Source organism: Planctomycetota bacterium (assembly GCA_016872555.1).
Lineage (GTDB): Bacteria > Planctomycetota > Planctomycetia > Pirellulales > UBA1268 > F1-20-MAGs016.
Map to the genome: position 1 here is coordinate 1 of VGZO01000008.1, position 57671 is coordinate 57671.

Genomic DNA, 57671 nt, shown 5'->3' on the forward strand with positions numbered 1-57671 from the left:
CGACCGGACGAAGCCTGATGCCGCCACCGCGGCCCGACGGGTTGTGGCGCTTCCAGCCAGGGCCGACTGCGGGCTGCGGTGGTGGCAGGTTTCGGGCGGGGCGGTGATTGGTTTTTGGTCCATCCGGGATCTTTGTGGGTGGACGACAGGAGACGACATGCCGGCATTCCCATCACAGGGCCGGCGAAGCCCCCTCTGCCGTCGCCCTCACATCGGCCCGTCACCCCCTGGCTGCGGTCAGGTTCGCAGCGCTGACGCCGCCGACTCTTCCAACGATTTCCAGGATCTGCCCGCGAGCCCGGTCAAGGCGGCCCGTTCTGTTACTCACCGCGCACGATGCACCACGGCGGTCCGCATGATCCGGCCGCGGGCACCTGGGATGACGATGTGGCCAGGAGTGGACCATCCGATGGCGATCGGATCGTGCCGCCGATGGCGATCGGTGATTCCCGGTTTCAGGGAATCATCACGCCGCGGGTGAAGACCACCGCGGCGCCGGCGGATGTGATCGCCTTGCGGGCCTGGCTGTCGGCACGATAACCGAAGAACATGGCGCGGATGTCGGCCCCGGGAGTCGCCTCCCGCGCCGCCTCGACGACTTTGAGAAACCGGCGGACTTCGCTCGCACTCACGGCGGCCTTGACTTCGCACAGCACGATCACCGGTCGGCCGGCCAGCGTGCCGCGGATCACGACGTCGAACTCTTTCGATTCGCCCCCGACGACGAGCTCCTCCGGGCCGGCCGACTCGATCACCATCCCCTGGTGATACTCGAGCAATTCGGGCACCAGGTCGCAGGCGAAGTCCTCGAGGCTTCCGCCGAGGGCTGCGGCAAGGCCACCGACCTGCTTGGCGAGGTCGTTCACCGCCCAGTTCGTCCGCTTTTGGGCCTCGGTGAGATCTTTGTGCGCCTCCGCCAGCTCCCCGATATGGGCCTCGGTGCGCTGCTGTGCCGCGGCCAGCTCGTGCTGCGCCGTGGCGAGCTCCTTGACGACAGCGGCGAGCTCGTTGAATTCGGCGTGGTGGATCAGCTCGTCGTGCGACTCGACAAATACGGTCGCCATGAGCGTGGCCTGCGGCTCGGGAAACTGTTCGAGCAGCTTGGTGCGGATCGACGAGATCGTGGCCATGGGTCGCGCCCTCTGGAAAGCCCCGGAAGAGCGTACAGGCGTTCCCACGCGCTACCCAGTCAAACGCCGCGTTGGCCCCGCAAGCCCGCAGCCGAGCCGCTGCACCACCGGCACGGTGCTCTGTGGGCTGTTCGGAACGAGCGCGGGGGACTATGGCCATCTCGACATCACCGGCAGCGCCGACTTCAAGGGAGGTCTCGCACTCGACACCACGGGGCTCGCCGGTGGCCTGGCCAATGGGCAATTCTTCGAGCTGTTTACATTCGGGTCGAGAACCGGGGGGTTCGGGGCGCTGGCGGTCGATGGCACGAGCCTGGCGAGCCTCGGCGAGGGCTTGTGGAGCTACCGCAGTTTCGTGCTCTCCGAGCAGTCGACAGCGACGACGATGGGCCTGGGGATCAACCGTAACTCAGAGAAGCCTGTTCCCGAGATCGACCCGGCGGGGCTGGCCGGCGTGCTGTCGCTGGTCGTCGGGGCGCTGGGCCTTGCCGAGCGGCGCCTGCGGCGTGGTCGCCGCGGCGACCGTGCGGCGGGCTGACGGCCGGCCTCCTACTCCCGGGAGTGGCCGGTGCCGATCGCAACTTGCGGTCGGCGCCGGTCGCCCGGGGCGCGGGACCACTCAGGCCGCCCGGTAGATGCACAGCCCGACGCGGTCGATGTGGTCGCGGAGCGGACGGTGGGTGATGCGGGCGACCGCCTGCACGTCGAACCGATACGGAAGCGGCAGTTCTTCGAGATCGCCGGCAATCGCCTCGGCCTCGAGCGCCGTCACGTCGCCCACGACCGCGAGATCGACGTCGGACCGCTCGGAGTGCGTGCCTTTGGCCCGCGATCCGAACAGGATTCCCGCCGTCACGCGCGGATGGCGGCGAAGGACCGCGCGGATCATGGCCAATTCGTGCTCCGAAAACGCCACGGCGTTCATGGCGTCTTGCGTGACTCGAAGAGGTCGTGCACCTGGGTGAACGCGGCGAGGTAGCGATCGTGAATCGCGTCGACAGCCTCCTCGAAGTTGGCCGGATCGTAGGTATGGGACAGGAGATTGCGGTGGTCGATCATGTCGATCCACGTTTGTCCGTCATCGATGACGCGCGCGGTGAACGCATCCTTGATGACCTGGCGCGGTGTCACCGCAGTGAGCACGACACCGCTGTCCTCGAGGTAGTCCTTGATCGTCTTCCACGCCAGTTCGAGCGTGTATTCAAACCGTTGGACCGCACCTTCCTTCTCGAGCTGATTCAATGCGGACGGCCCACGCGACAACGCGTCTTTCAGCAACGCCAGAGCGCGGTCGAAATTCTCGAAGCGCTGCTGCCAACGGATGTCCGGGCCACGGTTCATTGCTGACTCCCACGGCAATCATATCTCCGTCGACCTCCCGCCGAACTGATTCGGCGGATCGGCCTGCGGTGCCCTCCTCGCCTGATGGAATCGGGTCACTTCGGTGACGTGCGGATCAGCCAATCGCAACGTGCCTCTCCACGGATGCCGGACTTCTTGGCGCGGCGCTACGCCGTCTCCAGTCCCGGGCGGCCATCGTGGATCGCGAACGCCGCCGCCGTCGAGACCGTGCCGCCGGGGCGCGTGACGACATCCACCACCCGGTAGGCCGCCAGGCAGCGGTCGGGGGTAAGGTCGCAGACGACGTAGCCGCGCTGGGCGTTGTGGAACTTCACGAACGGGTTCTCGCTCCGCAGCGCCGCCAGGCCGGCCGGGGTCGCCGTGCCGTTGCCCCCCGAGCTGATCGACGTCGTCACCAGCTCCGTGCCGACGACGCGGCCGGCGGCGTCGCCCTCGGCGGCGACGAGGTCGTTGGCCCAGTGGCTGTGGATATCGCCGGTGAGCACGAGCAGATTGGCCGCCGGCCGCGCGGCCATCGCCGTGAGGATCCGCCGCCGCTGGCGCTCGTAGCCGGGCCACTGGTCCATCGAAAAGGCCTCGGCCGGTCCACTCGCCCGGTCGACGCGCGCCATCATCACCTGCTGCGCGAGGATGTTCCACGTCGCGGCCGACGTGGCGAAGCCGTCGAGGAGCCAGCGCTCCTGCGCGGGGCCGGTGAGCGTGGCGGCGTCGTCGAGGACGCCGTCGCAGGGGGGGCGGGTGCCGTTGCCGCACGGCTGGCGCGTGCGCTCCTGCCGCGTGTCGAGGACGAAGAACTCGGCGAGCGAACCGAACGACACGCGCCGAAACAGCGGCATGCCGCTGCTGCCGGGAAGCTGCGCGCGGCGCAGCGGGAGGTGCTCGTAGTAGGCCTGGTATCCGGCGGCGCGGCGGGCGGCGAATGCCGCGGCCGACACCGTGGCGTCGCTTGAATGGCCAGCCCAGTAGTCGTTGGCGACTTCGTGGTCGTCCCAGGTGACGATCCACGGGCAGTGGCGGTGGGCGGCCTGGAGATCGGCGTCGGTCTTGTAGACGGCATGGCGCTGGCGGTAGTCGGCGAGCGTGACGGCGTCGCCGCCGTGCTGGCTCCGCACCGGCACGCCGCGCGTGGCCTGCTCGTAGATGTAGTCGCCGAGATGGAGGATCACGGCCGGGTCGTCGCGCACCATCTGGCCATAGGCGGTGTAGAAGCCCTGCTCGTAGTGCTGGCAGGAGGCGAACGCGAAGCGCAGGGACCCCGCCGCCGTGCCCACGGCGGGAAACGTCCGCGCCCGGCCGACGGGGCTCGTGGCGCCGGCGCAGTGGAAGCGGTAGAAGAACGGCCGGTCGGGTGCGAGGCCAGTGACCTCGGCATGGACCGAGTGGGCCCAGTCGGGGGTGGCGGTCGCCGTGCCGCGGTGGACGATCCGGGCAAACGCCTCGTCCTCGGCGACCTCGTAGCGCACCGCGACCGCTTCGGCGGGCATCGCGCCGTCGGGCCGCTTCGGATCGGGTGCGAGGCGCGTCCAGATCACGAACCCGTCGGCCGTCGGATCGCCGCTGGCGACGCCGAGCGCGAACGGGTCGGCAGGGAGCGTGACGTCGGCGCGGAGCGGTCCCTCGGCGCGGCCGGCCCAGACGGCCGCGGCGGCGAGCGACGCGGTCGAGCGGAAAAGCCGGCGTCGCGACGTGGAGAACGGAGCGGCGGGGAAGGGAGCGTGGCGGGGGAGCGTCATCGGAACATGCGTGCGGGGGAATTCGATGCGGGCGCGGCCGAGCGGCTCCGCGCCGCGGGCCCGAGTGGTGGTACCGTATGACGACTCCATCGACAAGCAGGACGGCAGCCAACGCCAACGATCCGGGGAGGCGACCGATGAACGGCGTCGTGAACGCGCGGGGCCCTGGGCCGCGCCATCGTGGCCGAATCGCCCAGCGCCTCGTCGCCGCGGCGTGGGTCGCGATGGCGCTTGCCGGTGACCTTGGCGCCCAGCCGCCTGTCGCGCCGCCGCCTCCGTCCCCCGTGCGCGTGCTCCCCCACGCCCATGCCCACAACGACTACGCCCACGCCCGGCCGCTGTCCGACGCGCTCGACCATGGCTTCACGAGCGTCGAGGCCGATGTCTTTCCGGTGGATGGCGAGCTGCTGGTCGGCCATGGCCGCGGCGAGCTCCGCGCCGGGCGCACGCTGCGGGCGCTGTATCTCGATCCGCTCCGCGAGCGCCTCGAGAAGACCGGCGCGGTCCATCCCGGCGCTGGGCCGTTCACGCTGTTGGTCGATTTCAAAGGCGATGGCGAGGCGGCCTACCGGCTCCTTGCCGAGCAGCTCGCGCCCGTGCGCCGGTTTCTCACCGGCCCCGGGCCGGCGCTGGCCGTGATCGTGTCGGGCGCGCGCCCGATCGAGGAGATCGCCGCCGATCCCGACCGGCTGGTGGGGATCGACGGCCGCCCGGCCGATCTCGACCGCGACGACCGGCCGGCGGCACTGGTGCCTTTGGTGAGCGAGCGCTGGGGGCAGTTGTTCACCTGGATCGGCACGGGGGAGATGCCGGCCGACCAGCGCGCGGCGCTCGAGGCGCTCGTCGCCAAGGCCCATGCCCGCGGCCAGCGGCTGCGCTTCTGGGGCACCCCCGAGCGGCCGGCGATGTGGCGCGCGCTGCGTGCGGCGGGGGTGGACCTCGTCGGCACCGACGACTTGGCGGCGCTGGCGGCTTTCTTCGCGCCGCCGGCGGAGCTGGTCGGGATCAACGTCGTGCCCCATCTGGTCGCCGACGCCATGCGCTACCGCAAGCCGCGCCCCGACCTGAGCGCACGGGTGCAACTGTTCGTGCGCGGGACGGCGACGGCGCCGACGTTTTCCGGGAAAACGCCCGAGGCGCTCGTCGCCGACGGGGCCTGGGCCTGGCAGGGGATCACGGCCGGCCTCGCCGCCGCGGTGCCCCCGGAAGACGCTCCTGCCGATGGCGACGTGCTCTCTGTGTGGGAGCTCAACGGCCGGTCGGCCGAGTGGGGCGTGGGGAAGTCGTTCACGCTCGCCGCCGAGGGGCTCGCCGAGACGACCGTCGCGATCGCCGCGCCGACGGCGTGGCTGTCGGCCGTGACGTTTCTCGATCCGGCCGGCGGCATCGCGCCGTCGCGCGTCGTCGTCCATGTGGCAAACGCCGGTACCGAGGCGCTGCCGGTGACGGGGCTGCGCCTCTGGGTACCGGCCGACGGCACGCGCTGGAACCGGCTCTCGCCCCGGGCACCAGTGGCGCTTGCCGGCGACGTGCCGGCCGGTGAGAAGGAGGTGTTCGTCGCCGACGTGTCGGCGCTGCCGCTGGCGCCCGCCGCGGTCGAGGTGCTCACGGCGCGCGGCAGCCTGTGGGGGGCGCTGCGGGTCCGTGCCGAGCGCTTCGACATCGGCGGCGGCTGGGTCGGCGACGGGCTTGGCGACGCCGACTACCGCCGGCTCCTCGGCAGCCTCCACGTGACCACCGGACAGATCGGCATGGTCGGCGGGTTTACCGACGACGAAGCGGTCTACGCCACGCTGCCCTTGCGCCTCTGCAACAAGCCGCAGCCGGTGTCGCAGTTCGACAACGAGCGCTGGCTGCCGCGCGTCCATGCCGTCGAGTTTCTCGGCGAGCCGCAGTATGGCGGCGGCCGGCCGGTGCCGCCGCAGGAGGTGTTCGACGCGCTATTGCCCTACCGGGCGACGCGCCTGCCGACGAGCCTGACCCACTCCGAGGAGCGGATCTGGGGGCTGTATGCCGGGCTGTGTGACTATCCGCACTTCGACGCCTACCGGGTCGTCGCCCCGGCCGCCGATGCGTGGCGCGAATACGACCGCTGGGGTGGCCAGCGGATCTCGTGGGGCGCGCCATTGGAGACGATCGGCGACCTGACGCGCTCGCTCCGCGCCCTCAACCGGCCGATGGCCTGCGCCGCCTGGGCGCAGGGGCCGCACGACGGCTGGGGGAGCGCGTTCTCGGCGCGCCGCCGCCGGACCCCCACTCCGTTCGAGCTCCGCGCTCAGGCACTGCACGCCCTGGCGGCGCGGATCACGTCGCTGTATTGGTTCAACTTGAGCGCGCGGTCGCTGGCGGCGTTTCCCGACACCCACGAGGCGCTGCGGCGCGTCGGCCGCGAGATCCGGGCCCTCGAGCCGTTGCTGGTGGAGGGGGATGCGACGTCGTTCACCCGGCTCGCCGGGCCCGACGGCGGCCCGGGGTGGGAATTGTCGGTCGTCGCCGCGCCGGTGGCCGCGGCGCTGTTTGCCCTCGACACGGCGTACACGATCGACGGCGAGCGCCACGAGTTCGTCCCCGGTCCGCCGCGCGAGGCGGTGTTCGCCTTTTCGCTGCCGCGCCGGCTCCGCGATCCGGCCGACTGCTTCCGGGTCGATGCCGACGGCGTCCACGACGTGACGTGGCGCGCGACCGCCGACGGCGTCACGATCACCGACAGCGCCAGCGCCGACCGGATCTACGTCGTCACCCGCGACGGGGCGGAGCGCGGCCGGGTCGAGGCCCGGCGCCGCGCGGCGCTCGATGCCGAAGCGCGCTTCGCCGCAGCGCAGGCCACGCCGTGACGAAGCGGGCGACCGCGATCGTGGTGGTCGCGCTCGTCGCCTGCGGCTGCGGGCGCACGCGGATGCCCGAGGCCGGGCCACCGTCGCTCGACGAGCAGATCGCGGCGGTCCGCGCCGGCCGGGCGACCACGATCACGCTCCGCGCGCCGGTCGAGCCGGGAGTCGCCTGGGCGAAGCTCGGCGGCCTTACGGGGCTGCGCGAACTGGTCGTCGAGCGCGGCCGTGCCGACGACACCGCCGCGGCGATCGTGGCGACGATTCCCGATCTCGAGCGCCTCGTCCTCCGCGAGTCGCCGGTCGGCGACGAGGGACTCGCGCGCCTCGCGGCGCTACCGCGGCTCCGCGATCTCAACCTGCCGCAGTCGGCGGCGACCGCCCGGGGGGTGGCGCTGCTCGCCGCCGGTCCGGCGGGCAAGAGCCTGCGCGCCGTGCGGCTCGGGGGCACGCGGCTCGCCGGGGCCGACGTCGCCCGGGCGGTGGCGCGGTTGGTCGGCCTGCGCTCGCTCCACCTGATCGACGTCCCGATCGGCGACGAGGGGCTCGCGGCGCTTGCCGAGATGCCCGGATTGTGGAACCTGTACCTCGACGCCGCCGGGGTGTCGGAGGGGGCGTGGGGAAGGTATTTTGAGCAGCGGCCGGACGTGCACGTCCACGTCGACCAGGTCCACCACGACCGCGATCCCCGGCCTGCCCACTGACCCGCGGCGTCCGCCGCCGACCCCGGAGGAGCGTCGATGCTGCGCCCGATCCTGCCGCGGCAGCGGATCCATTTCTGCCTGGCCTGCTTCCTCGCCCTGGCGCTGGCGGGTCTCGGGTTGGTGGCACGCTCCGCCCTGGGGCAGCCGGTCGCGCCCGGTACGGCGATGGTCAAGGCCGCCGAGGCGTTTCTCGGGGCACTCGCGCCCGAGCAGGCGGCGCGCGTGCGGCGGCCGTTCGACGATCCGAAGCGCACCGACTGGCACTTCATCCCGAAGTTCGAGCGCAAGGGGCTGCCCCTCCGCGAGATGACGCCGGCGCAGGAAAAACTGGCGCTCGACCTGCTCGCGGCCGCCGTGTCGCAGCCGGGGTTCGCCAAGGCCAGCGGGATCATGGCCCTCGACGAGATCCTCCGCCTCCACGAAGGGGCCAAGGCGCGCAACATCCGCGACGGCAAGCGATACTTCTTCACGATCTTCGGCGCACCCTCGGCCACCGATCCCTGGGCGCTGTCGGTCGAGGGGCACCACCTGTCGCTCAATTTCGTCGTCCGCGACGGGCGCCTGGTCGACAGCACGCCGCAGTTTTTCGGCGCCAACCCCGCCGAGGTGCGCGGCGACCTGCCGGGGCTGCCGGGGAAGGGGACGCGGCTGTTGCGCGACGAGGAGCAGATCGCCTTCGAGCTGCTCGGCGCGCTCGACGCCGGCCAGCGTGCCAAGGCGGTCATCGCTCCCGAGTGCCCGGCCGATATCCGCGCCGCCGGCACGCCGCAGCCCCCGGCCGAGCCGCCGGCGGGGATTTCGTGGCGTGACCTTACGGCCCCGCAGCGCGACATCCTCCGCCGTCTCGTCGACGCCTACTGCGCCTCGATGGTCGCCGAGGTCGCCGACGAACGCCGGGCCCTGCTCGCCGCGGCCCCCGGCGGCTGGGACGCGCTGTCTTTTGCCTGGGCCGGGGCGACCCAGCCGGGAACCGGCCATTACTACCGCGTCGAGGGGCCGACGATGGTGATCGAGTTCGTCAACGTCCAGCCCGACGCCGAGGGGAACCCCGCCAACCACATCCACTGCGTGTGGCGCGACCGGACGGGAGATTTCGATCTTCCCGCATCGGCGGCCCGGTAGTGCTGCCGAGGCCTCATCCCGAGGGAGCGTGACGTCATGATCGCCTCGCCCTGGCGGTGGATCGCGGCGGTCCTCCTCGCCCCGGTCGTCGCGATTCCCCTTCCCGCCCAGGGGCTGCCGGCTGAGGTGCTCGGGGCCCGCCCCGCCGGGCGCGTCGTCGACACGACCGGCCGGCTCTCGGCCGACGAGGCGCGTGAGATCACGGCGCTGCTCGACGGGATCGCCATCCAGACCCGCGGCGACATGATGGTCGTCGTCATCCCCTCGACGCGCGGCGAACCCCACCGGCAGTTCGCCACCGCGCTGTTCAACCGCTGGCAGCTGGGCGCGAAGACGCGCGACGACGGGCTGCTGCTCTTCGCCGCCCTCGACGACCGCCGCGCCGAGATCGTCCTCGGCGACGGCCTCGACGACGCCGCACGCCAGGCGAAGAGCCAGCGCGTGATGAACGACGTGATGATCCCCGAGTTCAAGGCCGGCCGGCCGGGAGGGGCGATCCGCAAAGGCGCGCTGGCCTGCGCCACCGAGATCCTCGGCGGCGGCGCCGAGGCACGGAGCGAACCGGAGCCGGCGCCGTCGGCGGTGATCGCCGGGGCCGGCCCTGCGCCGCTCGATCCCGGGGCGATCCCCGCCGAGCTTCCTCCCGGCGCCGACGGTCTCGCCGAGCCGGTCGTGCCGCGCCCCTGGGTCGCGCCGCCGCCACCGGCGCCGGAAGGATTGCCGTGGGGAGGCCTGGCGGCGCTCGGCAGCGGGCTGACCGCGACGGGCGCGGGGGGCTACGGCCTCTGGCACCTCGCCACGCGGCGCCGCCGGCGCGCCTGCCCGCGCTGCCACGTGGAGATGATCAAGCTCGATGAGCTGCACGACGACGCGCGGCTCGACGGGGCGCAGCGCGCCGAGGAGACAGTCGGCAGTGTCGACTACGACGTCTGGACCTGCCCATCGTGCGAGCATGTCGAAAAGCTCCGCTACGGCGCGTTCTTCACCCGGTACTCGCGCTGCCCGTCCTGCAAGGCGGTGACGACGCTGACCACCACCGCTGGCCTCCGTAGCCCGACGAGGGTGAGCGAGGGGATCGAGGAAGTCACCGAGTCGTGCGGCCACTGCGGGCGTCATGTGCAGTTCCGCCGGTCGATCCCGCGCCTTTCCGAGCCGACGTCGTCGCAGGTCAACTGGTCGGGCTCGTCGTCGAGCCGATCGTCGTCGTTCGGAGGAGGTTTTTCCGGTGGCGGCCGGTCGAGTGGCGGCGGTGCCAGCGGGAGCTGGTGACTCGGGGGAAAGGGGTAGCGACCACGATGCACGTGTGCCGGGCGGTCGTCGTTCTCGTCGTCGCGGTCATCGGCGGCGGGCACGCCGCCGCGGCCGAGGTGCCCATTGCCGGGCAGGTCCTCACCGTGCCCGACGGGTGTACCGTCGAGGCGCTCGCCGCCGCGCCGCTGGTCGAGCGGCCGGTGACCTGCGACTTCGACGAGCGCGGGCGGCTGTATGTCACCGAGAGCAGCGGCTCCAACGACAAGGTCGATCGGCAGCAGGCGCACCCCACCCACCGCGTCCTCCGGCTGGAGGATGCCGACGGCGACGGCGTCTTCGACCGGCGCACGGTGTACGCCGAGAGGATCATGCTCCCCGAGGGCTCGGCGTGGTGGCGCGGGAGCCTGTACGTGGCCGCCCCGCCGGTGATTTGGAAGTTCACCGATGCCGACGACGACGGCGTGGCGGAACGGCGCGAGGTGTGGTTCGACGGCCGCACGCTCACCGGCTGTGCCAACGACCTCCACGGGCCCTACGTCGGCCGCGACGGCCGCTTCTACTGGTGCAAGGGGGCGTTCGCCGAGCAGACCTACGACCTCCGCGGCCGCCCCGGCTGGACGACGCGCGCCAGCCACATCTTCCGCGCCCGTCCCGACGGCACCGACTTCGAGCCGGTCCTCACCGGCGGGATGGACAATCCGGTCGACGTCGCCTTCACCCCCGGCGGCGAGCGGGTCCTCTCCTGCACGTTCCTCGTCCATCCCGGCGGCGGCGAGCGCGATGGACTGATCCACGCCCTCTACGGCGGCGTGTATGGCAAAGACCATGGCGTCCTCGACGGCCATCCGCGGACCGGCGACCTCCTGCCGGCGCTGGCGCACCTCGGCCCGGCCGCCCCTGCGGGGCTCCATTTCCATTCGGGATTCGGGCTCGGGGCGGGCGCCGCGGGGGATCTGTATTCGTGTGCGTTCAATCTGCGCACCGTGTTCCGCCACCGGCTCGTGCCGACCGGGGCGACGTTCATGACCGAGGACGAGCCGTTTCTCCAGTCCGACTCGGTCGACTTCCATCCCACCGACGTCACCGAGGACGCCGACGGATCGCTCGTCGTCGTCGACACCGGCGGCTGGTACAAGCTCTGCTGCCCGACGTCGCAATTGGAGAAGCCGGCGGCGCTGGGGGCGATCTACCGGGTGCGCCGCGCTGCCGCCGCGCCGGTCGCCGACCCGCGCGGCCTGGCGCTCGACTGGACGGCGCTCGACCCCGACCGGCTCGCCGGGCTGCTCGCCGACCCGCGCCCCGCCGTCGTCGCCCGGGCCACCGACCGGCTGGCGGCCGTCGGAGCGCCGGCGGTGCCGGCACTCGTCCCCCTCCGGGCGGCGGCGCCGCAGGCCACGACCCGGACGGCCGCGGTGTGGGCACTGTGCCGGATCGACGGCGCCCCCGCGCGGCGCGGCGTGCGCGAGGCGCTGGCCGATGCCGATCCGGTGGTCCGGCAAGCAGCGTGCCACACGGCCGGCCTCCATCGGGACGCGCTGGCTGTCGACGCACTCGCGCGGATCGTGGCCGGCGACGAACCGGCCGTCGCCCGCGCGGCGGCCGAAGCCCTCGGCCGGATCGGCGATCGGGCGAGTGCCCGGGCACTGGTCGCCGCCACGGCGCGGCCCGCCGACCGGGCGCTCGACCATTCGATCCTCCATGGCCTCATCGAGGCCCGCCAGTCCGGGATCCTGCGCGAGGCACTCGCGGCCGACCCGCCGCCGGCGCGCCGCGCGGCGTTGATCGCGCTCGACCAGTCGGCCGGCCTGTCGGGAGTGGAGCCGCTCGCCACCGCCGACATCCTGCCGGCATGCGATGCCGACGCGGCGGCCGTGCGCGATGCCGCCTGGTGGGTGGCGTCGCACCGGCCCGACTGTTCGGCCGCCCTGGCCGGCAAGGTGGCGGGGCAACTGGCGCGGATGGTGCGGGGAACAGCCCAGGAGCGCTCCGCGATCACCGCCCTCCTCGCCCCGTTGGCGAGCGATCCGAGCGTGGCCGGTGCCATCGCCGCGCCACTCGACGGCGACGACCCGGCACTCCGCGAGGCGGCGCTCGAGGTGATGCGGACGGCCCGCCCCAAGACGGCGCCGGCCGCGTGGGTCGAGGCGCTGTCGCGCGTCGCGCTCGAGCCGACCGAGCGCGGCACCGCGGCCGCGGCGACGGCCGGCGAGGCGCTGGCGATCCTCGCCGGCTTGCCGTTGACCAAGGAGATGCGGGGGGCATTTCGCGCCACGGCCTTCCGGATCGAGGAGGCGGGCGTGGTCGATCCAGCGGCGATCCTCCGCGCCCTGGCGATCCCCGGCGACGCCACCGGCGAGCTTCCCGACGTGATCGTCGGCCGGTTGCTGCTGGTCGCGACGCTCGGCGAGTCGCCCGTCGATCGCAGCGCCGCCGCCTCGATCCTCGCCGCGGCCGCGCTTCCCGAACCGGCGCGGAAGCGCGTCGGCGAGGCGTTTGCACGGCTGGGCGCCCAGGAAGCGACGCTCCTGCTCCCGAGTCTCGTCAGGGACGGGGGCGAGCCGCTGGCAGTGGCGCTGGCCGGCCTTGCCGCCGGCGATGCCGCCACCGGCATCCGCACCGACCTGCTCGCCGCGGCGGTGGCGAAACTCCCCGCGGAGTCGGCGGCGATCGGCGAAGCGCTCGTCGCCCGCAGCGGAGCGGCGGCTGCCGGGGAGCGCGCGGCGTTCGAGGCCTTGTGGGCGGCCCTGCCACCGGGCGACGCGACGCGTGGCCATGCCGTATTCGCCGGACGGACAGGCGCCTGCACTTCCTGCCATGCGATGGCCTACGTCGGCGGTCGCGTCGGCCCCGACCTGTCACACATCGGCGCGATCCGCACGCCGCGCGATCTCCTCGAGGCGATCGTCCGTCCCAGCGCCAGCTTCGTGCGCAGTTACGAGCCGAGCGTCGTCGTCACCGCCGACGGCCGGTCGTTTCAGGGAGTGGTCCGCGACGAGCCCGGCGGCATGCTCGCCGTGCAGACGTCGGCGACGGCGGTCGAGCGGATCCCGCGCGAGCTCGTCGAGGCGATCGAGCCGGGGCGCGTGTCGCTGATGCCGCACGGCTACGACAAACTCCTCTCGCCCCAGGAGCTGGCCGATCTGGTCTCGTTCCTGCACCGGGCGAAATGACGACGTCGGCCGATTCTTGCTCCCGAGAAAGCAGCGAACCATAATCAGACGCGATGAACCAGGTCATGGTTCACATCAAGATGCGGCGGGCAATCCGATGAAAGCAATCACGATTCATGGTCTGGAAGAGCCCGTGTGGGCTCTGCTGCAGGAGCGTGCCAAGGAGCAGGGCGCGAGCATCAACGCGACCGTGAAGGGAATCCTCGAACAGGCCCTCGGGGTCAAGCGCGTCAGGCAGCAACCGCATCGCCGGGACTTCGAGGAATTCTGCGGCATGTGGAGCCCGGAGGAGGCCGACGCGTTCGGGCGCGCCACCATCGACGACAGGCGCGTCGATCCCGACGACTGGCGATGAAGCGGGTGCTCCTCGACACCAATGGTTTTTCCGCGCTCGCCCGGGGCGATGCCGCCGTGCTCGCCGCCCTTTCGGAGGCCGACGTCGTCTATCTGTCGGCAGTGGTTCTCGGCGAGCTGCAGGCGGGGTTCAAAGGTGGGTCGGCGGAGAAGGCCAACCGTGAGGCACTGCAGCGGTTTCTCGAGCGCCCCACGGTGAGGACACTGGCCGTGACGCCCGACACTGCCGAGGTGTATGCCTCCGTGAAGCACGCGCTGAAGCAAGCCGGGACACCGATCCCGATCAACGATGTCTGGATCTGTGCCCATGCCCTCGAGATCGGTGCCGTGGTGATCACCGACGACGCCCACTTCGACCGCGTGCCGGGAGTGCGGGTGTGGGTTCGGGACGGTGGCTGAGCCGCCGGCGCTCCTGTCACCTTCGGCACCGTCGAGACCTTCCGGAGAGCCAGACCATGAGTCACGTCCCGACCCTCTCGCGATGCTTCGAAAGCGCACGGCACTGGTCGCCGTGGATCGCGGCGCTGGTCGTCGCCGTCGCGCTCACGGCCGGCGCCGCGGCGCAGCCTCCCGGTGCGCTGCGCGTGGCGACGTTCGATGTCGACGCGACGCCGGCCGTCGGCACGCGGATGGCCTACGAGGTCGCGATCCGCGACGCCGACCTGCCGCTCCGCTGCCGCGGGGTGGTGATCAGCGGGGCGGGCGACCCGATCGTGCTGTGCGCGGTCGACTGGATCGGGATCGGCAACGGCGCCCATGACGCGTTTCGCGAGGGGCTCGCCGCCGCGGCGGGCACGCCGGCCGACCGCGTCGCCGTCCACGCCCTCCACCAGCACGACGCCCCTCAGGCCGATTTCACGGCCGAGAAGCTGCTCACCGACCTCGGGGCGACCGGCCACGAGCGCTTCGACGGCACGCTCGCCCGCGCGGTGATCGCCCGCGCCGCGGCGGCGATCCGCGCCGCCGTGCCGCAGGCGAAGCCGCTGACGCATGTCGGCTTCGGCCGGGCCGAGGTCGCCGGGATCGCCAGCAACCGGCGCCTCATCGGCGCCGACGGCAAGCTCCGCGCGTGGCGCGCCAGTGCCACCAAAGACGCCGCCCTCCGCGCCGAGCCCGACGGCACGATCGATCCGTTCGTCCAGGCGCTGGTGCTGTTCGACGGCGCGACGCCGCTGGCGGTCGTCACCACCTACGCCACGCATCCGATGAGCTACTACCGGACGGCCGTCCCCGGGCCCGATTTCCCCGGGATCGCCCGGTTGCTGCGCACGCAGGACGTGCCCACCGCGCTGCACGTCCACTTTACCGGCGCCGCCGGCAACATCGCCGCCGGCAAGTACAACGACGGCACCCATGCCAACCGCGTGATCCTCGCCACGCGCCTCGCCACCGGGATGCGCCAGGCGTTCGAGGCGGCGGTCGCCGACCGCCGGCCGGTGACGGCCGCCGACGTCGGTTTCACCGCCGTGCCCGTCAGGCTCGCGCCGCGCGGCGACCTCGACCGCGCGGCGCTCGAGGCCAAGGTCCGCGACGGCAGCGACCGGGGGACGTTCGCCGCCGCCGACACGCTGGCGTTCCTCGATCGCGCCCGGCAGGGGCACGCGATTCCCGTCAGTTGCCTGCGGGTCGGCCGGGCGCGGATGCTCCATCTGCCCGGGGAGCTGTTCGTGGAATACCAGCTCGCCGCGCAGGCCATGCGCCCCGACCTGCAGGTCATGCTCGCCGCCTACGGCGATTATGGCCCCGGCTACATCGGCACCGCGGCGGCGTATGGCGAGGGGGGCTACGAAGTCCTTCCCACCAGCTCGTTCGTCGGGCCCGATGCAGAGGCACCGCTGCTGGCGGCGATCCGCACGCTTTTGGAGGTGAAGGAATGACGGCACGGGCGCAGGCCGACAGGCCGTGGATCGGGTCGCTCGTCACGCTGGCGGGGACGCTGGCAGTCGTGCTGGCCGTGGCCGCGGAGGATCCGGCCGGTGACGGCGACTACGGCGCCGATCTGCCGCGGATCCCGCAGGTGCCCCTCGCCGCGGCGCGCGACACGCTCCGGGTCGCGGCCGGGTTCGACGTCGAGCTGATGGCGGCCGAGCCGCTCGTGGCCAGCCCCGTGGCGATCGCCTGGGACGAGGATGGCCGGCTGTTCGTCGCCGAGATGCGCGGCTACAGCGAGGATCAGGACCAGCGCCTCGGGCGGATCCGGCTGCTCGTCGACGACGACGGCGACGGCAAGCCCGATCGGGCCACCGTGTATGCCGATGGCCTCGCCTGGCCGACGGCGCTGGTCTGCCACGACGGCGGCCTGTTCGTCGGCGATGCCCCCGACATCCTCCGGCTCGAGGATGCCGATGGCGATGGCGTCGCCGAGAAGCGCCGCGTGGTGTTCACCGGGTTCGGGACCGGCAACGTCCAGGGGCTGTTCAACTCGTTCCATTTCGGTCCCGACAACCGGATCCACGGCGCGGGGAGCTCGTCGGGGGGCGACGTCGTCCGCCTCGATGCCGACGGCGCACCCTGGGGCGCACCGGTCGCGATCCGCGGGCGCGATTTTTCGTTCGACCCGCGGTCGCTCGACCTCCGCCCCGAAACCGGCGGCGCCCAGCACGGGATGTCGTTCGACGACGGCGGCGGCAAGTACCTCTGCCACAACAGCGACCACTGCATCCGGGCGATGATCGCCGACCGGTTCCTGTCGCGCAATCCCGCCTTCGCCGCCGGCAGCGCCCGCGAAAGCGTGGCCGTCGAAGGGCCACAGGCGGCGGTTTACCGGCAAAGCCCGGTCGAGCCATGGCGCGTGTTGCGGACGCGCTTGCGCGCCAGCGGCATCGTGCCGGGGATCGTCGAGGGGGGAGGCCGGCCGGCGGGCTACTTCACCAGCGCCACCGGGATCACGGCCGTGCGCGGCGACGCCGTCGGCGACCTCGCCGGGATGGTGGTCGTCGGCGACGTGGGGAGCAACCTCGTCCACCGCAAGCGCGTCATGCCCCGAGGCGCCGGCGTGCGGACCGCGCGCGTCGACGCCGACGCCGAGCTCGTCGCCGCGACCGACATCTGGTTCCGCCCCGTCCAATTCGCCAACGCCCCCGACGGCGGCCTGTGGATCATCGACATGCAGCGCGAGGTGATCGAGCACCCGGCGAGCCTCGCTCCACCGATCAAGAAGCACCTCGATCTCACCAGCGGGCGCGACTCCGGCCGGCTGTGGCGCCTCGCCGCGGCAGGCGCCCCGCGCCGCCCCGCCCCGCGCCTCTCTCAGGCCACGATCACGGAGCTCGTCGCGCTGCTCGGTCATCCCAACGGCTGGCACCGCGACACCGCCAGGCGCCTGCTCGTGACGCGCGGCGACATGGCGGCCGTCGAGCCGCTGCGCCGCCTGCTGGCCGATCGGGGTGCCGACGAGCGTGCCCGCCAGGGTGCGGCCGTCACGCTCGCGGGCCTGGGTGCTCTCTCCGGTGACGATGTCGGCCGCTGCCTCGACGATGCCTCGCCCCTGGTGCGGGGCGAAGGGGTGCGGCTCGTCGAGCGCCTCGATGCCGCCGGGCGGGCGGCACTCGCACCACGGCTGGTCGCACTGGCGGCGCGCGAGGAAGCGATCGCCGTGCGGCTGGAGCTGGCGCTCGCCGCCGGTGGGCTCGGCGACGACGAGCGACTGGCGATCCTCACCGAACTATTGGCGCGAGACGGTCATGATCCCTGGTGCCGGATGGCGGCGTTCACGTCGGCCGGCGGACTGGCCGGGCGGATCGTGACCACGTGGCTCGCTGCCGCCGCCCCGCCGTCGGCCGCGGCCCGCGCGGCGCTCCCGGGCCTCGTGGCCCAGATCGGCAAGCGCCGCGATGCGGCGGCGCTGGCCGATGCCGTCGGGCTTCTCGAACAACGCACGCGGACCGCTGGCGCCTCGCAGACGGTCGGCAGAGACACTGTCAGCAAAGACACGGTCGACCTGGACGGGGTCGACCTGGACGGGGTCGACATGGACGGGGTCGACATGGAGACGGCGGGGTTGGTCGTCGATCTTGCCGCCGCGGTCGTCGCCGCCGGCGGCCGGCTGGCCGACGTCGAACCGGTCGCGACCACGGCGGCGCTCGTCGGCCGGGTCGTCGCCACGGGGCGGCAGCGCGTGGCCGACTCGCGCGCGAGCCCCGCACACCGCGCCGCCGGCGTGCCGCTGGTGGCGCTGGCCGGAAGCGCGGAGCTCGCGCCGCTCCTCGAGCACGGGCAGCCGGAGGAGATCGTCGCCGCCGCCGTGGCGGCACTCGACCGCTCGCGCGATCCCGCGGCCACGGAGATCCTGGCCGCGGCGCTGCCGGCGCTCCCGGCCCGATCGCGCCCCGCGGCGCTGGCGGCGCTCGCCACGTCGCCGGCCGGGGCCCGTCGCCTCCTCGACGCGATCGCCGCCGGCGCCGTGTCGGCCGAGTCGCTCGAGCGCGCCCAGGCGGCGGCGCTGTGGAACCATGGCGAGGCGTCCGTCCGCACCCGCGCCGCCGAGGTCCTCGGCCCGCCGCCGGCCGCCGACCGCGGGGCGCTCGTCGCCGCCTACCGCGCGAGCCTGCCGGCCGGCGGCGACCCCGCCGCAGGGCGCGCGATCTTCACCAAGCACTGCGTCGCCTGCCACCGGGTCGAGGGGCAGGGGAGGGAGCTGGGGCCGAACCTCGCCGCGATGCAGGCGCGCGGCCCCGACGCGATCCTTCTGGGGATCCTCGATCCCAACCGCGAGGTGCTCCCGGCATACCTCGCCCACGCGGCCGTGACGGCCGACGGCCGCGGCGTGACCGGCGTGATCGCCGCCGAGTCGGACGGCGCGCTCACGCTCCGCACCGCCGACGGAACCGACGTCGTCCTCCCGCGCGACGAGATCGAGTCGCTGGTCAACACGCGGCGGTCGCTGATGCCGGAGGGGTTCGAGCGGTCGATCGACGCCCGGGGGATGGCCGACGTGCTGGCCTATCTCATGCAGGCAAAGTGACGGCCGCTCACTCGCTCGCCGCTTCGACAGGCGTGGCGCGGGGCCGGTCCGGCACCATCCACAGCCCCAAGTCATCGTTGCCGGTCTGGATATCGTCGGTATAGGAGTCGCGCCCCGTCGGGCCGCCGTCGTCCTCGCCGTCGGGTCCGACCCACCACACGAGCATGCCCCCCTCGACCGGCTTGGCGTGGAGCGGCTGCTTGTCGGTGAACGGGTCGCGTGGCACGGCCGAGAGCCAGGTGGGCACGAGCTCGTCGAGCGACTCGGGGAGCCCGGCACCGGCGAGCCGGCGCTTGGTCGCGGCGATGAGCACCCGTGCCGCCCGGGCGCCGGCCTCGGCCCGCACCTGGGCACCGCGGATGGGTGGCAAACTGGGTGCGAGCATCGAGCTGAGTACCCCGCGCCTGTCGACCGATTGCTCATCGCCGGTGACCCGGTCCCAGGCAGCACCAACCTGGTCGTTCTGGGCACAGGCCTGCTGGAAGCCGTCGAGCAGTTCGCGGTACGCCGCCAGTTCGGTGGGCAGGAACAGCGTCCGGTAGAGCAGCCCGACGCGGTCCGCGATCGCGCCGGCGTTCGTGTCGAGCGTCGCCATCCTCATCCGCCCGGTGGCGATGTCGGCGAACACCGAGAGCCCGAGCGTCTCCTCGCCGAGCATGTACTTCAGAAGCGGCGGCGGCGGGCCGACGAGGCCGTCGAGGCCGGGGTCGTCGAGGAGGGCGACGTCGTCGGCGTCGAGGCTCGGCAGCACGAGGGCGAGCGTGTCGCGGGCGAGCGCGTCGATGGCCTGCGCCACCAGATGCGAGATCAAGATCGGTTCCGCCGCGGCCTGGCGGGCGATCCGGTGGATCCGCACCGTGTCGGCCAGCGCCGCCGCCGCATCGCCATCGGCGGCGGCCCGCCGGGCGGCCAGCGCCAGCAGCCGGGTTTCGCCGCGCAGCGACTGGATCTCGGGGAGGATCATGTCGATCGACGGCCGGCTCCAGTCGCGGTCGAACCGGCAGGCGTTCTTGTCGGCCGCGCGGCGGATGAGGTCGAGCGTGTCGGCGTGGCGCGCGAGCCTTGCGGCGACTTCCGGGCTGCGGATGTCGAGGGGGCTGTCGGGATCACCGTCGGGGAAGTCCGTCTTGAAGGGTTCCTCGGCAGCGAGCAGTGCCGCGGCGTGGCGATGGAGCGGCGCGGCGTTGTCGGCCTCGGCGACGGCCGGCGGCAGATTGGCCTGCATCAGCGCCGCGGCCTCGGCCCGGGCCTGCGCCGCCTCGGCGGCGACGGCGTTGTCCACCGCCACGAGCGTGCCGTAGGCCACCAGCGCCGCCATGCCGCACAGGCCCGCCAGGCCGATCACCGGCCAGCGGCGCGCCACGGGCGTGCCGTCGGCCGCGGTTCGCCGGCCGGCGATCACGATCCACACGCCGCCGACGAGCGCCGCGAGCGCCAGCGTGAGCGTGGCGGCGAAATGATTGACGTCGAACGGCCGCGGGCCGAATGCCAGCCACCCCGTCAGCCAGACCGCCGGCAGGAGGAACAGCAGCGGGATGAACCATCCCGCGAACGACAGGAGCGACGGGAACGTCGCCGACCGCGCCGCCGCGGCGGTGAACGTCGCCGACCAGAGGAGGCAGGCCGCCAGCACGAACAGCCAGAAGAGCGGCAGTCCCATCAGAGGGTTCCTTTCAGCCAGTGTTCCGCGGGAAGGGAGCGCAGGGCCGCGATCGAACCGGCGGCGAACCGGCCGCGGGGAGCGGATCGGGGATCACCGTTGCCAGGCAGCGGGGCGGTGGCCGGGTCGCCATCGACGACCGGCGCGGGCAGGGCGACGCCCATGGCCGCCAGACGGTCGGAGAAGCGCGGCAGCGGCATGGCAGGTCCCGCGCTCCCCGCTGCCAGCAAGGGCGCCACGACCAGCGCCAGCGCCAGCCCGGAGAGGAGCAGAAGCGCCGTCTGCCAGGGCTCGCGCCGCGACGGCGGCAGGAGGTCGGCCTCGGCCAGACCCTCGGTGCCGAGGGCGTCGATGACGGCGCCGAGGACCTTGCCGCGGAGTTGGGCGGGCGCCGTCGGCACACCGCTGCGCGCCAGGCGCTCGGCGACGAATGCCAGTTCGGGGGGCAAGCGTGGCTCGCGGCGGCGATCGTCGGGCGGCAGCGTCATTGGTGCACCTCAGTGTGGGGTGGACGCGCGGAGCGGTGGGGACCGTCGTCGGCCAGCGCGGTGCGGAGCTTTTCCAGCGCGTAGCGCCAGCGGCTGGCGGCGGTGTTGGGGCTGATGCCGAGCGTGGCCGCGATCTCGGCCAGCGACAGGCCGCCGTCGGTCTTGAGGAGCACCACCTCGCGCTGCTCCTTCGGAAGCGCCGCCACCGCGGTGGCCAACCCGTCGTCGGGGACCGTTGTCGGCGCGCCCGCGGGGCCGTCTGGGCCCGCTTCCGTCAGCGTGCGCTGCCGGACCTGCTCGAGTGTCGCGCGCCTCGCCGCAGCCTGACGACGGCGGCGGAAGACGGTGTGGCGCAGGGCGGTGAACATGTAGCCCTCCAGATCGCTCACCGCTCCGAGCCGGTCGCGCCCCTTCGCGAGCGCCACGAACAGGTCCTGCACGGCATCCTCCGCCTCGTGATCGCTGCCGGTGAGGAGCCGGGCCGCGGCCAGCAGCCGGCCGCCGAGCCGGTCGTAGAGCCGGGCGTAGGCCGCCGGGTCTCCCGCCGCGAGGCTCGCGATCTCGGCATTCACGTCGCAGCACTCCACCGCACCCCCCGAGGCGCCGTCGTCTTCAAGGAGTCGCGCCGGGGGAGGAATTGTCTATCCGAAATCTTCCGCCGAGCCACGGGCTCGCTCGCCGGCTGCGGATGCGCCGCTCGCCGCGGCCGGCAGAAGTATCCTCGCGTGGGCAGGATAGCCCAAAGCTCGTCGAGCTCCCGCCGAGCCCCGGGCTCGCTCGCCGGCTGTGGATGCGCCGCTCGTTCGGCGAACAAGGCGCGGAATCCACGCTGCCTCGGAACCCTTCCCATGGCTATCCTTAGGTCGGAACCCAGCCCCCCGGAGCGCGTGACGACATGGCAGACGAGCAGGATGCCGGCAGCCCCAAACCCAGCGCCGTCGAGGTCGCCAAGACCGCCAGCGACTACCTCCGTGGCGACATCGGCCGGGAGCTGGTCGACGGGGCGGCGGGGTTCGGGAAGGCGAGCGTGCAGCTCCTCAAGAATCACGGCACCTACCAGCAGGACGACCGCGAGGCGCGCAAAGCCCGCGAGGGGGCGAAGAGCGAGCGGCAGATCTCGTTCATGATCCGCACGGTCGTCCCCGGCGGGAAGCTGTCGGCCGCGCAGCTCCTCGCCGCGATCGACATGGGAGACGAGCTGGGCAACGGCACGATCCGGCTGACCACGCGGCAGTCGATCCAGCACCACGGCGTGGTGAAGGGTGAGCTCAAGGACTTCATGCGCCGCGTCCACGCCAACCACCTCACCACGCTCGCCGCCTGCGGCGACGTCGAGCGCAACATCATGTGCTGCCCGGCGCCGCTCCACGGCGACCCGGTCCGCGAGCAGATGCAGGCCAAGCTCGACGAGCTCGCCCGCCACCTCGCTCCACGGACGCGCGCCTACTACGAGATCTGGCTCACCGATCCCGACAGCGGCGAGCAGACGCGCGTCGCCGGAGGGCCGGAGGTCATCGAGCCGATCTACGGCCCGACCTACCTGCCGCGGAAGTTCAAGACCGCCTTCGCCCTCCCCGAGGACAACTGCACCGACGTCTACGCCAACGACCTCGGCTTCATCGTCGTCCACGAGCAGGGGCGGATCCTCGGCTACAACGTCCTCGCCGGCGGCGGCATGGGGGTCACGCCGAGCGCCGCCAAGACGTTTCCGGCACTTGCCAAGCGTCTCGGGTTCGTGACCCCCGACGACGTCCTCCCGATCGCCGAAGCGATCGTCAAGGTCCAGCGCGACCATGGCAACCGCTCCGACCGGAAGGTGGCGCGGCTCAAGTACACGATCCACACGATGGGGCTCGACGCCTTCCGCGCGAAGGTCGAGGAGTATTTCGGCAAGCCACTCGCGCCGTGCCACCCGGCCGACATCCACGGTTTCGACGACCACATCGGCTGGTTCCCGCAGGGGAACGGGAAGTTCTTCTACGGCCTCAACGTCGAGAACGGCCGGGTCCACGACACCGGCTCGTTCCGCCTCAAGACGGCGCTGCGGCAGATCCTCCGCGACATCGCCCCCGGCGTGCGGATCACCGCCCACCAGAGCCTGCTGTTCACCGATCTGGCCGCCGGCGACCGCGACCGGATCGCCTCGATCCTCCATGCCCACGGCGTGAAGACGTCGGAGGAGATCTCGACCCTGCGCCGCTGGAGCATGGCCTGCGTGGCGCTGCCCACCTGCGGGCTGGCCGTCGCCGAGAGCGAGCGCGTGCTGCCGGGGCTGATCGACGCCCTCGAGCCGGAGGTGGCGAAGCTCGGCCTCGCGGCCGACGCCTTCACGCTCCGGATGACCGGCTGCCCGAACGCCTGCGCCCGTCCCTACAACTCCGACATCGGGATCGTCGGGCGGACGGCGGGCAAATACACGATGTTCCTCGGCGGCCGGCTCCTCGGCGACCGGCTCAACGAGCACTACAAGGACGTCGTCCCGTTCGAGGACCTGTGCCGTGAGATCACGGCGGTGCTCGCCTGCTACAAGGCCGAGCGCACGGCAGGCGAGACGCTCGGCGACTTCTGCCACCGCAAGGGGGTCGACGGCGTGCGTGCCTGGGCCGACGAGTGGCTTGCCGGCACCCGCGGCCACGGCTGACGGCGCGGCGCACGCCACTTGCTGTCGTGGGCCTCGCAATCGCACTTCGGGGGTGTCGGTTCGCCTTTCGGCGCGGCGCGGGGCCAGGGTACGATTCATCCGGTCGCCATCCGGCCTTCATCGGGCCGGCTCCTGCGGAGCGTCGCTGTCGTGGCTGTCGAACTGCACCCGTTCTCCTGGCAGAGGATGATCGAAGCCGTGCAAGCCGTTCGCGATCGGGCGCTGCGGGCCACCGCCGCCCTGGAGAACGCCGGGATCCCCTACGCCGTCGCCGGCGGCAACGCCGTGGCCGCCTGGGTGGCGCGCGTCGACCGGGCCGCCGTCCGTAATACGCAGGATGTCGATATCCTCGTCCGCCGCAGCGACCTGCCTGCCATCCGGACCGCCCTCGAGGGGGCGGGCTTCGTCCACGCTTCGGTGATGGGGGTGGAGTGCTTCCTCGACGGCCCGCAGGGGAGCCCGCGCGACGCGATCCATCTCTTGTTTGCCAACGAGAAAGTCCGCGACAGCTATCCACTCCCCACTGCCGACGTCGCCGAGCGGGTGGTGGCCGACGACTACGCGATCGTGTCGCTCGAGGCGCTGGTGCGGATCAAGCTCAACTCGTACCGCCGTAAAGACCAGCTCCACCTCCTCGACCTGCTGATGCTCGGCCTCGTCGACGCCTCGTGGCTCCCCAGGCTCGTCCCCGAGCACGCCGCCCGGCTCCAGCAGCTCATCGACGATCCCGAAGGGTGAGTCGGTTCGCCGCCGTAGCCGGCCAGGCCACGGGCACGCGCGGCGTCGCGGGCGTGGGGAAACCGAACCGAGGGTGTCGCCATGGACCACACGCGATTCTCCGCCGCCGACTGGCTGTCGCTGTTGTTCTCCTCACGCCGCGTCGAGCGCCTCCCCTACGTCGTGATCGGCGCCGGGCTGGCGCTGTTCAAGTATGCCGTCGAGGTGGCGGTGTTCCGCGCCTTCGCCGGGAACTGGCTTTCGCCACTGGAGTTCGTCAACCCGTCGTTTGCCGCGCGCGCCACCGTGCTCCAGGGAGCGCCCGACTGGCTCGGCTGGACGCTGTTCGTGTGGAGCTTGCCGTTCGTGTGGATCGCCCTGTCGATGAGCGTTCGCCGGGCGGCGTCGGCCGGCCAGTCGCCCTGGCTCGGTGCGATGGTGCTCCTGCCGCTGGGGAATCTCCTGGTGATCGCGCTGCTCGCCCTGCTCCCCGACAAGCCGGATGCGGAGGTCGCCGTGCCGCCGCTGGCTGCGACGGCACGGGGAGCGCTCGACGCCGCCGCGTGGCGCGCCGTCGGGGCGGCGCTGGCGGCGGGGGGCCTGTCGTTCGTCGTCGGCCTCTACGGATTCGCCAACTACGGCGCCGTCCTGTTTTTCGCCACGCCGCTGGTGATGGGGATGGTGGCCGGGTTCCTCTACAACCGGCCCGTCGCCCACTCCACCTCGGCGACGCTCGGCCTGGGCGCGCTGGTGATGGTCGCGGCCGGAGGCGTGCTCGTGGCCCTGGCCTTCGAGGGACTGATCTGCCTGGTGATGGCGGTGCCGATCGTGATGCCGCTGTCGATCGCCGGGGCGCTGCTCGGCAAGTGGATCGCCGAGGCGACGCGCGCCGGTCTCGGCCAGCTCACGGCCGTCGTCCTCGCCCTGCCGCTCCTGGCCGGTGCCGAGTCGCTCGTGAGCTCGACACCGGAATACGAAGTCCTCACCGCCGTCGACGTCGCCGCCCTGCCGGCGGCGGTGTGGCGGCGGATCGTCGAGTTTCCCGACATCCCACCCCCCGAGGATTGGTTTTTCCGCACGGGGATCGCCTGCCCGCTCCGCGCCCGGATCGAGGGCACGGGGGTCGGCGCCGTGCGCCACTGTGAGTTCACCACCGGCGACTTCGTCGAGCCGATCACCGTCTGGGACGAGCCGCGGCGGCTGGCCTTCGACGTCGTCGACCAGCCCGACCCGATGGTCGAACTGTCGCCGTGGCGCCATGTCCATCCGCCGCACCTCGTCGACCGCTCGCTCCGGAGCCAGCGCGGCGAATTCCGCCTCGTCGACCTCGGCGACGGCCGGACGCGCCTCGAGGGGCGGACCTGGTACGTGTTCGACATGCACCCGCAGGGCTACTGGACGCTGTGGAGCGACCTGTCGATCCACCGGATCCACCGCCGCGTCCTCGACCACATCAAGCGCCTGGCGGAGGCCGATGCGGCGCGGGAGACGGTCACCGCCCGGTGAGCGCCTCGGGGCGGGTGAGGACGAGCATGTGGCCGTGGTCGCTGGTCAGAATCACGACCGTGTCGGTCCAACCGCCGTGGGCCTCGATCCAGCCGGTCAGAGCCCGGAAGGCGGCGTCGCCCGACAGCGCCGCGCCGATCGCGGCATCGAGATTGTTGCCATGCGCGGCCCAGTCGACGTCGCCGGCCTCGACCATGAGCCAGAACGGCCCCCGCGCCGCGAGGACGTCGAGCGCGGCGACGGTCATCTCGGCGAGCGAGGGATTCTCGGCGAGATCGGCCGGTGTGTAGCGGATCGGCTTGGAGTATTTCCGCTTCAGCCCCTCGAGCCGCTCGCGGTCGGCGTCGGGGAGGAACACCGGGTCGAACTTCCCGTCGGCGGTGGTGAACGGCAGGTTCCCCTCGGCGGTGCCGAAGAAGCCGCACAGGCGGCTGCCGTCGGCAATGCATTCCCGCGTTGCGGCGGCGAGCACCTCCGCGCCGTCGCGCCCCGCCGTCCGCCGCGCGACGCGGTAGCGGCCGCCGTTGGCGACGTCGATGGCAGCGAGCGTCGAGGCGGCGACGTATTTGTTGCCCGGTTCGAGATTCGTCCCCTGCTGCTGCACTTCTTTCTCCATCTCGGCGGGTTTGACGTCGACGCCATGGCCGCAGCCGATGACGACGTCGAGTCCGGCAAGCGCCGCGTCGCGGTGGGAGACCGAACGCTCGCCGAGCATGTCGCGGGAGATGTCCTGGTAGTCGTCGCGCGAGACGTTGTGGGCGTAGGCGCAGCCGGGCGTGGCGTGGGGAATCGGCACGCTCGTCACGACGCCGACGGCGAATCCCTGGCGCTGGAGCCGGTGGGCGATCGTGTCGAGCCGGCCACCGACGGGATCGACGTTGATCGCGTCGTTGTAGGTCTTGTGGCCGGTGCACAGTGACGTCGCCGAGGCCGCCGAATCGGTCACGGCATGGGGGCGCTCGCGGTCCTTGCCGATCAGGTAGGTGGGGTTGGCAGCCGGATCCCACGGCGTGCGCCCGCCGCGGAGCGCGGCATAGCCCCCCGGCGCCGTGCCGCCGGGATTGGTGACCGCCTGGGCGTCGACGTCGACCTTCGTGCCGTCGTTGGCGGGGCTGGTGACGCACAGGCCGAAGTCGGTGACCGTGCCGGCGTAGTCCTGGAACGACAGCCCGGTGCCGCGACCGTCACGGTAGGCGACCGTGCCCGAGGCGGCGATCGCCGCCGAGCGCGTCAGCGTCCAATCCATCCCGTCGAACACGACCAGCACCACCCGCTTCGCACCGCGGGCGACCGCCTCGGCCTGGAGGCGGAAGACGTCGGTCTGGTCGAAGTGGTCGGCGCCGGGGTCGAGGGTCTCGTCGGGCAGCCGGCCGTACAACGCCTCGAGGCGCGCCCGATCGCGATACACGCTCCGTTCGCCGGCGACGTCCGCCAGTGTCATCCCGAACGAGTAGACCGGGATCAGCCGGTTGGAGTGATTCGACCAGGAGACGTAGCGGTCGGGCTGGTCGCCCCAGAAGCCCCAGTCGGCCACGCCCGTCGCCTCGGCGGTCCACTGCAGCGCCGCGAGTCGGTCGCCCGCCCGCGGGGTGCCGTCGGGTGGTCCCTGGCCGGCCGCTTGAAACCCGGACAGGCACACCAACGACACGAGCAGGCAGGCGACGAACCGGTGGCGCATGGCGGATCTCCGGGGAACGACGTCCACTGCGGCGCGGCCGGCGATCCCGGGCCGCCGCTCAGGCCGGCACGTCGTCCCACATCGGACACCACAGCGGCATCCGCGGGAAGAGCCATGACGCAAATCTCACGGCCGCCTGCGTCGAGGGGACGATCGCCCCGCGGCCGGCCGCTTCGGCGGAATCGCTCTGGCCGAGGACGAGGCGCGTGAGCTCCTCCGGCGGCAGCCGGAGGTAGCTGCGCCCGATCCGGCCGGTGTGGAGCGTCGCCCGCCCGTCGGCGATCACGATCGATCCACGGAAGCCCGGTTGCCCGTCGCCGGCGGCGGCGTCGAGCCCCAGTTCCACCGGGTCGGTGATCCCGGCGGCCGCGAGGCGCGGAGCCATCGAGCCGACCAGCGCCGTGATCACGGCGGCCGGGTCGGGGAGGCGGGCGACGATCATCCGCTCGCCGGCGGCCAAGGCCGGCTCGGGGCCGGCGACCGCGTCGTGGAGCGGATCGGAGGCGGCCGACTCGAAGAGGATCTCCTGGCGGTCGTTCTCGATCGCCTCGGCACACACCCGGGCGAGCAGGTCGCGCTCGACGCCGGGAAACTCCGGGTCGGCCAGCAGCTCGAGCACGCGGTTGCCCGACTGGATGCAGTAGCCGACGATCCGCGCGGTCGTCTCGTGGAGGTCGTAGCGATCCTGACCGACCAGCGCCACGAGGAGCGAATCGAAGCCACCACGGCTCACCAGCCAGCGCGAGTAGACCTCGCCGCGCTCGGCGGGACCGACGAACCGGCCGGCGTTGCTGCCGTAGATCCGCAGGATCGCCGGCAGCTCGACATGGCGCCACTGGCGCATCGACACCACCTCGCCGTCGCGCGGCGGGGCGTCGAGGAGCCGGGCGAGGATCTCGGCCGGACGTCCGGGAGTGGCGCGATCACGGCCGAGGATCGTCCACCCCAGGTCCTGGAACGACCCCGGCACGCGCGTCCGCGCGAAGGCGACCCCGGCCCGAACGGCCGTCAGCCGGGCTTCGGCGGCGCGGATCAGCCGCTGGCCATGGCCGGCACCGCGGCATTCGGGGAGGACCGCCACCCGGTCGACGACGGCGCCGCGGAGCGGCGCCCCGCCGACCAGCACCGTCCGTGGCTGGACCTCGACATGCCCGACGATCCGCCCCGCCAGCCGGGCGACGAGGCGGTTGGCCGCATCGTGCTCGGGGTGGTCGATGATCGCGTGGAACTCGGCTTTGCTCGGCGGGTGCGGCAGGCCGGTGAGGAGCTGGAGAATCTCCGCCTGTTCCCCCGCGCGGGCCCCGGCCACCTCGCATTCGGCGAGCATCCACGCCGGCGGCGCGGCGGGGGCGACAGGGTGCTCGGGGAGGTGCCAGACGGCCCGGCGGCGCTTCGCGGCCCGGGCGCGGTACAGCGTCGACGTGGGGCGGATCACGATCGACGCGATGCTGTCGTCGGACGCCGGTGCGTCGCCCGCCGTGTCGGGCGCGATTTCGAGGGGTGGCTCGTGGCCATCGGCCACCGGGGCCGCCCGCCGCGACGACCGGCGCGTCGTCCGCTGTGCCGGGCGGGAGGGCTTCCCTGCCGCCTTCGCTTCACGCGTCGTCGTGGCCGATGATCCGGCGCCGACCAGACCGCGGAACGCCTTGCCCGACCGTGCCCCCCGAGCCATGAGTCCTCCTCTCCCTGGAGTGCCTTCCCAGTCCGTTGGGCGTCAAGATACGGCGCGACTCACCCCTTTTCCAGTAGCAGGAACCTGCGCAGGACGGTTTCCGGAAAAAAGCACCACGGATACTCCCGCGCCCGCAACAGCGCCGTGGCGCGCACGCGAGTCGCCAACGGTTCGACGTGTGCCTCGAGCGCCACGCGCGCCGGCTCGGCGCGAGCGGCGAGCGCCTCGTTGGCGGCGCGGATCTCGTGACACCGGCGCCGGGCGAGCGTCGGCGTCGGTGGTGTCTCGATCCACTGCCACTTGCGGCGGACGAGCGCCTCCACCTCCGGTGAGCGCGGCGCGGCGGGGAGATGCCGCTCCGGGTGGTAGCGCAGGTCGCGGAGCCGGTGGCGAACCAGCCCCAACTCCGCGTGCGGGTCGGAGCCGGCGAGCCCGGGGAAGACGTTCTCCAAGGGGAGGTGCAGCGTGCCGGTGACGACGGCATAGCGCGGCTGCTCGCAGCCCGTGAGCCGCTCGACGATGTCGTCGGTGAGCCGGTCGTAGGCCGCCCCGCCGATGCCGTGCACGAACACGTCGGCGACCAGCAACCGGGCGACGAGCGTCGTCACCAGGGCCCGGGGGCGGAGGCAGAGGCGGTGCTCCTCGAGCCGGGCCAACGCGTCGACCCATTTCGACGGCGACGTCTCCGGGGTGATCGGCAGCTCGAGCCGGAGCGATTCGAGGTCGGAGAGCAGCAACGTCCCCGCGGTGCCGGCGTTGGCGTAGACGCGGCGGCGCTGCGGATCGTCGCGCGACCAGATCCACCACGGCACCTCGAACCATGGGCCCTCCCCCGGCCCGCCGTCGCGGACGACGAGGTCGGGGACGGGGCGGCCGTGGCCTCGGATCCGGTGGCGCCGCCGGTGCGCCGCCAGCGCCGCGTTGTAGGCCTCGTGGACCTCGCGGGCGCGCGACAACAGCCAGCCCATCAGCACCGACACGGTGGGGAGGCGGACCAACTCGCTGACCGGCAGCTCGAGCGTCTGCAGTCCGAGCCGCTCCTCCAGCGCGTGACGCGCCTGGGCGATCGCCAGGCCGAGGCGGTGGCTCTCGGCGGCGCGCTCGACGACCAGCGGCCACCAGCGCGCGAGGATCGGGTCGGGGACCAGCGGCCGGAGCAGGTCGGTGGCACGGCGGCCGAAGCTGGCGAACGTGTCGGCGGCGACGACGGGGCGTTCCTCCCACGGCATCTCGGAGGCCTCGCCGTCGAACGCCACGTGCTCGAGGCGCGCGTCGTCGGGGGTGCCGATCGGGAGCGGCACCGCGGCGCGGGCGCAGCGGTCGGTGTCGACGACGAGGTTCAAGGCCGTGCCGCCGACCTGCCGGGCGTAGGCGTCGAGGGCGAAGTTTTTCAGCCACACGCCCGGATGAAACAGGTCGGGCTGGTGGCCGGCCATCACGATCGGCCGGGCGATCCAGTCGGCGACGTCGGTGGGACGGTCGACGTCGCGGTAGCTGGCGGTGTAGGTGGCGGCGACGGCGAGGACCTCGCGCCGCGTGGCCGCGATCAGCTCCCACAGCCGGAGGTCGCCGATCGTCGTGCCGAACGCCGCCCGGAGGAGGCGGTTGTTGTCGACGAGCCTGTCGATGCAGGCCGGCGAGCCGGCACCGGACACCACCGGGGGATCGACGAGCCGGGCACCGTCGGCCTCGGGGGCGCGGTGGGCAGGGCGTGGGATCGGCATGCACAAGGCGCGGTCGCCCGCGTGGTCCCCCTCGGTCCGCTCCGGTCGGCGTCCGCCACCGGACGGTGGCCATGGCAGCCACGCCACCGTGGCCGGCGTCGCGCCATTCCCGGCCGGAAGTTCAGCAGTGTGCCGCCGCGAGCGGATCCTGGCTAGCGCGATTGGCCGCGGGGAGCGGCGGCGCTGCAGGAAGGCGCCAGCCGACGGCCGCCTCGGCGCGGTCGAGGACGGCGCGGTAATGGGCGAGGCGCGTCTCGGCGTCGTCGAGGGCGCCGCCGAAGCTCCTCGAGAGGTCGAGGTACAGCAGCGGGACGGGGAGTTCGACGATCGACAGGCCCGCGGCCGCCGCCTGGACCCAGACCTCGAGCGGCATCGCGTAGCCCGTCTCGGTGATCGCCAGGGCCGCCAGTGCCCGCCGCGAGTAGGCCTTGAAGCCGCAGAAGGCGTCGGTGATCGACAGGCCGAGCCGGGCATTGATCTCAGCGGTGATCGTGGCGTTGATCCGCCGCCGGGCCTCGGGGGGCTGGCTGTCGCCGGGGAAACGCCGCAGGTAACGGCTGCCGCTGACGATATCGGCGCCGCGGACGGGATCGCTTGCCAGCGCGAGAAACTCGGGGATCAACCGCGGCTGGTGCTGGCCGTCGCAGTCGATCGTCACCAGCCCGTCCCACCCGCCGGCCAGCGCCTCGCGGAAGGCGGTCGCCAACGCCGCCCCGTAGCCCAGGTTCCGCGGATGATGGACGACGCGGACGTCGCCGCGGGCCTCGATCCGGTCGGCGAGGATCCGGGCCGTCCCGTCCGTCGAGCCGTCGTCGACGACGCACACGTCGGCGGTGTGGCGGAGGACCTCGTCGAGGACGCCGTCGACATGCGCCGCCTCGTTGAACACCGGCAGGGCCGTGAGGAACCGGGGCATGGCAGGTCCGCCGTGGGGGGGATCGGAGGGGCGCCCTGGCGTCGGGAGGAGTTTTGCCGCACCCCCGGGCCCGATCCCCCAAGCGTAGCGCCGCATTCCGGCCGGGCAACGAAATCAGCCCTGCAGCGGCAGCCACGGGAGCGGATCGCGGTCGAATCGGCTCTCTCGGCACTCGATGCCGGGCACCGCTGCCTCGAGACGGCGGCCGAGGGACCGCATCCCGAATTGCTCGCTCGCCTGGTGGCCGACGGCGACCACGGCCACGTCGGCATGGTCGGCCGCGAGGGCGTCGTGGAGGCGCAGCTCGCCGGTCACGAGCGTCCGGCAGCCGGCGGCGCTGGCCAGCGGAAGACACTCCCCGCCGCTGCCGCACACGATCCCCACCCGCCCGGCCGGCCGGCGGGGGTCGCCGACCACGTGCGCGCCACAGACGCCCAGGGCGCGGCACAGGCGTGCGGCGACATCGGCCACGGTCGTCAACGCCGGGGAGTCGTCGGGCAGGCCGCCGCGCCCCGTGCCGACGGTGGGATCGACGGCGTCGGCCACCAGCGGCCTGACATCGGCCAGTCCGAGGAGCGCGGCGAGCTGGTCGTTGATGCCTCCGGCGGCCGAATCCCAGGCGGTGTGCGAGCTCCACACGCCGATCCCCGCGGTCGCCAGATCGAGGAGCAGGCTGCCGGGCAGACTGTCGTCGACCAGCCGCGCCACCGGCTTGAACGGGAGCGGATGGTGGGAGACGACCAGGTCGACGCGCTCGGCCACCGCCTCATGGACGACGGCCGATGTCACCGACAGGCAGGTGAGGATCCGACCGATCGCCGGGCGCCGCGTCGCCACGAGCAGGCCGACGGCATCCCACGGCGCGGCGAGCCGCAGCGGCGCGATCGCTTCCAGGGCCTCGACGACGGTGGCCAGCGCGGGCATGCCGGAGAGCATACAATTCGGCGGCCTTCGTTCCCCGGGGAATGCTCCGTGAGCCCGTTCCGCCTGTGCACTGCGACCGTCCACCTCTCCGGTTCGCTGCGCTCGGCCCTGCGGCGGGCGCGGACCCTCGGGCTCGACGGCGTCGAGATCGACGCCCGCAACACCCCCGGGGCCGACAGCCTGTCGAAGACCGGCCGGCGCCAGGTGCGGAAGTGGATCGCCGACGAGGGACTCGCCGTCGCGGCGGTCGCCTTCCCGACGCGCGGCGGCTACGCCGACCCCGACCGGCTCGAGGGGCGGATCGCTGCCACGAAGGAGGCAATGACGCTGGCCCACGATCTGGGTGCCGGGCTGGTCTACAACCACGTCGGCGACATTCCGCCGCCCGGTGCCGACGGCACCCGTGACCCGCGCCGGGCGCTGTTGCTGGAGGTGCTCGGCGATCTGGGCGCGTGGGGGAGCCGCTGCGGGGCGCTATTCGCCGCCGAGGTCGGTCGGGCGGCGCCCGCCGAGATCGCCACCCTGCTCGACGAGCTCCCCGAGGGGGCGATCGGCTGCCAGCTCGTGACCGGGGCCCTGGTGGTCAACCGCCACGATCCCGCCGCTACCGTCGCCGTGCTCGGCGACCGGATCCTCCACGTCCATGCCACCGACGCGATCTCGGGGCCGATCGCCGGCCGCGGGCGGAGCGTGGTCCTCGGGACAGGCCAGGTCGATCTGCCGACGATCCTCGCGGCCCTCGACGACCACGGCTATCGCGGCTGGATCGGCATCGAGCCGGTCGACACGATCGGCACCGATTCCGAGATCGCCGCGGCCATGCAGGCGATCGCGGCGGTGTGAGCGGTGGGATGGCGCGGGCATTCCTGCCCAGGCCCTTTTGGGCCGCCGCCGCGCAAAAAAACCGGGGCCCGCGGTCGGCCGCGGGCCCCGGTTGAGTTCACAGGACGAGTCGCCGCCGGCTCACTCGTTGGCGGTGTTCTCGGCGCCGGCCTTCGAGCCCAGCGCCCCCCACACGCCGAACGGGCTGGGCGTCTTGTCTTTGTAGGCGACGACCGTCCCGGTGTTGCCGGTGTCGATGTTGTCGGCGATGAATCGCACCGAGGCGTCGCAGAACGCCACGCTCACACCACCCGGATGGTAGCTCGACGGCGGCTGGACTGCGTGGTCGTCGTCGGCATTATTGATCGGCGCACCGCCCGTGCCCTGACCGGCACCGCACGACGGGGAGTTGGGCGGCAGGACGGTGTTGAAGCCGACCCGGCCGACCTGGCCGTCGGTCCACTTGTCGCCCCAGTACTGCTTGATGTTGGTACCGGCCACATAGAACTGACCGGCCGCGAGCGTGAGGCAGGCGTTGGGGGTCAAACGGACGGATCCCAGATGCGCGACGCCGACCCGGATCGGCACGGTGTCCGTCGTGCGGAAGCTGGTGCCGTTTCCACGGATCCGCTCGCTCATCAGGATCGTCTTGCTCGTGCCATCGACGATATCGGCGATCGTCGTTCCACGCGGCGTGATCGGCGTCGTCCCGCGGTACGCCGTCCGGGTAAACGCTCCGCGGCCGAAGTTGTCTTGCGTGCGAAGGTTGCTGACCTGATCACCCACGGAAAGCGCGTACGAGTTGGAGGAGATCCGCGAGTCGTTCTCGGTGTCGACCGGGCAGCTCAGGGCCCGCGGAGCGGTGTTCCACACCGACCAACTGATCCACGCGTACGGTCCACCGGCGGCGATTCCGCCGCCGCCGGCCTGGATCTGGTTGTACATGTTGACTTCCTCGATGAACGGCAGCAGCTCGACGAATGCACTTCGCCGCGCCGCGTTGTTCGCCGACGAGGGGCCGCCATTCGCCCAGCAACAGGTGCCGCCGGCCGACGCCGGCAGCGACTTGTTGGTGTTCTCGTAATTCAGGCTGGCCAACGCCAGTTGCTTGATCTTGTTGGTGCAGGCGCTGCGCTGCGCGGCGGCACGCGCGGCTTGGACCGCGGGCAAGAGCAGGCCGACGAGCGTACCGATGATCGCGATCACGACCAGCAGCTCGACGAGCGTGAAGCCACGCCGGCTGGGATGGGGCTTGTTCATGGCAACGGGTCCTCGGAAGGAAGTCACGGACGAATGGGACGGATGGATGAAGGGACCGAAACAAACATCTCGAGTGGAAACCGGCAGGCGGGCACCGAACACGGAATGAACCAATTCAATCGACTCATTTCGCAAGCTCGAAATCGAACGTCGTCGAGCCACCCCCGACGGTCGCCCGAAGTCCCGACTCGCGCGGATTGTTGAAACGGGGGGGAATCAGGCTCTTGGCAGGCGGCGGCTCCTTGAGACCTTCCGGGGGAACGTAGTCATCGGAGTTCGCGTTCGCGGATGAACCAGTCGCCGCTGCCGTTTCATTCTTGACGATCGCGACGCCGTAGTCTCCTGCCACCGCGCCGTCTCCCGCCTCGAACGAAGTCAGGACGTATTTCCCGGCGTCATCGGTGATACCGACAGCGGCTCGCCCCCCGGCAGCCACGGGCTGGAAGCTGACGGTTGCGCCGGGCACGGGGGTTCCGTTCATCGTCACCTTCCCCGACACCTTGATGGTAGACGGACGCTTGGGGCCCGACGAGCAGGCCGGGACTGCGACGAGCAGGGCGAGGGCCCCGCCAACGGCCAGAAAACGCGACGCAGTGCTGCCGGCGAACGAAAGCATCGAGCGGGGTGCCCTGTGGATGAGTGGACGAAGAACAGGTGGACAGAAGAGGTACGAAACAAACCCAGGCATGCCAGACAAGCGAAACGAACGAAGAGTCAGCCGACAGAGCGTCAATTCTTCAGGTCGAAGACCGCGGGGGCGTTCTCGCCATCCTTGACCTCGACGGTGAGGCCGGACGTCTTGGCTGCCTTGTACTTGGCCGGGAGCAACTCCTTGGCACCCTTCACGACAGCAGTCACCGCCGTCGAGGGATCATAGGAAGGATCGTCGGCGGTGAGGGCCCGTCCATCGGGAAACGCCGTCTTGGCGACGGTCACCAGATACTTGCCCGGCACCGCCCCGTCGCGCGATTCGAACGTGGTGAAATTCACCACGCCCTCGGCGTTGGTCATCCCCGAAGCGGCGTTCCCGGAGCCCCCCTCGGGGGCGAGCACGACCGTCGCCCCTTCGACGGGCGCTCCGTCGAGCGTCACCTTCCCCGAAAACGGCACCCGCTTGGGGCGCGTATCGACCGGCTTGGCGCAGCCCGCCGTCGCCACCAGCGCGACGACCGCGAGCACGCAAACAAGTGAGCCGACACGTGACGATCCGAGCCCGTCGACCGTTTCCCGTCGCCGACGAATTCCCGAAAGCATGGAGCGGCTCATTCGTTGCTCACCACTTCGCCACCCGCCTTGGTGCCCATCGCCCCCCACACGCCGTAGGCGCTCGGGCCCTGGGCGATGTTGGGAAGTGCCAGGTTTCCGGTGTCGATGTTGTCGCTGATGAACCGCACCGACGCGTCGGCCATCACGGCGTTGACACCGCCCGGATGGTAGCTCGTCGGCGGGATGAGCTGGTGGGGAAAGTCGTGCGTAGTGCCGCTGTTGCACCCCGGGCCATTCGGCGGGCTGATCGTGTTGAATCCGTTGAACGCCGGGCGGGCAAACATCCAGTCGCGGCCGGCACGGGGCACGACGACGGCCGATGTGTATGACTGACCGGAGACCTGGGCCGAACAGACGATCGGGCTGGTCTCGAACCCGGCGACGTTGCCAGCCTGCGTCTCGCGGACCAGGAAGCTGTTGTCACGGCCGCGGATCCGCTCCGACATCAGGAGCGTCTTGCTCGTGCCGTCGGTGATGTCTTTCATCGCCGTGAAGTTGGGCTCGGTCGGGGCGCCGGGATTGACGCCACCGATCAGGCCGCGGCCGAAGATGCCGCGGGTGATCGTCGTCTCGGAGACGTTTTGGCAGACGTCGCCCATCGAGAACACGTAATTGGTCGTGCCACGGTTGCCGTCCCCGTGGAACGCCGTCGTCCGTCCGTCAGACGGGCAGCGGAGCGTGGGCACCTGGGCCATCATGATGTTGGAGAATGCTCCAGCAGGCCCAGGCACACTTGCAGAGCCTCGCCACGGCTGAAAATTGTCAGGTGGATTCCCTGCCGCTGGGAATGACAAAACCCCCGTGCTCGTCAGCCAGTTGACGATCGTGTCGTAGTAGGTGCCCTGCTCGTAGAACGGCAGCAGCGGGAGATTCCCGCTCCACCATTCGAGGATGTAGACGTACTGCGGGGCGATCCGCGGGCTGGTGATCTTCATGTCCTGCCCGCGGAGGGCGACGAAGTGCTTCCGCGAATCATGGTAGGTCTGGTTGGCCAGGCCGAGTTGCTTGAGGTTGTTGGTGCAACGCGAGCGGTTGGCCGCCTCACGGGCAGCCTGCACGGCGGGCAGCAGCAGCCCGACGAGCGTCCCGATGATGGCGATGACGACGAGCAACTCGACGAGCGTGAAGCCGCTCGGACCGCGGCGGTGAGCATGTGGCATCGGACGGCACTCCAGACTGGGAAACGATGACGAGACGATGGATGGGGCCGAAAAATGGGGGAATCAGGATAAAAATGGCCGGGGTCAGGCAGCGAGCGCAGTCGAGACGATCACCCACGGCGATCGACGAATTCCCCCGCTCCCCAAGGCCCTTGGCAACCTGCAAAATTATCGGTTGCGGCGCCGGTGTCAACATGAAAACGTCATGCTATGGAACGGTTTTCTCGGGGGTTCAAGGGTGTCCCCACCGTTGCGGGGCAGGGTAGGAGTTCTCCCCACTGCCATCGGCCCATGCCCGGCCAGCCTCGGCCCGACGGCGCGGCCATCACGCGAATCGTGCGGCGGCGGCGAGCGCCGCGGTCTCGACGCGGAGAACGTGCCGCGAAAATGACACACGCCTCGCGCCAGCGGCCAGGGCGACGGCGATCTCCTCCGGCGTGAAGCCCCCCTCCGGCCCGACGAGCACCAGCACCGCTGCCGCACCGGGATCGGGCGCCGGCGCCGCGCCGCCGGCGTCGGCAAGGAGGAGCGACGTCCCCGCGTGCGGGCCGCGAACCGCTTCGTCCATCGTCGCCGGGGGGAGGATCGTCATCAGGTGATCGCGCCGGCACTGCTTGCAGGCTTCGAGCACCGCGCGCTCGAGCCGCGTGCGGGCCGCGGGGCCGGGCTCGGCGACGCCGCGCGTCGTCAGCAGCGGCAGCAGGGAAGCGGCCCCCAATTCGGTGAGTTTTTCGGCGAGCCACTGCTGGCGCTCTCCCTTGGGAAGCGCCACGGCGACGGTCAGCGACGGACTGCCTGGGACTGGCGTCACCACCGGCGCGCCCGTGGACAGCTCGACGCGGTCGCGGCCGATCGCCGCGACTTCCGCCGGCCAGCGCGTGCCCCGGCCGTCGAACAGCTCGACGCGATCCCCGACGCGCGCCCGCATCACCCGCGCCAGATGGCGGGCCTCGTCCCCCTCGAGCAGCGCCCGGCCGTCGCGCGGAGGCTCGGGGAGGAAGAAGCGTTCGCTCATCGGATGGACCCCGGGCTCGAGGCGATGGCGGGAAAGGACACGTTTCGGAGGGCAGGGAAACGACCGCGGCCGCCAGCGGACGAGGCCATTGTCCACTCCCGGGGCCCTCCGCGCCAGCGATTGCCCCTGACCTGCCCCTCGGCCGTCGCTACATTCGCGGCGACTTCGCTCCCCGCCACTCGTTCCGATGCCGTCTCGCGATCCTCCGCCGGGTCCCGCTCCGTTCGACGGCACGCTGTCGCCGGCGACGTTCCACGTCGCGCAGCCGCAGGAAGAAGCGCTGGCCCGGCTCGAATGGCTCCATGGGCAGCGGCAGCGGCTCGGCGTCGTGACCGCGGCAACCGGCGGCGGGAAGAGCCACTTCCTCGCCGCGGCGGCGCGGAGGCTGGCGGGGGCCGGCGCCGAGGTCGCGGTGCTGTCGCTGGCCGGCCTGGGCGCCGGTGAATGGATCGGGCTGCTCCTCGAGCGGCTGCCGCTCGACCCGGCCAGCCGCGCCGACCCTGGGAGCGAGTGGAGCCGGCTCGAGGCGCGCCTCCGAGAGAACACGCTCATGGAGCGGACCACGGCGCTGCTGTTCGACGATGTCGACCGCGGTCCCGCCGACGTGCTGGCCGGCATCGGCCGGCTGACGGGGGGCGCCGAGCCGCGCTTCGCACGCGTGCTGGTCGTGGCGACGGCGCTGCCCGAGGCCCTCGCCGCGCTCCCGGCGCAGCTCCGGTCGCAGATCACGCTGCGGATCGATCTGCCGCCGTGGACGGAAGCCGAGGTCGCCGCGTTCCTCGACTGGGAAGGGGCCCGGATCGGCGCGCGCGAGCCGCTGTTCTCGCCGGTGGCGGCCGGGGCCCTCGCCCGGTTCACCGGCGGTGTCCCCCGCCGCGTGGTGCAGTTGGCGCGACTGGCGCTGGCTGCCGCGGCCGGAGCCAACGTGGCGACGGTCGATCCCGAGCTCGTCGAGCGCGCGTGGTGCGAGTTGCTTCCCGCCCACGCCCCGGCGCCGCAGGCGACCGTCGAGACGGCCACCACGCCGGCCACGGTCCGCCCGGTCCGCCGCCTCTGGAGCTGATGGGGAAACGCCGATTCCCGGCGCCCGTCGCGGGAAAAACCCTGGTACGATCGACCACTCATCCGGAGGTTCCGATGCCCGTTTCCCCGGCCGCCAAAGACAGGTCGCCCGACGCCCGGCGGCGCGGGCGGATCGTCGCCGTCTCCCCCGACGACGGCAGCGCGATCGACCTCAAGAACCCGGCGCTGGCGGCGCTCCTCTCCTGGCTCGTCCCCGGTCTCGGGCAGCTCTACCAGGGGCGCCGCTTCAAAGGTGGCCTGTTGATGGGCATGATCCTGTTCACGCTCGTGGTCGGGATGTGGCTCGGCGGTGGCCGGTCGGTGTATGCCTCGTGGACCCCGCGGGCGTTGGCTCCGGGGCGGCCGCTCGTGGCGCGGATCGACCGCTGGAGCTTCCTCTGCCAGGCCGGCATCGGGATCGTCGCCCTGCCGGCGCTGGTCCAGACGTCGAGCCTCCATGGCACCGCCCGCGAGCCGCTGCTTCCCGGTAGCTTCCTCGCGCCGCCGCTGGTCCCCAGGCAGGTCGTGTCGCGCCGCTATGCCGACCGGCTCGTGCAGGCCGATCCCGACATCGAACCCGACGACTTCGTCGATCGTCCCCCGGGGAAGGAGAGCCGCTTCGACCAGGTGTCGCTGTGGCACCGGCGCCTGGGGCGCTGGTTCGACATCGGCACGCTGTGGACGATGCTCGCCGGGATGCTCAATCTGCTCGTGGTGTACGACGCCTGGGCCGGTCCGATGGTGGCCACCGGAAGCCCGGGGAAGGGAACGCCATCGGGTGATGGCGGCCCCGAGCCCGGTCCCGGTCGCGGGCCGGGCGGTGGTCGGGAGAGCGGCGGCGACGGCCGCCGCCCGGCGCGGGAGCGCGGCACATGAACAGCTTCACGGCGCTGGTCGCCGCGTCCGCGGCGCTGCAATCGCCGGTCTGCCTGCCCTTGGCGGTGGGCTGGTTGGGGAGCGTGCCGGGGCTGTTGTTCGGACTGCCGCTGCTGGTGGTCGCCGGGACCGTCTTCGCCGCCACGCACCACGAGGATCCGACGATGATCCTCCGTGCGACGGGTCACTGGATCGGTTGGCTCGGCGGCATCCTCGGCGCCGTGCTCGCGGTCGTGATCCTGATCGGCTGGCTCGTCTGATCCGCAGCCGCGTCCGGGGAACATCCCTCGAGCGCCGCCGCACGGCGCAGCTGCCCGCAGGCGGCGTCGATCCGCGCCCCTTTGCGCCGCCGCACCTGGACGTTCACGCCGGCGTCGCGGAGCACCGTCAGGAAGCCGTCGCGCGCCTGCGCCGAGGGTTCTTTCCAAGGGAGTCCGGCGACGGCGTTGTACGGGATGACGTTGACCAGCGCCGCCCGCCCGGCGAGCAGCCGGACGAGGTCGCGCGCCTGGCGCGGCGAGTCGTTGATCCCGCCGAGCAGGACGTATTCGTAGGTCAGCCTCCGTCCCGATGCTTCCCAGTAGCGGTCGGCGGCCGCCATCACCTCCGCCAGACCGATCGAGGCGTTGACCGGGACGAGGCGCGTGCGGAGGGCGTCGTCGGCGGCGTGGAGCGAGACGGCGAGATGGTAGCCGGGCGCCGCGGCGGTGAGCCGGTCGATCCCCTTCGGCAGCCCGACGGTGGAGATCGTGATCCGCCGCGCCGAGATGCCGGGGCCGTCGCGGTCCTCGATGGCGGCCAGGGCGGGGAGGAGCCGGTCGAGGTTCGCCAGCGGCTCCCCCATCCCCATCACGACGACGTGGCTGAGGCGCTCGAGAGCCGGCAGGAGCCGCGCGAGGCGCAGGACCTGCTCGAGGATCTCGCCGGTGGTCAGGTTGCGGATCACGCCATCCAGGCCGCTGGCGCAGAACACGCACCCCATCGCGCAGCCCACCTGCGTGCTGATGCACACCGTCCGCCGGGCGCCGTCGCGGAGGAGGACGCACTCGATCCGCTGGCCGTCGGCGAGCTGGAGGAGCAGTTTCTCGGTGCCGTCGGCGGTGCGGAGGTGCCGCGCGACGGTCGTCGACCAGATCGAGAACGTGCCGGCGAGCTCGTCGCGGAGGCCGGCCGGGAGATCACTCATCGCCGCAAACGATTCCGCCCGGCCGCCGTGGAGCCAGCGGCGGATGGCCCGTTCGCGCCACGCGGGCTGGCCGCGGCTTGCCAGCCAGTCGGCGAGGTGCGGGCCCGGTTCGAGGATGTGGTGCATGGCGCGCGGCGAGGTGACGGTCTGGTAACGGCGTTGGATCCGCGGTAGTTTTTCGGGGGCGATCCCGACGCACCCGTGCCGTGCAGGGGCGACCGTCCTGGCGCCCCCGTGGGTCGGGCGGCGGATCGGTGCCCCGCCGCGGTCGTCAAATTGTCAGTTTCCCCTCTCCTGGGACCTCACGCGAGCCCGCAGCGATGAACGAGCGGAAATACGAGGAACGGACCCGCTGGGTCTACGACGAGCAGGCGTTTCCGGTCTGGAACCGCGAATTCGAGAAACCGGCCCGCGCCGAGATGATCGCCGAGGATCTCTGGGCCGGTCGCAGCATCGCCATCCTGCTGGCGTCGCTGGTGGCGATCGGCTTGATCCTCGCGCTCGGGACGGTTGCTTTCGTCTCCGGCTGGCGGTGATCGGCCGGATCTGGACTCTGCCCATTCGTGGGGCACGCCGAGGCACTCCGCCGCGGTCGCCGTCGAGGCGTTGCGGCGTCGAGGTGAATGCCCCCCGTCCACGCTCGATCGTCGTGGAGGGGTGGTTCCAGGGGCTTGGTCCAAGGATCCTCCCCCTCGGTCCGCGAGGGTTTCGTGAGGACTCTGTGATGAATCCATGAGGGGGGGGGATTGGCAGCCGGCGAGCGATACGTAGTTTTTTGAGGCGGGGCAGGGCTGGTCATCGACGTGCAAAACCAGTGAAGAACCAGTCCATGGTCATTCCTGAAGGCTTGCATCGGCGTGGCGACCGTCGAGAGATCGGCACGGTCGTCGAGCGCGCCCCCGGCAAGCTGAATCTCACGCTTGCGGTCATTGCCGGGCGGAGCGACGGCTACCACGACATCGAATCGCTGATGGTCCCGGTGTCGCTGGCCGACACCGTCGCCGTGCGGAGCAACGATGCCGGTCGGTTCACGCTCGAGATTTCCACGGCGGGGCGGCTTTCGCGGGGAAAGGTGCCGGCGGGCGACGTTCCCGCCGACGACACGAATCTCGTCCTCCGCGCCGCCCGGCTGCTCGCGGCGGAATCCGGCGAACGGCGCGGGCTCGACATCGTCCTTTGCAAGGAAATACCGGCCGGTTCGGGGCTCGGGGGCGGATCGAGCGATGCCGCGGCGCTGCTCCGTGCGGCGTGTGTTGCCTGGGGGCTGACGTGGCCCGCCGAGCGTCTCGCTGCCGTGGGGGCGCGGATCGGCAGCGATATCCCGTGGTTTTTCGCGGGCGGGGCGGCGATCGTCTCGGGCCGCGGTGAACGCGTCGGACCGTCCCTGCCGATCGGCGCGGGCTGGGCGGTGATCGCCCGCCCGGAGTCGGGGCTGTCGACGCCGGCCGTCTACCGGGAGTGCCGCCCCGACGGTGCGCGGCGTGGCAGCGCTGCGGCGGTCGCCACGGCGCTGGCGGAGGGGCGCTGGCGCAGCGCCGTCGCCGGTCTGGGCAACGACCTCGAGCCGGCAGCGATGCGGCTTTCGCCCGACGTCGGCCGGTTGCTGGCGGCGCTCCGCGCCGCCGGTGCGGTGCGGCCGCTGCTCACCGGCAGCGGGAGCGCATGCTTCGCGCTGACGAGAGGCCAGTTCGAGGCCCGGCGGATCGCCGCGCGGCTGGAAGCGCGGGGGTGGCCTGGCGTGTGGGTGGTGCGGACGGGAGGCGAGGTGATCGGCTCGTCGAGTCGCGCCGCCTGAGGGCGGTCGCAGCGTCGGCTGGCCGGCAGGGAATGGACACCAAAGGAGGGCATCGTGAGGATCACCGAGGTGCGCATCAAACTCGTCCCGCGGGCGGCCGACCGCCTGCTGGCATTCGGAGCGATCACGATCGACCATGAATTCGTCGTCCGTGATCTCAAGCTGATCATGGGCCCCCAAGGGCCGTTCGTGGCGATGCCGAGCCGCAAGCTCACCGGCCACTGTCCGAAGTGCAGTCAGAAAAACTCCCTCGGCGCACGGTACTGCAACCAGTGCGGGGGCAGGCAACCGGAGATGCCCCCGCCGAGCGATGCCGAGGGACGCCGTCGCCTCTATGCCGACATCGCCCATCCGATCTCGATCGCCAGCCGGATGACCGTCGAGCGGGTGGTCGTCGAGGAATACGAACGCGAACTGGAGCGCTCACGGCATCCGGGCTACGCCCCGCGTCACGACGACCTCGGCGACGTCGAGTTCCTCGCCCCGGTGCTGTCCCATGGCATGGGCGGACACCCCGGTGCCGAGGCGCCGTCGCGGGCGTGCCCGGCAGGCGCGGAGGGGTCGCAGCCGTCCCGGTGACCCCGGGGCGGCGCGTCAGCCGCCGGCCCGGACGAGTTGGTGGAACGCCGCGGCGAGGCGCCGGGTGACCGGCCCGGGGACGCCGTCGCCGATCGCGCGGCCGTCGAGCTCGACGACCGGGACGACCTCGGCGGCCGTCCCGGTGATGAACATCTCGTCGGCGGTGTAGAGGTCGTGACGGGTGAGCGTCGCCTCGCGGCAGTCGATGCCGGCGGCGACGGCCAGTTCCATCACCGCCCCGCGGGTGATCCCCTCGAGGATCCCGGCGTCGGGAGGGGGGGTGAGAAGGCGGCTGCCGCGGACCACGAACACGTTGTCGGCCGTGCACTCGGCGACTTCACCCTTGTGGTTGAGCATCAGGGCCTCGACGCAGCCGGCCTGCTTCCCCTCGAGCTTGGCCATGATGTTGTTGAGGTAGTTGAGCGACTTGATCCGCGGCGATAGCGCCGCCGGGTGGGAGCGCTGCGTGGCGGCCGTCACCAGCCGCAGACCGCGCTCGACCTGCTCCGCGGGATAGAGGGCGAGCCGGTCGGCGATCACGATCACCTGCGGGGCGCTGGTCCGCGCCGGATCGAGGCCGAGGCTCCCGGCCCCGCGCGTCACGACGACGCGCACGTAGCCGTCCGGCAGGCCGTTGGCGGCGAGCGTCTCGTCGATGGCGCGGCCAAGCACGTCGCGGGCGACGGGGATCTCGAGGCAGATCGCCCGGGCGCTGGCCCACAGCCGGTCGAGGTGCTCGGCGAGGCGGAACACGCGGCCGGAGTAGGCCCGCAAGCCCTCGAACACGCCGTCGCCGTACAGCAGGCCGTGGTCGAAGACGCTCACCCGGGCCTCGGCCTCGGGCACGAGCCGGTCGTTCATGAACACGAGTCGGGACATGGTCCACCCGGCGGATCAGGCGTCCTCGACCCTGCCGGCCGCCAGCCGGACGACGCGATCGGCCCGCGCGGCGATCGCGGGATCGTGCGTGACCAAGACTATAGAAAGGCCGTCGGCGCGGTTCAACTCGACCAGCGCGTCGAGGATCCCCGCGCCGCTGTCGGCGTCGAGGTTGCCGGTCGGCTCGTCGGCGAGGAGCACGCCCGGCCGCGTGACCAGTGCCCGGGCGATCGCCACGCGCTGCATCTCGCCCCCCGACAGCTGCCGGGGCTTGTGGTGGAGCCGCCCGGACAGGCCGAACCGTCCGAGCAGTTCCTCGGCGTCGCGCCGGGCGGCCTGCCGACGGGAGAGCCAGGCGAGGGGCCCGTGGCGCACCAGCAGCGGCGACAGCACGTTTTCCACCGCGTCGAGCTCGGGGAGGAGGTGATACGACTGGAACACCATCCCGATCGCCGTGTTGCGGAGGCGGTCGCGGCGCCCGGCAGGCTGGTCGTCGGCACGGACGCCGTCGAGGAGCACCGCGCCGCCGTCGGGAGCGTCGAGCAGCCCCATCAGGTGCAACAGCGTGCTTTTCCCGGAGCCGCTCGACCCGACGATCGCCACGAACTCGCCCGGGGCGACTGCCAGGTCGATCCCGCGGAGCACGTCGAGCGTGCCGCCGCCGGAGCGGTAGCGCTTGACGAGGCCCTCGACGGCGATCGCGGCAGGCGCGGCATCAATCATGGCGCAGCGCCTCCACCGGATGGAGCCGTGCGGCGCGGAGCGCCGGGAGGACGCTGGCGGCGACGGCGATCCCCACCGCACCGGCGATGATCCAGGCCACCGTCCACGGATCGACGATCGTCGGGATGCGGAAGAAGTAGTAGATCGAGGGGTCGAAGACGCGCTGCCCGGTGATCCACTCGACCGCCTCGCGGACGCGGTTGATGTTCCAGGTGATCGCCAGGCCGAGCGCCAGCCCGGCACCGGCGCCGACGAGGCCGAGGAACAGGCCGTAGCCGAGGAACACGGCCGCCACGCCCCCCGCGCCGGCGCCGAGGCTCTTGAGGATCCCGATGTCGCGCGTCTTCTCGACGACGATCATGAAGAAGATCGCCAGGATCCCGAATCCGGCCACGGCCACGATCATGAACAGGAGGATGTTGAGGACCGCCATTTCCATGTCGACCGCCGCGAGAAGCGGCCCCTGCTTGTCTTTCCAGGTCGAGATCGAATAGACGTCGGCCGGAAAGGCGCGGCGGAGCCGGTCGCGGACGCTGTCGAGATCGGCCCCGGGGGCGAGGCGGATCTGGATCGAGTTGACGCTCGGGATCCCGGTTTGCGGGTCGACCATCCCGCGGAGCCGCTCGAGGTCGGCGATCGGCACGAACACGAAGTTCGCGTCGTACTCGCTCATCTTGCTTTCGTAGAAGTCGACCACCGTGAACGTGTCGGTGACCGCCTTGGGGGGCGTGCCCGCGGTCGGGAAGGTGATCTTCACGTCGTCGCCGGGGAGGATCAGGAACCGGTCAGTGCCGGTGGAATCGCGGAAGCTCGCCAGGCCGATCCCGGGCACGACGCCGATCGACTGCTCGGTGGCCGGATCGAAGATGTGCCCCTCGTCCGGTGCCGCGGCGCGGAACGGATCGACGGGTGCCGCGCTCGCCTCCGGCACCGGCGCCGTGACCGTGGCCTGCACCACCTCGCCACCGGTGGCGGCGAGGACCGCGTCGACCTGGCGGTCGATCGAGCGCACCGCCCCGTCGCCCGCCGGCGCGGCGCTGATCCCCGTGGCCGACTGCCGCTCGCGCCAGGCCCGCTCCCGGGCGACGCGCATCCGCCGGTGGGGCCAGCCCGCCCCCTCGAGCGCCGGCCGCCCGGAGCCGCCCTCGGCCTGATGGTCGACGGTGTCGTAGCCGCCGTCGCGGAGCGCGAACGACAGCTGCCGGCGGTTGTCGGGGTGCTGGAGGTAGCGGGAGAAGTCGCTGACCGCGGCATGGGTCTGCTCGTCGATCCCGATCAGCATCACCTGGCGCGTGACCCACTGGCCGCGGACCTGGAAGTTGAGCATCGCCGGCACCGCCACCGTCGGCGTCATCCCGGCGATCTCGTCGCCGGCGGCCCGGCGCAGCTCTTCCATGTGCCACTGTGGATCCTGGAACCCGGAGAGCGAATGGCTCTCGAAGACGAGGTCGGAGAGGATCCCGTGGATCCGCGTCTGCATCTCGTGGGCGAACCCCGCCATCACCGCGTTGACGACGATCATCGTCGCCACGCCGAGGGTCACGCTGACGACGCTGGCCAGCGCGATGAATCGCGTGCGGAGGTAGCGGCAGCAGAGGAACAGGACGTACATCGGAGGCCTCGTGGCGGAGCGGTCAGTCGCCGACGGGGCGCAGCAGCGGGAACAGGATCACGTCGCGGATCGACGACGACTCCGTCAGCAGCATCACCAGCCGGTCGATGCCGATGCCGAGGCCCCCGGCCGGAGGCATGCCGTGGCGCAGGGCGCGGAGGAAATCGTGGTCCATCCGCGCCATCGACTCCTCGGCCGGCAGGCCGGCGAGCTGCGTGCGGAACAGCTCCTCCTGGAGGTCGGGGTCGTTGAGCTCGGTGTAGGCGTTGGCCAGCTCCATCCCCGCGACGTACAGCTCGAAGCGCTCGGCGATCTCCGGCCGGCCCGCTTTCCGCTTGGTGAGCGGGCAGATCGCCGCCGGGTAGTCGATCACGAACGTCGGCGCCACGAGCGACTGCTCGCAGGTGGCCTCGAACAGGTCGCTCTTGATGACGTCGGGGTGGCGGCCGGTGGTCTCGATGCCGCGCGCGGCGGCGGCGGCAGCCAGCGCCCCGGGGTCGGCCGGATCGCAGCCGACCACCTCGGCGAGGAGGTCGTCGTAGCGCACCCGGCGGAACGGCCGGGCGAGATCGACGTCGCGCCCCATCCACCGGACCACCGGCGGCGTGCCGGCGGCGGCCGCCGCGGCGGCGACGATCGCCTCGGTGAGGTCCATCATCGTCGTGTAGTCGCCGTAGGCCTCGTAGGCCTCGAGCATCGTGAACTCGGGGTTGTGGCGCGGGCTGACCCCTTCGTTGCGGTAGACGCGGCCGAGTTCGAAGACCCGCTCCAGCCCGCCGACGAGGAGCCGCTTGAGGTGCAGCTCCAGCGCGATCCGTAGCACGAGCGCCATGTCGAGCGCGTTGTGGTGCGTGGAGAACGGCCGGGCCGCGGCGCCGCCGGCCGATTCCTGGAGCGTCGGCCCCTCGACCTCGAGGTAGCCGCGTTCGGTGAGCGTCTGGCGGACGGCGGCGACGATCCGGCTGCGGGCCATGAAGCGCTCGCGCACACCCTCGCCGTGGATCAGGTCGAGGTACCGCTGGCGCTGCTTCTGCTCGGGATCGACGAGGCCGTGGTATTTGTCGGGGGGCGTCTCCAGCGACTTGCCGAGAAACGCCAGGGCCGAGGCGAAGATCGTCATCTCGCCGGTCTTCGACCAGCCGAGCCGGCCGTCGATGCCGACGAGGTCGCCGAGGTCGAGGCAGTCGGCCAACTGCCAGGCCTCGGGGCCGACCTGCTTCTTGCCGATCATCACCTGGATCCGGCCGCTGCGGTCGGCGAGATCGAGGAACACCAGGCTCCCGGCGCTGCGCTGGAGCATGATCCGCCCCGCCACGCGCACCGCAGGTCCGTCGTCGGCCGGCGGCTCTCCGGCCGGGCGGCGGAGCGGCTCGCCGGCGGCGCGGACCGTGGCGATCGGTGTCGCGCCGTCGAAGCGGCGGCCCCACGGGTCGTGGCCGAGGGCGGCGATCCGGGCGAGCTTGTCGCGGCGCGCCTTCTCGAGCGCGGCGGCGACGCCGCCCGAGTCGGAGTCGTGGCCGAAGGGTGAAGGGGGCGGGGGCATGGCGGGTCGCGCAGGGGAGGGACGGCGGCGATTGTCGGGATCGGTGCCGATTTGGAGAAGGGCAGTCGGCGCGGCGGTTTTCTCGGCTGTTTCCCACTGGCCGGCGGTCGCGCTCCTTTCCCGCCCCCGCCGGCGGTGCGACACTTCCCGGCAGCCGGCGCCGTGCCAGCCGCCAGGGACCTCCCACCTCCCGCTGCCGGAGCCTCCGATGACATCCCTCCAGCCCGAGACGGTGGCGCTGTTCTGTGTCGAGATCCGCACCGCCCGCTGGGCAGAGCTCGTGGCGTGGTACCGCCACGCCCTGGGATTACGGGTCCTGATGCGCGGCCTCGACGAGGGCTATGCGCTCGTCGCCGCCGGCACCGCGCGGCTGGCGCTGCTGGCGCGGGCCGACGCCCCCCCCGACAGCCGCCGCTGGAGCCTGGCGTTCGAGGTCCACGATCTCGACGCCGCGCGGGCCCGGCTCGAGGAGGCGGGCACCGCCGCCCCTCCTCCGACCGCGCACGCCGAGGGGTTCCGCGAACTGGTCGTCAGCGACCCCGACGGGAATCGCGTCCGCCTCTTCGAGTGGCCGCGCCACGGCTGACGCCATGGATGGCTTTGTCCACGGACGACGAGTTGGCGATGGAAGCGGTGGTCCGCCGCAGGAGGCGGCGGCAGGTGACCCGGGAAACCCTTGGCGTTTCCCGCGGTCACCCGAGTGGACTGGTTGCGCCGGCCGTCCCGCGGCCGGAATGGGCCATGGATGGCTTTGTCCACGGTGAAGTCAGAAAAACGGGATCGAGATCGGGTATTTCCAGACCTTGCCGTCGGCGGCTTTGATCGCGCCGACGATCGGCCAGGCGATCCCGACCAGTCCGAGGAGCAGCATCAGCGGGATGCCGATCAGGAAGAAGCTGAGGATGAACGCCAGGAATCCGTAGAGCACCCAGCTGATGATCCAGTTGGCCACGGCGCGGCCGTGCCGGTCGATGTCGGGCAGGGAATCCTTCTTCACCTGCCAGATCACGAACGGGACGACGAACCCGGCCAACGGGATCAGGTAGCCGGCGAACTGCGAGAGGTGGAGGAGGATCGCCCAGAACCGGGTGAGTGCCTCGGGCGCCGCGGAGGGATCGCCTTCGGCATCGGCACTCCGCCCTGCGGCGAGGTCGTCGGCGAAGCTCCTGTCGAGCGGCGAGGCGCGCGGAAGGAGCCGCTCCTTGGCGGCGACGAATTCCTCGGTCGTGATCGCCCCCGAGCGGTGGAGGGCGGTGAGCCGTTCGAGTTCGGCGAACATGTCCATCGCTTCGTCCCTCCTGCCGCCCCGGTCACGGTCCCGGCAGCGGCCCCTTCGTCGCCAACCGGACGCGGCAGAGGTGCGAATCGGCGGTGACATACAGCGTCGAGCCGTCGTCGCCGAACGCGCAGTTGGCCGTCGCCTGCCCCGTGAGGATCGTGCCGAGGTGGGTCCCGTCCGGGGCGATCACGAGCACGCCGCCGGGCCCGGTGGCAAACAGGTTGCCGGCGGTGTCGACCTTGAGGCCGTCGGGGAGCCCCTTCTTCCGCTTCTGGAACAGCGCCGTGCCGTCGAAGAACGTCTTGCCCGCGTCGAGCGTGCCGTCGGCCTGGACGGCGAACACCTTCCAGATCGGCGCCGCCGGGTCGGACTGGGCGACGTACAGCTTCTTCTCGTCGGGGGAGAAGGCGATCCCGTTGGGGCGCGTCATCGTGTCGCACAACAGCGTCACGGCGCCGTCGGGTGTGACGCGGTAGACCCCGCAGAAGTCGAGCTCACGGCGCGGGTCGTCGTAGCCGCCGGGGAGGCCGTAGGGGGGATCGGTGAAGTAGATCGCCCCCGACGAGTGGACGGCGCAGTCGTTGGGGCTGTTGAAGCGCTTGCCGCCATGGTTGTCGGCCACGGTGCGCTTGCCGCCACCGGGTGTCAGCCGGCTGACGCGCCGGTCGCCGTGCTCACACGAGATCAGCAACCCCTGGCGGTCGAGCGTGAGGCCGTTGCTGCCACGCTCGCTGCCGTAGGCGCCCGGCCCGGTGAACCCGGCCGGCTCGAGGAACACGCTCAGTCCCTGCCCCGGCTTCCACTTGTGGACGCGGTTGTTGGGGATGTCGGAAAACAGCAGGTGCCCCTCCGCCTTGACCCACACCGGTCCCTCGGCCCAGACGAAGCCGCTGGCGAGGACCTCGATCTTCGCGTCCTTGGGCACCAGCGCGTCGAAGCGCGGGTCGAGGCGCTCGATCGAGCCGAGCGTGGGCAGCAGGTCGGGGCCCCCCTCCTGGGCCGACGACGACGCGGTCGCCAGCGCCGTCACCACCAGACCGACCAACAGCAGGATCGAAGGCAGTCTCGGGTGCGCGGCGCGGGGCATGGCGGATCTCCGGCGGGAAAAGGGCGTTCACTTCATCGTAGCGACCGGTCGGCCGCGCTTCATCACTCGAGCGTGGGCGCGAATCTCGCGGAGGCCGGGGTGCGGTCGGAGCGGTGGCGCCGGTCATGCTGCGGCACGCACCGCGCCCGGTGCCGGTGGCGGCTCCGGCGGCGGGTGGCGCTGCCGGTCGCGGGCTATATTCGACCAGCGGGGATCGTGCGGGGATCGCGTGGGGCGGAAGGGCCGTGAGCCGATGAGCGTTGACGCCGAACTGCTCAAGGAGTTCCTCATCGAGTCGACGGAGAGCCTCGACCAGCTCGACCGCGACCTCGTCGCCCTCGAAGACAACCCGCGCGACGCCCAGCGGCTGTCGAGCATCTTCCGCACCGTCCACAACATCAAGGGGATCTGCGGGTTCCTCGGGTTCGTCAAGCTCGGGGCGATCGCCCACAGCGGCGAACACCTCCTCGGCCGGCTCCGCGACGGGTCGATCGACCTCGACGAGCGCGTCACCGGGGCGCTGTTGAGCTTCGTCGACACCGTGCGGGTGATCCTCGGCACGATCGAGCGCACCGGCGGCGAGGGGGACGGCGACTACCGCGACCTCTCGCAGTCACTGGCGACGCTCGCCGAGGAGGCCGCCGCGGCCCGGGCGCGGAGCGGCGGCGACATCGTCGTCACGCGGCTCACGCCGCCGGGTGCGGCGCCGCCGCCACCGCCGGAACCCGCCCCGGCAGCCACGCCCGCTGCCGCGATCGCCCCTGCTGCCACGCCCGCCCCTGCGGCCGTACCGGCGACCAGCGCGGTCGTGGAGCCGGTGGCCGAGGTCGCGCCGGCCGTGTCCGCCCCGCCGGTGGCGGCCCCACCGCCTCCCCCTGCGGCGGCCGCGCCAGCTGCCAAAGCCACCGCCGGCACGCGGCCGACGGCGGCGCCGGTCAGCGAATCGGCGATCCGCGTCGACGTCGGCCTGCTCGGGGCGCTCGTCGACCTCGTCGGCGAGCTCGTCCTGGCCCGCAACCAGCTCCAGGCGACCGTCCGGCGCCTGTCGAGCACGCGCGGCAGCGAGGACGCCGAGCTGCTCAAGGTCGCCCACCGGATCGACACCGTGACTGGCGCCCTGCAGACGGCCGCGCTGAAGACGCGGATGCAGCCGATCGACCAGGTGTTCAACAAGTTTCCGCGCGTCGTCCGCGACCTGGCCGTCGGCTGTGGCAAGGAAGTGCAGCTCACGATCCAGGGCGCCGACACCGAGCTCGACCGGTCGCTCATCGAGACGATCCGCGATCCGCTCACCCACCTCCTCCGCAACGCCGTCGACCACGGCATCGAGCCGCCGAGCGTGCGCATCGAGCGCGGCAAGCCGGCCACCGGCACGCTCGCCCTTCGCGCCTTCCACGAGAGCGGACAGGTGACGATCGAGATCACCGACGACGGCGGCGGGATCCGCGTCGAGGCGGTCCGCGAGAAGGCGATCGCCCGGGGGCTGGTCAGCGCCGAGCAGGCGGCGCTGTTGCCCGACGACCGCGTGTTCCAGTTCATCTTCGAGCCGGGGTTCTCGACCGCCGCGACGGTGACGGCGATCTCCGGTCGTGGCGTCGGCATGGACGTCGTCCGCACCAACATCGAGGCGATCGGCGGCACGGTCGAGCTCGACAGCCGCCCCGGCCTCGGCACGACGTTCCGCGTCCGGATCCCGCTCACGCTGGCGATCATGCCGGCGCTGATCGTCCATGCCGCCGGGCAGCGGTTCGCGATCCCGCAGGGGGCGGTCCGCGAGCTGATCGCGCTGGGGGGCTCGCGTTCGGCGGCGGTGATCGAGGGGCTCGACGGCGCGCCGGTGACTCGGCTCCGCGACCGGCTCCTGCCGCTGGTCTTCCTCCGCGGCCTGCTCGGTCTCGACGCCGGCGCCACCGCGGCGCCGGCGGGCACGGTGATCGTGCTCCGCGTCGATTCGCAGGAATTCGGTCTCGTCGTCGACGGCGTGGCGTTGGCGGAGGACATCGTCGTCAAGCCGATCGCGCGGGCCCTGGTGGCGCTGGGCGTGTACGCCGGCGCGACCGTTCTCGGCGACGGCGACGTGGTGTTGATCGTCGACCCGCGCGGCGTGGCCCAGGTGGCGCGGATCGCGTCGCGGCCGCCCGCCGACGAGGCGCCGGTCGCGCCGGCCGCGACCGCCCGCCCCCGGTACCTCGTCTGCGAGACGCAGCGCGGTCGGCGGATGGCTGTGCCGCTCGAAGACGTGCAGCGGCTCGAAACCTTCCCCCGCGAGCGGCTCGAGGAGGCCGCCGGGCGGCTCGTCGCCCACCGCGAGGGGCAGCTGCTGCCGCTGGCCGACGTCGACGCCGTCGTCGAGGGTTCGGCCGAGCCGGTCGGCGGTGCCGTGACCGCGGTGATCGTCGCCCCCGGCCGGGGTGACGTCGGCCTGCGTGTGCGCCGGATCCTCGAGGTGGTCGAGCCGACGCAGCCGCTCGATCCGTCCCTGGCCGCGGCCGGTCTGCTCGGCACCGTCGTCATCGACGGCCGGGCGATCGAGGTCGTCGACGTCGGCCGGGCGCTGGCGGCGCCGGCGCCGCGCCTGCTGTCCCGCGGAGGTGCGCGATGATCGCCCCCGCCACCGTCACCATCGGCGCCGAGGGACCAACGCTGCGGGTCTGCGCGTTCCAGGTGTCGGGGCGCTGGTTCGCGATCGACGCGGCACGGATCCACGAGGTCCTCCGCAGCCAGAAGACGACCCCGGTGCCGCTGGCCCATCCGGCCGTGCGCGGGCTGCTCAACCTCCGCGGCCGGATCGTGCCGGTGATCGACATGCGGATCCGCCTCGGGCTGGCCGGCAGCGCGGCGGACACTGACTCGGCCGGGACGTTCGTCGTCGTCGAGGTCGACGACGAGGCGTTCAGCCTGCTCGTCGATCGTCTCGCCGACGTGGTCGAGATCCCGCTGGCCGCGATCGAACCGGCCACCACGGCCGACCGGCCGGGGCAGGATGCGATCGAGGGAGTCTGGCCGGCGCGGTTCGGATTGGTGCACCTGCTCGACACGGCGCGGCTCGTGGCGGCGATCGCGGTTTCGGCCGCGGAAAGGAAAGGGCGATGAACGCGATGGCGGATTCCCGCGCGGCCGGTTCGTGGGTCGGGCGGATCGGGCGTTTCCTCGGCAACCCGCTGCTGGTGGCGCTGCTGGCGATGTCGCTGCTGCCCCTGGCGCTGACCGGGATCGCCACCCACTGGCTGTCGAGCGACACGCTCGACGCGTCGTCGCGGCAGAAGCTCGAGGTCGTGCGCTCGATCACCGTCAAGCAGGTGGAGCGCTACTTCACCGGCCTCCACGACCAGATCGCCGTGCTCGCGGAAGATCCGTCTTCGCTCGAAGCCCTCCGCGATCTCGGTGCCGGATTCCGCGATCTCGGAACGCCGGGTGCGGAGACCGCCGCCGACCTCGCGCGGACCCGGGCCGATCTCGACGCCTGGTATGCCGCCGAGTTCGCACCGCGCTACCGCGAGGAAAGTGGCGGCCGTCAGGCGTTAGAGGGGCTGACAAGGCTGCTCGGCGACGCCGGCGTGCGGCTCCAGGACCTGTACATCCGCCGCAACGAGCATCCGGTCGGCGAGAAGGACACGCTCGACGCCGCCGCCGACGACTCGGCCTACACCCAAGCCCATGCCCGCCACCACCCGGTGCTCCGCGGCATCCTCGATCGCTTCGGTCTCTACGACATCTTCCTCGTCGATGCCGAGACGGGCGACGTCGTGTACAGCGTCTTCAAGGAGGTCGACTTCGCCACCTCGCTGCGCGGCGGGGCGTTCGCCGAGACCAATCTCGGCAAGGTGTTCCGCCAGGCGGCCGCTGCCGGCCGCGCCGGAGTGGTCTCGTTCGGCAACTTCGGTCCCTACCAGCCGTCGTACGACAAGCCGGCCGGATTCCTCGCCGCGCCGATCGTCGACGGCCGCAAGGTCGTCGGCGTCATCGCCTTCCAGCTCCCGCTCAACCGGATCAACGACGTCGTCGGCGAGACGCTCGGCATGGGGCGGACGGGCGAGACCTACGCCGTCGGTTCCGACCACCTGTTCCGCACCGATTCGCGGTTCCTCGACGAGCTCGGTCAGCAGGTCGGCGAGACGGTGAAGACGACGATCTGCAATCCCCGGTTCAAGGTCGACACCGTTCCGGTCCGCGACGTCTTCGAGCGGAACGGCAGCGGCACCGGCCCGACGGCCGACTACCGTGGGCAGCCGGTGCTGTCGAGCTGGGGGCCGGCCCGGATCCACCAGGGCAACGGCCCCGGCGACGCCGACGTCACCTGGGCGGTCGTCTCCGAGATCGACGCCGCCGAGACCGATGCGCCGATGCGGCGCCTGCGCTGGCTGTCGCAGCTGATCTTCGGCCTCACGACGCTCGGCGTGGTCTGGCTGTCGGCGCAGATCGCGGGCCGCTTCACCCGGGCGGCGCGTCGCCAGGCGGCGCTCGTCGACGGCATCAAGGGCAACACCCACACCCTCGCCAGCGCCTCGGAGGAGCTGACGAGCGTCAGCCAGCAGATGAGCGCCGCGGCCGAGGAGACCACGGCGCAGGCGAACCTCGTGTCGGCCGCCGCCGAGCAGGTCAGCAGCAGCACGAAGACCGTCTCGACGTCGGTCGAGAGCCTCGTCGCCAACATCTACGACATCGCCAAGAGCGCCCAGGACGCCGCCGCCGTCGCCCGCCAGTCGGTCGACATGGCCCGGGCCACGAGCCGGACGATGGACGAGCTGGGCAGTTCCAGCGCCCAGATCGGCCAGGTCGTCAAGGTGATCAACTCGATCGCCGAGCAGACCAACCTCCTGGCGCTCAACGCCACGATCGAGGCGGCGCGCGCCGGCGAGGCGGGCAAGGGATTCGCCGTCGTCGCCAACGAGGTCAAGGAACTGGCGCGCGAGACCGCCAAGGCCACCGAGGACATCGCCGGCCGGATCGAGGCGATGCAGGCCGACACGAGCCGGGCGGTCGGGGCGATCGCCGAGATCGTGGCGGTGATCGAGAAGATCGACGCCTTGCAGACGAAGATCGCCCAGGCGGTCGAGGAGCAGTCGGTGACGACCGCCGAGATCGGCCGCAACATCGGCGAGGCGACGACCGGCTCGACCGAGATCGCGCAGAACATCGGCCAGGTCGCCCACGCGGCGCAGAGCACGGCCGAGGGCGCCGCCAACACCCAGGTCTCGTCGCAGGAGCTCGCCCGGCTGGCCCACGATCTGGCGAAGCTCGTGGAGGAATACCGCTCCTGATCGCCGGCAACCGGGGGGCGGTTGGCGGCGCGGGGCAGGCGGGCATACTGGAAGCGGTCCCTCCCCACGCGGGGTGACGCCGTGAACGCGCTGATCGTCGACGACTCCAAGCCCGCCCGGACGATCCTCGCGCGGGCGCTGGCGGCCCTCGATCTGGAGTGCCACGAGGCGGCCAACGGCCGCGAGGCCCTCGACCTCCTCACCCGGATCGCCCGGCCCGACGTCGTGACCGTCAATCTCCACATGCCGGAGATGGACGGCATCGAATTGATCACCCGCCTGCGGCGCGAGCCGGCCTGGCGCTCGCTCAAGCTGGTGATGGTGTCTGGGGAGCAGAATCCGGGGCGCGTCGCCGCGGCGCTCGAGGCCGGGGCCGACCGGTTCGTCGCCAAGCCGTTCACCGCCGCGGCCCTCCACGAGGTGATCCTCGGCCTCGGTGTCGGGCGGCGCGTCGTGGCACCCGCCGCGCCGATCCGCGTGCTCGTCGTCGACGACTCGGCGGTGATCCGGAGCGTGCTCTCGGCGACGCTCGCCACCGAGCCGGGAATCGCCGTCGCCGGGACGGCGGCCGACGGGCGGCAGGCGCTCTCGCGGATCGCCGCCGATCCCCCCGACCTGGTCCTCCTCGACGTCGAGATGCCGGTGATGGACGGGATCACGACGCTCAGGGAGCTGCGCGCCCTGCATCCCAAGCTCCCGGTGGTGATGTTCTCGAGCCTCACCGAGCGCGGCGCGAAGGCGGCGATCGACGCGCTCCTCGCCGGGGCCAACGACTACGTCGCCAAGCCGAAGGAGACGTCGGCCGACGCCGTCGCCGCGCGGATCCGTGAGGAGCTCGTGCCACGGATCCGCCAGCTCGTGCCCCGCACGGCCGGCGCCGCGCCGGTGGCGGCCGCGGCGGCCCCCGCGGCCCCTGCCCGGCGGGCGGCGCGCGAACCGGTGGCGGCGGTCGTCGTCGCCGTCTCGACCGGCGGCCCCAACGCGCTGGCCGGGTTCCTCCCCGGGTTCGTGCGGAATGTCCCGGTGCCGGTGCTCGTCGTCCAGCACATGCCGCCGCTGTTCACGGCGCAGTTGGCGGAGCGGCTGGCCCGGATCTGCGGGATCGACGTCCGCGAAGCGCTCCACGGCGAGGCCCTCGCCCCCGGCCGCGTCCTCCTCGCCCCCGGCGGGCGCCACATGAAAGTCGCGCGCGGCGACGGCGGCGTGGTCGCGGAGCTGTCCGACGAGCCGCCGGAGAACGCCTGCCGGCCGGCGGCCGATCCGCTGTTCCGCACGGCCGCGGCCGTCTGGGGGGCGGGCACGCTCGGCGTCGTCCTCACCGGCATGGGGCGCGACGGGCTCGAGGGCGCGCGGGCGATCGTCGCCGCGGGCGGCGCCGTGATCGTCCAGGACGAATTCACGAGCACGATCTGGGGCATGCCCGGCCACGTCGCCCGTGCCGGGCTCGCCGACGCCGTGCTTCCCCTCGGGCAGCTCGGCGCCGAGGTAGCGCTGCGCGTGTCGCGGCGGGCGCGGTGACGGCCGTGGCGGAAAGCAACACGCCATGGTGAGTGCCGCCGACTTCGCCTGCATCCGTGAGTTCCTCCGCCGGCGCAGTGGCGTGGTCCTCGATCCGTCGAAGGGCTATCTCGTCGAGGCCCGGCTGCTTCCGGTGGTGAAGCGCCACGGGTGCGGCGGCCTCGACGCCCTGGTCGGGCGGCTGCGGCAGGGGGGCGACACGGCC

At 72.2% G+C, this 57671-nt stretch carries 47 protein-coding genes and 1 pseudogene (1 of these 48 running past the window's edge); 24 read left to right on the plus strand and 24 right to left on the minus strand.

Annotation, left to right across the window (positions count from 1 at the left end; all coding sequences use genetic code 11):
* Nucleotides 1-455: 455 nt before the first annotated feature.
* Complete coding sequence (locus FJ309_04105; protein ID MBM3953789.1) at nt 456-1130, minus strand: hypothetical protein; 675 nt, start codon at nt 1128-1130, stop codon at nt 456-458.
* Here FJ309_04105 and FJ309_04110 point away from each other — a divergent pair.
* Nucleotides 1129-1668: a hypothetical protein gene (locus FJ309_04110; GenBank protein MBM3953790.1), complete on the plus strand. Its 540-nt coding sequence runs from the start codon at nt 1129-1131 to the stop codon at nt 1666-1668. The genes FJ309_04105 and FJ309_04110 overlap by 2 nt on opposite strands.
* 81 nt (nt 1669-1749) lie before the next feature.
* Here FJ309_04110 and FJ309_04115 read toward each other — a convergent pair whose 3' ends face one another.
* The 3 genes from FJ309_04115 to FJ309_04125 form a co-directional block, all read right to left on the minus strand.
* Nucleotides 1750-2055 (minus strand): nucleotidyltransferase domain-containing protein, encoded by a 306-nt coding sequence (locus tag FJ309_04115; protein MBM3953791.1) that lies wholly within the window; start codon nt 2053-2055, stop codon nt 1750-1752.
* Nucleotides 2052-2471: a nucleotidyltransferase gene (locus tag FJ309_04120; GenBank protein MBM3953792.1), complete on the minus strand. Its 420-nt coding sequence runs from the start codon at nt 2469-2471 to the stop codon at nt 2052-2054. Before FJ309_04120 ends, FJ309_04115 begins: the two co-directional genes overlap by 4 nt.
* 167 nt (nt 2472-2638) lie before the next feature.
* A complete protein-coding gene (locus FJ309_04125) occupies nt 2639-4225 on the minus strand; it encodes an alkaline phosphatase (GenBank protein ID MBM3953793.1) in 1587 nt (528 codons plus the stop codon).
* Nucleotides 4226-4449: 224 nt separating this feature from the next.
* Here FJ309_04125 and FJ309_04130 point away from each other — a divergent pair.
* The 9 genes and pseudogenes from FJ309_04130 to FJ309_04170 all read left to right on the plus strand — a co-directional run bounded on the left by FJ309_04130 (nt 4450) and on the right by FJ309_04170 (nt 18617).
* Nucleotides 4450-5193 (plus strand): annotated as a pseudogene (locus tag FJ309_04130) (hypothetical protein).
* Nucleotides 5194-6698: 1505 nt separating this feature from the next.
* Nucleotides 6699-7757 (plus strand): hypothetical protein, encoded by a 1059-nt coding sequence (locus tag FJ309_04135; protein ID MBM3953794.1) that lies wholly within the window; start codon nt 6699-6701, stop codon nt 7755-7757.
* A gap of 36 nt (nt 7758-7793) precedes the next feature.
* Nucleotides 7794-8879, plus strand: coding sequence for a DUF3500 domain-containing protein (locus FJ309_04140; GenBank protein MBM3953795.1), 1086 nt, complete (start codon nt 7794-7796; stop codon nt 8877-8879).
* A gap of 36 nt (nt 8880-8915) precedes the next feature.
* Nucleotides 8916-10148, plus strand: coding sequence for a TPM domain-containing protein (locus FJ309_04145; protein MBM3953796.1), 1233 nt, complete (start codon nt 8916-8918; stop codon nt 10146-10148).
* A 26-nt stretch (nt 10149-10174) separates the two neighbouring features.
* Complete coding sequence (locus tag FJ309_04150) at nt 10175-13300, plus strand: dehydrogenase (GenBank protein ID MBM3953797.1); 3126 nt, start codon at nt 10175-10177, stop codon at nt 13298-13300.
* A gap of 97 nt (nt 13301-13397) precedes the next feature.
* Nucleotides 13398-13655 carry a ribbon-helix-helix domain-containing protein gene (locus FJ309_04155; GenBank protein MBM3953798.1) on the plus strand — a complete coding sequence of 86 codons (258 nt, stop codon included), beginning with the start codon at nt 13398-13400 and terminating at the stop codon, nt 13653-13655.
* The gene (locus FJ309_04160; GenBank protein ID MBM3953799.1) at nt 13652-14053 is read left to right on the plus strand and encodes a type II toxin-antitoxin system VapC family toxin; all 402 of its coding nucleotides are present in this window, start codon (nt 13652-13654) and stop codon (nt 14051-14053) included. The genes FJ309_04155 and FJ309_04160 overlap by 4 nt, the downstream gene beginning before the upstream one ends.
* A gap of 185 nt (nt 14054-14238) precedes the next feature.
* On the plus strand, nt 14239-15531 hold the full coding sequence (locus tag FJ309_04165) for a hypothetical protein (GenBank protein ID MBM3953800.1): 1293 nt from the start codon (nt 14239-14241) through the stop codon (nt 15529-15531).
* Complete coding sequence (locus tag FJ309_04170; protein ID MBM3953801.1) at nt 15528-18617, plus strand: c-type cytochrome; 3090 nt, start codon at nt 15528-15530, stop codon at nt 18615-18617. Before FJ309_04165 ends, FJ309_04170 begins: the two co-directional genes overlap by 4 nt.
* Before the next feature lie 7 nt (nt 18618-18624).
* Here FJ309_04170 and FJ309_04175 read toward each other — a convergent pair whose 3' ends face one another.
* The 3 genes from FJ309_04175 to FJ309_04185 are packed head-to-tail and all read right to left on the minus strand — an operon-like array spanning nt 18625 to nt 21403.
* Entirely contained in the window at nt 18625-20277 is a 1653-nt protein-coding gene (locus FJ309_04175) for a hypothetical protein (protein ID MBM3953802.1), read from the minus strand.
* Nucleotides 20277-20765 carry a hypothetical protein gene (locus tag FJ309_04180; GenBank protein MBM3953803.1) on the minus strand — a complete coding sequence of 163 codons (489 nt, stop codon included), beginning with the start codon at nt 20763-20765 and terminating at the stop codon, nt 20277-20279. Before FJ309_04180 ends, FJ309_04175 begins: the two co-directional genes overlap by 1 nt.
* Nucleotides 20762-21403: a sigma-70 family RNA polymerase sigma factor gene (locus FJ309_04185; GenBank protein ID MBM3953804.1), complete on the minus strand. Its 642-nt coding sequence runs from the start codon at nt 21401-21403 to the stop codon at nt 20762-20764. The genes FJ309_04180 and FJ309_04185 overlap by 4 nt, the downstream gene beginning before the upstream one ends.
* 257 nt (nt 21404-21660) lie before the next feature.
* Here FJ309_04185 and FJ309_04190 point away from each other — a divergent pair, with 257 nt between their 5' ends.
* The 3 genes from FJ309_04190 (at nt 21661) to FJ309_04200 (ending at nt 25629) form a co-directional block, all read left to right on the plus strand.
* Nucleotides 21661-23406 carry an NADPH-dependent assimilatory sulfite reductase hemoprotein subunit gene (locus FJ309_04190; GenBank protein MBM3953805.1) on the plus strand — a complete coding sequence of 582 codons (1746 nt, stop codon included), beginning with the start codon at nt 21661-21663 and terminating at the stop codon, nt 23404-23406.
* A 186-nt stretch (nt 23407-23592) separates the two neighbouring features.
* Nucleotides 23593-24144 carry a hypothetical protein gene (locus tag FJ309_04195; GenBank protein ID MBM3953806.1) on the plus strand — a complete coding sequence of 184 codons (552 nt, stop codon included), beginning with the start codon at nt 23593-23595 and terminating at the stop codon, nt 24142-24144.
* A gap of 81 nt (nt 24145-24225) precedes the next feature.
* Nucleotides 24226-25629, plus strand: a complete 1404-nt coding sequence (locus FJ309_04200; protein ID MBM3953807.1) for a hypothetical protein — start codon at nt 24226-24228, stop codon at nt 25627-25629.
* Here FJ309_04200 and FJ309_04205 read toward each other — a convergent pair.
* From FJ309_04205 to FJ309_04225, 5 genes are all read right to left on the minus strand, one after another.
* Nucleotides 25616-27307, minus strand: a complete 1692-nt coding sequence (locus FJ309_04205) for an alkaline phosphatase (GenBank protein ID MBM3953808.1) — start codon at nt 27305-27307, stop codon at nt 25616-25618. The genes FJ309_04200 and FJ309_04205 overlap by 14 nt on opposite strands.
* A gap of 58 nt (nt 27308-27365) precedes the next feature.
* On the minus strand, nt 27366-28979 hold the full coding sequence (locus tag FJ309_04210) for a GNAT family N-acetyltransferase (GenBank protein MBM3953809.1): 1614 nt from the start codon (nt 28977-28979) through the stop codon (nt 27366-27368).
* A gap of 59 nt (nt 28980-29038) precedes the next feature.
* Entirely contained in the window at nt 29039-30703 is a 1665-nt protein-coding gene (locus tag FJ309_04215) for a hypothetical protein (GenBank protein MBM3953810.1), read from the minus strand.
* 121 nt (nt 30704-30824) lie between these two features.
* Entirely contained in the window at nt 30825-31619 is a 795-nt protein-coding gene (locus FJ309_04220; GenBank protein ID MBM3953811.1) for a glycosyltransferase family 2 protein, read from the minus strand.
* A 114-nt stretch (nt 31620-31733) separates the two neighbouring features.
* Entirely contained in the window at nt 31734-32555 is an 822-nt protein-coding gene (locus tag FJ309_04225; protein MBM3953812.1) for a Nif3-like dinuclear metal center hexameric protein, read from the minus strand.
* On the opposite strand from FJ309_04225, the gene FJ309_04230 reads away from it, so the two are divergent.
* Nucleotides 32388-33386 (plus strand): sugar phosphate isomerase/epimerase, encoded by a 999-nt coding sequence (locus FJ309_04230; protein ID MBM3953813.1) that lies wholly within the window; start codon nt 32388-32390, stop codon nt 33384-33386. The genes FJ309_04225 and FJ309_04230 overlap by 168 nt on opposite strands.
* Nucleotides 33387-33506: 120 nt before the next feature.
* Here the strand turns inward: FJ309_04230 and FJ309_04235 are convergent, their stop codons facing one another.
* From FJ309_04235 to FJ309_04255, 5 genes are all read right to left on the minus strand, one after another.
* Nucleotides 33507-34625 carry a DUF1559 domain-containing protein gene (locus FJ309_04235; protein MBM3953814.1) on the minus strand — a complete coding sequence of 373 codons (1119 nt, stop codon included), beginning with the start codon at nt 34623-34625 and terminating at the stop codon, nt 33507-33509.
* Between the two features lie 124 nt (nt 34626-34749).
* Nucleotides 34750-35241: a carboxypeptidase regulatory-like domain-containing protein gene (locus tag FJ309_04240; protein MBM3953815.1), complete on the minus strand. Its 492-nt coding sequence runs from the start codon at nt 35239-35241 to the stop codon at nt 34750-34752.
* Between the two features lie 113 nt (nt 35242-35354).
* On the minus strand, nt 35355-35804 hold the full coding sequence (locus FJ309_04245) for a DUF4198 domain-containing protein (protein MBM3953816.1): 450 nt from the start codon (nt 35802-35804) through the stop codon (nt 35355-35357).
* A gap of 83 nt (nt 35805-35887) precedes the next feature.
* Entirely contained in the window at nt 35888-37051 is a 1164-nt protein-coding gene (locus FJ309_04250) for a DUF1559 domain-containing protein (protein MBM3953817.1), read from the minus strand.
* Nucleotides 37052-37376: 325 nt separating this feature from the next.
* A complete protein-coding gene (locus FJ309_04255) occupies nt 37377-39587 on the minus strand; it encodes an RsmE family RNA methyltransferase (protein MBM3953818.1) in 2211 nt (736 codons plus the stop codon).
* 413 nt (nt 39588-40000) lie between these two features.
* Between FJ309_04255 and FJ309_04260 the strand changes: the two genes are divergently transcribed.
* The gene (locus FJ309_04260; GenBank protein ID MBM3953819.1) at nt 40001-40264 is read left to right on the plus strand and encodes a hypothetical protein; all 264 of its coding nucleotides are present in this window, start codon (nt 40001-40003) and stop codon (nt 40262-40264) included.
* Here FJ309_04260 and rlmN read toward each other — a convergent pair.
* A complete protein-coding gene (gene rlmN / locus FJ309_04265) occupies nt 40189-41316 on the minus strand; it encodes a 23S rRNA (adenine(2503)-C(2))-methyltransferase RlmN (protein MBM3953820.1) in 1128 nt (375 codons plus the stop codon). The genes FJ309_04260 and rlmN overlap by 76 nt on opposite strands.
* A 194-nt stretch (nt 41317-41510) precedes the next feature.
* Here rlmN and FJ309_04270 point away from each other — a divergent pair, with 194 nt between their 5' ends.
* The 3 genes from FJ309_04270 to FJ309_04280 all read left to right on the plus strand — a co-directional run bounded on the left by FJ309_04270 (nt 41511) and on the right by FJ309_04280 (nt 43564).
* Nucleotides 41511-41726, plus strand: a complete 216-nt coding sequence (locus FJ309_04270) for a hypothetical protein (GenBank protein MBM3953821.1) — start codon at nt 41511-41513, stop codon at nt 41724-41726.
* Between the two features lie 293 nt (nt 41727-42019).
* Complete coding sequence (gene ispE / locus FJ309_04275; GenBank protein ID MBM3953822.1) at nt 42020-42985, plus strand: 4-(cytidine 5'-diphospho)-2-C-methyl-D-erythritol kinase; 966 nt, start codon at nt 42020-42022, stop codon at nt 42983-42985.
* 18 nt (nt 42986-43003) lie between these two features.
* A complete protein-coding gene (locus tag FJ309_04280) occupies nt 43004-43564 on the plus strand; it encodes a stage V sporulation protein G (GenBank protein MBM3953823.1) in 561 nt (186 codons plus the stop codon).
* A gap of 15 nt (nt 43565-43579) precedes the next feature.
* Here the strand turns inward: FJ309_04280 and ilvE are convergent, their stop codons facing one another.
* Genes ilvE through lysS form a run of 4 tightly spaced genes read right to left on the minus strand, consistent with a single transcriptional unit; the run spans nt 43580 to nt 48321 of the window.
* Complete coding sequence (gene ilvE, locus FJ309_04285) at nt 43580-44443, minus strand: branched-chain-amino-acid transaminase (GenBank protein ID MBM3953824.1); 864 nt, start codon at nt 44441-44443, stop codon at nt 43580-43582.
* Nucleotides 44444-44458: 15 nt separating this feature from the next.
* Entirely contained in the window at nt 44459-45166 is a 708-nt protein-coding gene (locus FJ309_04290) for an ABC transporter ATP-binding protein (GenBank protein MBM3953825.1), read from the minus strand.
* Nucleotides 45159-46778 (minus strand): ABC transporter permease, encoded by a 1620-nt coding sequence (locus tag FJ309_04295; protein MBM3953826.1) that lies wholly within the window; start codon nt 46776-46778, stop codon nt 45159-45161. Before FJ309_04295 ends, FJ309_04290 begins: the two co-directional genes overlap by 8 nt.
* Before the next feature lie 22 nt (nt 46779-46800).
* On the minus strand, nt 46801-48321 hold the full coding sequence (lysS, locus tag FJ309_04300; protein ID MBM3953827.1) for a lysine--tRNA ligase: 1521 nt from the start codon (nt 48319-48321) through the stop codon (nt 46801-46803).
* On the opposite strand from lysS, the gene FJ309_04305 reads away from it, so the two are divergent.
* Nucleotides 48320-48907, plus strand: a complete 588-nt coding sequence (locus FJ309_04305; protein ID MBM3953828.1) for a VOC family protein — start codon at nt 48320-48322, stop codon at nt 48905-48907. The two genes, lysS and FJ309_04305, sit on opposite strands and share 2 nt — an antisense overlap.
* 180 nt (nt 48908-49087) lie before the next feature.
* Here FJ309_04305 and FJ309_04310 read toward each other — a convergent pair whose 3' ends face one another.
* On the minus strand, nt 49088-49600 hold the full coding sequence (locus tag FJ309_04310) for a DUF4870 domain-containing protein (GenBank protein ID MBM3953829.1): 513 nt from the start codon (nt 49598-49600) through the stop codon (nt 49088-49090).
* Between the two features lie 31 nt (nt 49601-49631).
* The gene (locus FJ309_04315; GenBank protein MBM3953830.1) at nt 49632-50687 is read right to left on the minus strand and encodes an SMP-30/gluconolactonase/LRE family protein; all 1056 of its coding nucleotides are present in this window, start codon (nt 50685-50687) and stop codon (nt 49632-49634) included.
* Here FJ309_04315 and FJ309_04320 point away from each other — a divergent pair.
* The 5 genes from FJ309_04320 to FJ309_04340 form a co-directional block, all read left to right on the plus strand.
* Nucleotides 50686-53289, plus strand: a complete 2604-nt coding sequence (locus FJ309_04320; protein MBM3953831.1) for a chemotaxis protein CheA — start codon at nt 50686-50688, stop codon at nt 53287-53289. The genes FJ309_04315 and FJ309_04320 overlap by 2 nt on opposite strands.
* On the plus strand, nt 53286-53780 hold the full coding sequence (locus tag FJ309_04325) for a purine-binding chemotaxis protein CheW (protein ID MBM3953832.1): 495 nt from the start codon (nt 53286-53288) through the stop codon (nt 53778-53780). Before FJ309_04320 ends, FJ309_04325 begins: the two co-directional genes overlap by 4 nt.
* Nucleotides 53781-54706: 926 nt before the next feature.
* Nucleotides 54707-55948 (plus strand): hypothetical protein, encoded by a 1242-nt coding sequence (locus FJ309_04330; GenBank protein ID MBM3953833.1) that lies wholly within the window; start codon nt 54707-54709, stop codon nt 55946-55948.
* 21 nt (nt 55949-55969) lie between these two features.
* On the plus strand, nt 55970-57466 hold the full coding sequence (gene cheB / locus FJ309_04335; GenBank protein ID MBM3953834.1) for a chemotaxis-specific protein-glutamate methyltransferase CheB: 1497 nt from the start codon (nt 55970-55972) through the stop codon (nt 57464-57466).
* A 25-nt stretch (nt 57467-57491) separates the two neighbouring features.
* Nucleotides 57492-57671 carry the beginning of a protein-glutamate O-methyltransferase CheR gene (locus tag FJ309_04340; protein ID MBM3953835.1) on the plus strand. 645 nt of this gene lie beyond the right edge of the window, so 180 of the gene's 825 nt are visible here — the first part of the coding sequence; the start codon lies at nt 57492-57494; the stop codon falls past the right edge of the window.

Bases quoted from the DNA above. Each gene is read 5' to 3' on its own strand.
- FJ309_04110 (MBM3953790.1), top strand. From the start codon at position 1,129: ATGGGTCGCGCCCTCTGGAAAGCCCCGGAAGAGCGTACAGGCGTTCCC.
- FJ309_04105 (MBM3953789.1), bottom strand. From the start codon at position 1,130: ATGGCCACGATCTCGTCGATCCGCACCAAGCTGCTCGAACAGTTTCCC.
- FJ309_04115 (MBM3953791.1), bottom strand. From the start codon at position 2,055: ATGAACGCCGTGGCGTTTTCGGAGCACGAATTGGCCATGATCCGCGCG.
- FJ309_04120 (MBM3953792.1), bottom strand. From the start codon at position 2,471: ATGAACCGTGGCCCGGACATCCGTTGGCAGCAGCGCTTCGAGAATTTC.
- FJ309_04125 (MBM3953793.1), bottom strand. From the start codon at position 4,225: ATGACGCTCCCCCGCCACGCTCCCTTCCCCGCCGCTCCGTTCTCCACG.
- FJ309_04140 (MBM3953795.1), top strand. From the start codon at position 7,794: ATGCTGCGCCCGATCCTGCCGCGGCAGCGGATCCATTTCTGCCTGGCC.
- FJ309_04145 (MBM3953796.1), top strand. From the start codon at position 8,916: ATGATCGCCTCGCCCTGGCGGTGGATCGCGGCGGTCCTCCTCGCCCCG.
- FJ309_04150 (MBM3953797.1), top strand. From the start codon at position 10,175: ATGCACGTGTGCCGGGCGGTCGTCGTTCTCGTCGTCGCGGTCATCGGC.
- FJ309_04155 (MBM3953798.1), top strand. From the start codon at position 13,398: ATGAAAGCAATCACGATTCATGGTCTGGAAGAGCCCGTGTGGGCTCTG.
- FJ309_04160 (MBM3953799.1), top strand. From the start codon at position 13,652: ATGAAGCGGGTGCTCCTCGACACCAATGGTTTTTCCGCGCTCGCCCGG.
- FJ309_04170 (MBM3953801.1), top strand. From the start codon at position 15,528: ATGACGGCACGGGCGCAGGCCGACAGGCCGTGGATCGGGTCGCTCGTC.
- FJ309_04175 (MBM3953802.1), bottom strand. From the start codon at position 20,277: ATGGGACTGCCGCTCTTCTGGCTGTTCGTGCTGGCGGCCTGCCTCCTC.
- FJ309_04180 (MBM3953803.1), bottom strand. From the start codon at position 20,765: ATGACGCTGCCGCCCGACGATCGCCGCCGCGAGCCACGCTTGCCCCCC.
- FJ309_04190 (MBM3953805.1), top strand. From the start codon at position 21,661: ATGGCAGACGAGCAGGATGCCGGCAGCCCCAAACCCAGCGCCGTCGAG.
- FJ309_04195 (MBM3953806.1), top strand. From the start codon at position 23,593: ATGATCGAAGCCGTGCAAGCCGTTCGCGATCGGGCGCTGCGGGCCACC.
- FJ309_04200 (MBM3953807.1), top strand. From the start codon at position 24,226: ATGGACCACACGCGATTCTCCGCCGCCGACTGGCTGTCGCTGTTGTTC.
- FJ309_04205 (MBM3953808.1), bottom strand. From the start codon at position 27,307: ATGCGCCACCGGTTCGTCGCCTGCCTGCTCGTGTCGTTGGTGTGCCTG.
- FJ309_04210 (MBM3953809.1), bottom strand. From the start codon at position 28,979: ATGGCTCGGGGGGCACGGTCGGGCAAGGCGTTCCGCGGTCTGGTCGGC.
- FJ309_04215 (MBM3953810.1), bottom strand. From the start codon at position 30,703: ATGCCGATCCCACGCCCTGCCCACCGCGCCCCCGAGGCCGACGGTGCC.
- FJ309_04220 (MBM3953811.1), bottom strand. From the start codon at position 31,619: ATGCCCCGGTTCCTCACGGCCCTGCCGGTGTTCAACGAGGCGGCGCAT.
- FJ309_04230 (MBM3953813.1), top strand. From the start codon at position 32,388: ATGGACGACGGCCGATGTCACCGACAGGCAGGTGAGGATCCGACCGAT.
- FJ309_04225 (MBM3953812.1), bottom strand. From the start codon at position 32,555: ATGCTCTCCGGCATGCCCGCGCTGGCCACCGTCGTCGAGGCCCTGGAA.
- FJ309_04235 (MBM3953814.1), bottom strand. From the start codon at position 34,625: ATGAACAAGCCCCATCCCAGCCGGCGTGGCTTCACGCTCGTCGAGCTG.
- FJ309_04240 (MBM3953815.1), bottom strand. From the start codon at position 35,241: ATGCTTTCGTTCGCCGGCAGCACTGCGTCGCGTTTTCTGGCCGTTGGC.
- FJ309_04250 (MBM3953817.1), bottom strand. From the start codon at position 37,051: ATGCCACATGCTCACCGCCGCGGTCCGAGCGGCTTCACGCTCGTCGAG.
- FJ309_04255 (MBM3953818.1), bottom strand. From the start codon at position 39,587: ATGGAGGCTCGACGTCTGGACCAGCGCCGGCAGGGCGACGATCCCGAT.
- FJ309_04260 (MBM3953819.1), top strand. From the start codon at position 40,001: ATGAACAGCTTCACGGCGCTGGTCGCCGCGTCCGCGGCGCTGCAATCG.
- rlmN (MBM3953820.1), bottom strand. From the start codon at position 41,316: ATGCACCACATCCTCGAACCGGGCCCGCACCTCGCCGACTGGCTGGCA.
- FJ309_04270 (MBM3953821.1), top strand. From the start codon at position 41,511: ATGAACGAGCGGAAATACGAGGAACGGACCCGCTGGGTCTACGACGAG.
- ispE (MBM3953822.1), top strand. From the start codon at position 42,020: ATGGTCATTCCTGAAGGCTTGCATCGGCGTGGCGACCGTCGAGAGATC.
- ilvE (MBM3953824.1), bottom strand. From the start codon at position 44,443: ATGTCCCGACTCGTGTTCATGAACGACCGGCTCGTGCCCGAGGCCGAG.
- FJ309_04290 (MBM3953825.1), bottom strand. From the start codon at position 45,166: ATGATTGATGCCGCGCCTGCCGCGATCGCCGTCGAGGGCCTCGTCAAG.
- FJ309_04295 (MBM3953826.1), bottom strand. From the start codon at position 46,778: ATGTACGTCCTGTTCCTCTGCTGCCGCTACCTCCGCACGCGATTCATC.
- FJ309_04305 (MBM3953828.1), top strand. From the start codon at position 48,320: ATGGCGGGTCGCGCAGGGGAGGGACGGCGGCGATTGTCGGGATCGGTG.
- lysS (MBM3953827.1), bottom strand. From the start codon at position 48,321: ATGCCCCCGCCCCCTTCACCCTTCGGCCACGACTCCGACTCGGGCGGC.
- FJ309_04310 (MBM3953829.1), bottom strand. From the start codon at position 49,600: ATGTTCGCCGAACTCGAACGGCTCACCGCCCTCCACCGCTCGGGGGCG.
- FJ309_04320 (MBM3953831.1), top strand. From the start codon at position 50,686: ATGGCGGATCTCCGGCGGGAAAAGGGCGTTCACTTCATCGTAGCGACC.
- FJ309_04315 (MBM3953830.1), bottom strand. From the start codon at position 50,687: ATGCCCCGCGCCGCGCACCCGAGACTGCCTTCGATCCTGCTGTTGGTC.
- FJ309_04325 (MBM3953832.1), top strand. From the start codon at position 53,286: ATGATCGCCCCCGCCACCGTCACCATCGGCGCCGAGGGACCAACGCTG.
- FJ309_04330 (MBM3953833.1), top strand. From the start codon at position 54,707: ATGGGGCGGACGGGCGAGACCTACGCCGTCGGTTCCGACCACCTGTTC.